Annotated in this window: 31 protein-coding genes (1 of these 31 running past the window's edge); 14 read left to right on the plus strand and 17 right to left on the minus strand. The window is 68.7% G+C overall.

The window, feature by feature from the left end; all coding sequences use genetic code 11:
- Positions 1–212 precede the first annotated feature (212 nt).
- Together AOK00_RS10510 and AOK00_RS10515 are read left to right on the plus strand one after the other, a co-directional pair.
- Positions 213–1283 carry a tetratricopeptide repeat protein gene (locus AOK00_RS10510; protein ID WP_055600042.1) on the plus strand — a complete coding sequence of 357 codons (1071 nt, stop codon included), beginning with the start codon at positions 213–215 and terminating at the stop codon, positions 1281–1283.
- A 408-nt stretch (positions 1284–1691) separates the two neighbouring features.
- Complete coding sequence (locus tag AOK00_RS10515) at positions 1692–2273, plus strand: sigma-70 family RNA polymerase sigma factor (protein ID WP_055600043.1); 582 nt, start codon at positions 1692–1694, stop codon at positions 2271–2273.
- 818 nt (positions 2274–3091) lie between these two features.
- Here the strand turns inward: AOK00_RS10515 and AOK00_RS10520 are convergent.
- The 12 genes from AOK00_RS10520 to AOK00_RS10580 form a co-directional block, all read right to left on the minus strand.
- A complete protein-coding gene (locus tag AOK00_RS10520; protein ID WP_055600044.1) occupies positions 3092–3565 on the minus strand; it encodes a Dps family protein in 474 nt (157 codons plus the stop codon).
- Positions 3566–4610: 1045 nt separating this feature from the next.
- On the minus strand, positions 4611–5186 hold the full coding sequence (locus AOK00_RS10530; RefSeq protein WP_055600046.1) for a hypothetical protein: 576 nt from the start codon (positions 5184–5186) through the stop codon (positions 4611–4613).
- Positions 5183–6541 carry a hypothetical protein gene (locus tag AOK00_RS10535; RefSeq protein ID WP_055600047.1) on the minus strand — a complete coding sequence of 453 codons (1359 nt, stop codon included), beginning with the start codon at positions 6539–6541 and terminating at the stop codon, positions 5183–5185. The genes AOK00_RS10530 and AOK00_RS10535 overlap by 4 nt, the downstream gene beginning before the upstream one ends.
- A complete protein-coding gene (locus tag AOK00_RS10540; protein WP_173861539.1) occupies positions 6538–7347 on the minus strand; it encodes an ABC transporter ATP-binding protein in 810 nt (269 codons plus the stop codon). The genes AOK00_RS10535 and AOK00_RS10540 overlap by 4 nt, the downstream gene beginning before the upstream one ends.
- A 150-nt stretch (positions 7348–7497) precedes the next feature.
- A complete protein-coding gene (locus tag AOK00_RS10545; protein WP_055600048.1) occupies positions 7498–8316 on the minus strand; it encodes a zf-HC2 domain-containing protein in 819 nt (272 codons plus the stop codon).
- Positions 8313–8864 carry an RNA polymerase sigma factor gene (locus AOK00_RS10550; RefSeq protein WP_437441406.1) on the minus strand — a complete coding sequence of 184 codons (552 nt, stop codon included), beginning with the start codon at positions 8862–8864 and terminating at the stop codon, positions 8313–8315. Before AOK00_RS10550 ends, AOK00_RS10545 begins: the two co-directional genes overlap by 4 nt.
- Before the next feature lie 194 nt (positions 8865–9058).
- On the minus strand, positions 9059–10003 hold the full coding sequence (locus AOK00_RS10555) for a MerR family transcriptional regulator (RefSeq protein ID WP_055600049.1): 945 nt from the start codon (positions 10001–10003) through the stop codon (positions 9059–9061).
- 1097 nt (positions 10004–11100) lie between these two features.
- Entirely contained in the window at positions 11101–11376 is a 276-nt protein-coding gene (locus AOK00_RS36890) for an aldo/keto reductase (protein WP_254047309.1), read from the minus strand.
- A 227-nt stretch (positions 11377–11603) separates the two neighbouring features.
- A complete protein-coding gene (locus tag AOK00_RS10565; protein ID WP_055600051.1) occupies positions 11604–14681 on the minus strand; it encodes a pPIWI_RE module domain-containing protein in 3078 nt (1025 codons plus the stop codon).
- A gap of 46 nt (positions 14682–14727) precedes the next feature.
- Positions 14728–18432, minus strand: a complete 3705-nt coding sequence (locus tag AOK00_RS10570; RefSeq protein ID WP_055600052.1) for a hypothetical protein — start codon at positions 18430–18432, stop codon at positions 14728–14730.
- Positions 18425–19612: an HU-CCDC81 and SPOR domain-containing protein gene (locus AOK00_RS10575; protein WP_055600070.1), complete on the minus strand. Its 1188-nt coding sequence runs from the start codon at positions 19610–19612 to the stop codon at positions 18425–18427. The genes AOK00_RS10570 and AOK00_RS10575 overlap by 8 nt, the downstream gene beginning before the upstream one ends.
- On the minus strand, positions 19605–21362 hold the full coding sequence (locus AOK00_RS10580) for a PD-(D/E)XK nuclease family protein (protein ID WP_063886578.1): 1758 nt from the start codon (positions 21360–21362) through the stop codon (positions 19605–19607). The genes AOK00_RS10575 and AOK00_RS10580 overlap by 8 nt, the downstream gene beginning before the upstream one ends.
- 181 nt (positions 21363–21543) lie before the next feature.
- On the opposite strand from AOK00_RS10580, the gene AOK00_RS10585 reads away from it, so the two are divergent.
- Positions 21544–23025, plus strand: a complete 1482-nt coding sequence (locus AOK00_RS10585) for a serine/threonine-protein kinase (protein ID WP_055600071.1) — start codon at positions 21544–21546, stop codon at positions 23023–23025.
- Between the two features lie 72 nt (positions 23026–23097).
- Here the strand turns inward: AOK00_RS10585 and AOK00_RS10590 are convergent, their stop codons facing one another.
- The gene (locus AOK00_RS10590) at positions 23098–25149 is read right to left on the minus strand and encodes an N-6 DNA methylase (RefSeq protein WP_055600053.1); all 2052 of its coding nucleotides are present in this window, start codon (positions 25147–25149) and stop codon (positions 23098–23100) included.
- Positions 25150–25351: 202 nt separating this feature from the next.
- On the opposite strand from AOK00_RS10590, the gene AOK00_RS10595 reads away from it, so the two are divergent.
- The 5 genes from AOK00_RS10595 to AOK00_RS10615 all read left to right on the plus strand — a co-directional run bounded on the left by AOK00_RS10595 (position 25352) and on the right by AOK00_RS10615 (position 38037).
- A complete protein-coding gene (locus AOK00_RS10595) occupies positions 25352–26293 on the plus strand; it encodes a serine/threonine-protein kinase (RefSeq protein WP_079041925.1) in 942 nt (313 codons plus the stop codon).
- A 96-nt stretch (positions 26294–26389) separates the two neighbouring features.
- On the plus strand, positions 26390–27877 hold the full coding sequence (locus AOK00_RS10600; RefSeq protein ID WP_055600054.1) for a serine/threonine-protein kinase: 1488 nt from the start codon (positions 26390–26392) through the stop codon (positions 27875–27877).
- A gap of 152 nt (positions 27878–28029) precedes the next feature.
- Positions 28030–31248 (plus strand): DISARM system SNF2-like helicase DrmD, encoded by a 3219-nt coding sequence (gene drmD / locus AOK00_RS10605; protein WP_055600055.1) that lies wholly within the window; start codon positions 28030–28032, stop codon positions 31246–31248.
- On the plus strand, positions 31245–35573 hold the full coding sequence (locus AOK00_RS10610; RefSeq protein ID WP_079041926.1) for an Eco57I restriction-modification methylase domain-containing protein: 4329 nt from the start codon (positions 31245–31247) through the stop codon (positions 35571–35573). The genes drmD and AOK00_RS10610 overlap by 4 nt, the downstream gene beginning before the upstream one ends.
- 121 nt (positions 35574–35694) lie before the next feature.
- Positions 35695–38037, plus strand: a complete 2343-nt coding sequence (locus AOK00_RS10615; protein ID WP_055600056.1) for a hypothetical protein — start codon at positions 35695–35697, stop codon at positions 38035–38037.
- Here the strand turns inward: AOK00_RS10615 and AOK00_RS10620 are convergent.
- Both AOK00_RS10620 and AOK00_RS10625 read right to left on the minus strand, forming a co-directional pair.
- The gene (locus AOK00_RS10620; RefSeq protein ID WP_254047310.1) at positions 38030–38239 is read right to left on the minus strand and encodes a DUF397 domain-containing protein; all 210 of its coding nucleotides are present in this window, start codon (positions 38237–38239) and stop codon (positions 38030–38032) included. The genes AOK00_RS10615 and AOK00_RS10620 overlap by 8 nt on opposite strands.
- Positions 38240–38241: 2 nt before the next feature.
- Entirely contained in the window at positions 38242–39090 is an 849-nt protein-coding gene (locus tag AOK00_RS10625) for a helix-turn-helix domain-containing protein (RefSeq protein WP_055600073.1), read from the minus strand.
- A gap of 175 nt (positions 39091–39265) precedes the next feature.
- Here AOK00_RS10625 and AOK00_RS10630 point away from each other — a divergent pair, with 175 nt between their 5' ends.
- The 5 genes from AOK00_RS10630 to drmC all read left to right on the plus strand — a co-directional run bounded on the left by AOK00_RS10630 (position 39266) and on the right by drmC (position 48031).
- A complete protein-coding gene (locus AOK00_RS10630; RefSeq protein ID WP_055600058.1) occupies positions 39266–39748 on the plus strand; it encodes an ATP-binding protein in 483 nt (160 codons plus the stop codon).
- Between the two features lie 49 nt (positions 39749–39797).
- Positions 39798–41378, plus strand: coding sequence for a hypothetical protein (locus tag AOK00_RS10635; protein WP_055600059.1), 1581 nt, complete (start codon positions 39798–39800; stop codon positions 41376–41378).
- A 148-nt stretch (positions 41379–41526) separates the two neighbouring features.
- A complete protein-coding gene (gene drmA, locus AOK00_RS10640) occupies positions 41527–45375 on the plus strand; it encodes a DISARM system helicase DrmA (protein ID WP_173861540.1) in 3849 nt (1282 codons plus the stop codon).
- Positions 45372–47270: a DUF1998 domain-containing protein gene (gene drmB, locus AOK00_RS10645; RefSeq protein ID WP_055600060.1), complete on the plus strand. Its 1899-nt coding sequence runs from the start codon at positions 45372–45374 to the stop codon at positions 47268–47270. Before drmA ends, drmB begins: the two co-directional genes overlap by 4 nt.
- Entirely contained in the window at positions 47267–48031 is a 765-nt protein-coding gene (gene drmC, locus AOK00_RS10650) for a DISARM system phospholipase D-like protein DrmC (protein WP_055600061.1), read from the plus strand. Before drmB ends, drmC begins: the two co-directional genes overlap by 4 nt.
- Before the next feature lie 36 nt (positions 48032–48067).
- On the opposite strand, the gene AOK00_RS10655 is transcribed toward drmC, so the two are convergent.
- Complete coding sequence (locus AOK00_RS10655; protein ID WP_055600062.1) at positions 48068–50650, minus strand: GmrSD restriction endonuclease domain-containing protein; 2583 nt, start codon at positions 50648–50650, stop codon at positions 48068–48070.
- Positions 50651–50752: 102 nt separating this feature from the next.
- Here AOK00_RS10655 and AOK00_RS10660 point away from each other — a divergent pair, with 102 nt between their 5' ends.
- Entirely contained in the window at positions 50753–52966 is a 2214-nt protein-coding gene (locus tag AOK00_RS10660) for a UvrD-helicase domain-containing protein (RefSeq protein ID WP_055600063.1), read from the plus strand.
- Between the two features lie 810 nt (positions 52967–53776).
- On the opposite strand, the gene AOK00_RS10665 is transcribed toward AOK00_RS10660, so the two are convergent.
- Positions 53777–57671 carry the 3' portion of a WD40 repeat domain-containing protein gene (locus tag AOK00_RS10665; RefSeq protein WP_079041927.1) on the minus strand. 383 nt of this gene lie beyond the right edge of the window, so the window shows 3895 of its 4278 coding nt (coding positions 384–4278); the start codon falls outside the window, past its right edge; its stop codon occupies positions 53777–53779.

Genomic DNA, 57671 nt, shown 5'->3' on the forward strand with positions numbered 1-57671 from the left:
CGCCCCGGCCGCCGCCGGCCTCACCGCACTCCCCCTCCACCGGACACGCCGGCTCCTCGCCGACCTGACCCGGTCCTGCCTATTCGAACAGCCGCTGACCGGCCGCTACACCCTCCACGAACCTGCTGCGCGGCTACGCCACCGAACTCACCCACACCCACGACGACACCGACGAACGCCACACCGCCACCCTCCGGGTCCTGGACCACCACATGTTCACGGCCTACGAAGCCAACCTGCTGTTCAAGCAGGACTCACAGCCCGGACTCGACCTCGGCTCCCCCGCCACGGGCGTCGTCCCGGAGACGTTCGCCACCATCGAACAGGCACGCCGATGGTTCACCGCCGAACACCGGGTACTGGCCCGCTTGCTGCAGACCGCCGTCAGCCAGAAGCTGGACCACCGGGTCACCGGCCTCGCGTGGACGCTGAAGGAGCACCTGTACCGCCAGGAGTACTGGCCCGACGCGATCACCGCGCTGACCCCCGCCCTGGAAGTGGCACAGCGCCGGGGCGACCGTTTGAAGGAGGCGCGCTGTCTGCGCCACCTCGGCAGCATCCACACCTGTCCGGACCACCGGAGGCGGGCTCTGGATCACCTGGAACGCGCCTCCGCCCTCTTCGAGGAACTCGGTGTGGCCGGCGAACGGGTTCGCGCCCTGTTCGTGACGGCGATGGCGCTGTTCCGGTTCGGCCGGCACCGGGAGGCGTTGGCTCCCGCCGAGCAAGGACTCGCGCTGGCCCGATCTACGGGGAACAAGCTGTGGACGGCCGAGTGCCTCAACGGGCTCTCCTGGCTGCACTCCAACCTGGGGCGGCCCGGGAGAGGCCTCGTGTACGGCGAGGAGGCCATCGCCCTCTACCAGCGCCTGGACGCCCCGTGGCAGGAGGCCCAGTGCTGGGACAGCGTGGGCTACGCCCTCCATCGACTCGGCCGGTACGAGGACGCGGCAGCCGCCTACCGGCGGGCGCTGGACGCCTTCGAGGAACTGGAGGACCACAGGAACGTGGTCGGCTCGCTGATGCGACGGGGCGACACCCGTCTGGCCATGGGCGACCGGGAGGCCGCACGCACGGACTGGGTCAACGCGCTCGCCGACGCCGAACGACAGGATCTGTCCCACAGCGCCCGGGAGATCCGAGACCGGCTCATCGCCCTGGACACGGATGCGAGCTCCGTACCCGTCCCGCCGCAGAAGGGCGTCGGCAATCGCACGGCGTCGGTTCCGACAGGCGCTGATTCTGCGCACCAGTCACCCGGGGCGGAGATTCACCGGCAGTAGGAGCTCTCTCCGTCCGAACTCGGCGAGCCATCGCTTCACCAGGTTCAGCCAGCAGGACACCACCGGCGCGAAATGCCGAGGGCGATCCGGAAGAACGGTGTGTCCTCACACGACTACCTGTTCTCGGCGGACGCGCGGGAAGTCATCGACGCCGAACTCGTCGGCTCGCGACGCGAACACCCTGATCCGGTCGTTCCCGTCGGTCCCGGGGGCCTACGCGCCGTCGGCGCCGCGGAGCGCCCCCTGACGGACACGAGGACGTGCCGGGAGCGGGCGGCATGGGTCGGCAAGCGGCGCGACAAGGAGACGACAAGGTCTGGCGAAGGGGTCCCGCCGAGTGTTGAGCCACTCACCCGCGCAAGTGGGAGAGCCCGCCACGGAACACTCGAACAGAATTGAGCAACACCCATGAACGGGACCATGGAAGCGGGTGCGGCCACCCTCGCCTCGACCCGGGCACATGCCCGGCACGTCGCTTCTGACACCGACTGCGACGCCTTCATACGAGACATCTACGAGCAGTACGGCCCTCTGCTCGTCCGGTACGCCGCGCGGCTGCTGGACGGCGACTGGCACAGGGCTGAGGACATCCTCCAGGAGACCGCGGCGCGCGCCTGGAAACACGCCCGGCTCTTGAGCACCCGCGGCGAACACATCCGGCCGTGGCTGTTCACCGTGGCCAGGAACCTGGTCATCGACCACCACCGGGCCCGGCAGGTCCGGCCGCTGGATCTGATGGCGGTCGAGGATCTGGACGCCTCCTGGGACGGCACGGAGTCCACGATCACCTCCCACGCGGTGCTGGAGGCACTGCGGGAGCTGAAGGAACAGCACCGGACCGTCATCCGCCTCATGTACTCCCTGGAATGCAGCGTGGCCCAGGTGGCCGAGCACCTCGGCATCCCGCCCGGCACAGTCAAGAGCCGTGCCTTCTACGCCGTGCGGGCGCTGCGCAAGTCCTTGGAGAAGCAGGGCGTACTCGGCGTGTAGTCACGGCACGGACGGGCGATGCCGGCCCGGTCATCATCCACGGTCCGCGTCGCCGCCGGACGGGTCCTGACGTCACCGTTCCGTCCGGTGCCGCTCCCCAGGCGGTACCGCTCGGCCCCGGGGTGTCGGCATGTCGGGGATGGTCCGTCGCCACCGAAGTCGAGGGGAGGAACCCGGAGAGTCCGGCTCACGACGATGGCGCACGCACTCGTCAGGCACCGCTGCCGGGCTCCACCCACCTGGTGGGAATCGTGAACCGCCCCGGAGGGTCCTGCTCGGAAAGCAGTGACACCCAGGCACTCAAACGCCCTTGTCGTCTTGCCCTGCTTCTGTCCGGAGCCGCTCGAACGACATGGGCGTATCGATGATCAGCCCCACTAGGGACCGGCTCGCGACCAGCGGCGCACGAGGTCGCCGCGGACCCGATACACCCGTCGTCTTCTTCGCTCGCCCTCGCCAGAGAGGTCGTGATCGCCTCGCCCTGCCCCCCGGACCACGGCGGAACCGGAGGGTCGGGAGCGACCTCCGGACTCGTTGCCGAGGAAAGCCCGCTGCGGCCGGAACGGCACCGGGACAAGCTGTGTCCCGGCCCCGGACCGACCCCTGCCGCCACCTCTCCGTGCCGAGTGGATGCCGGCCCCCAGGCCTTTCGCGATCACCGAGCTCCGCCTCGTCCAGGAAGGACCGCTCGGCCTCTTGGCGACAGCTCCTCGGTCGCCGTTCTCATCCGGCAGCCGGCTCGTCCCTGCGGATACCGCACGCCTCCGGTGACACCGCAGTCGGCGGTCACCCCCTCCGACAGCACGAGTGCAACCTCGTCAGGCCCTGTTCTCCGCCTGGAACATCCAGCTCTGCTTCTCCAGTTCGGCAGTCAGCCCGATGAGGAGATCCTGGCTCACGGCGTCCACCGGACCAGTCTCCTCGATCCGCTCCCGCACCCTCCCGATGACCGCGGAGAACGTACGCACCAGGGCATCGACAGCGTCGCCGTCCTTCGTCCAGCCTGACGGGAAAGCAGGCACGCCGCTGGTGCCCGCGATGGTGACCGCCCGTCCGTCCGGACCCACTCCCAGCGCAGCCGCGCGTTCGGCCACCGTGTCCGCGTGGTCACGTGCGATCGAGGCAACCTCGTCGAGCTGGACGTGGACTGATCGAAAACGCGGGCCGTACAGGTTCCAGTGCGCCTGCTTGGCCACCAGGGACAGGTCGAGCAGGTCGACCAGGGTCGCCTGGAGGGCCGCGCCGGCGATCTCGCGGTCACCCTCCGGCAGCGGGCTGTTGATCATCGTCATAGGTCTGTGGTCCTTAGGGAATGGCGCTGGCACCCTGGCAAGGAGGCCGACGGGTTGCCGTCTGGATGAACTGGCCATCGCACGCACCCGTCTGGAGCTCCGATGGCCTCGACGCCATGTACGGCCGCAGGCCCCGAGGGGTTCAGCTCCTCCGGCATACGGTCGTGCATGTCGCACGACGCCCGGTCATCACCGGCGCCGCCGGACCGACCGGCGCGCGCTCCACCGCTGCGGCCACGCGGCACCGATCACGAGTCCGGCCGTGCTCGGGAACCACCCTCCGGCCCACCGGGAGCGGCGACGACCTCAAGCCCTTTCCCGAGCGCCGGAGGCCATCAGACATCACGCCATCCATGCGTCAAACGTGCGTCACGTGCGTCGAACATGCGTCAAGATATCGCCCATAACGCCGATAACGCACACCCAGAGAAACAGCCTGTCAGCGCCCCTTTCCAGCAGGCTCAAGGATCGCGACGCACTCGACATGGCGGGTCGTCGGAAACGTGTCACGATGTGCCGAGGCGGGAGAACCTGCAGGTCAGGCTGCATTTCTCGATCCCGCCAGTGGGCTGTCGGATGCCCGGAGCGTCACAGCCGCTGTGCCGGTGAGGGCATACTGCGGACCGCTGGGAGGCACACCGGCTGATGCGCTCGGCGGGGCTCAAGCGAGCCTGAGGCTCCAGAAAGCGGGACAAGCACAGGTCGAGTGCAGCATGCTCGCCCACCTTGACCGTCCCTCGCATCCCGTCTCGCCCGACCGGCTGGAGTCGATCGAGGGCGTCGACCTCGCTGCCCCCCACCACGCACCGAACGCTCCCGAACCTGCCCCGAGCACCGTGGGCAGGCTGCGGCGGAAGCCCCGGCTCGCGGAGCCGTATTCCATGATCACGACTCTCGCCGCCCCGGCACAGCGCAGCGACCTCCAGCCCGATCCCGTCCAGGTCGACGCCCGCGAGCCGCTGCCGGGCGTCTTTGTGCACTCGGGTGGCCAGGTTTTCAGGCCCTCGCTGCCACGACCGTGTCCCGGTCCGATGGCCCGATCCGGTTACCGCCTCGGTCCCGCGACGGCGTAGGCCACGGTGCCGGCGACGGTGAGGACCAGGGCCGTCCAGGTGCCCGCTGCCGCGCCGGGCGGCAGCAGCATCCAGGTCGCCACCTGCATCGGCGCACTCGTCGGGGGCGGGGCGAAGAACGAGAACGCGAGCCAGGTGAACGGCAGCGTCCAGGCGTACTGGCCGCCCAAGAGCGCCGCGCCCAGGGCGACCAGTCCCATCATGCCCGCGCTGTCCCGGACGACGAACGCGGTGGTGGCCATGTCCTCGCCCATTGTCTGCACTGTCAGCAGCACCGTGCCGACGACCGCGCCGATGAGCAGCACGTGTGCCGCTCTTCGGGGCACCCAGCCGATCGCGGCCGTCCGGTCCAGCGCGAGGTCCTGCCCCCTGAGCCCGATCGAGGCTGCCATCGCCCCCGTAGCGAGGATGAGCACGGGCAGGCGCGGATCACCGGGCCCGTCGCCCCCGTCCCGGGCAAGTGCCCACACCGCCACCGCGCTGATCACCACTGCGGCGAGTGACGCGGGTACCTGCCGCGAGCGCGCGTACAGCGTCAGCCATCTCATCGGGACGCACCGCCGTTCAGTGCGTCGAACGCGTCGCCCTTGCAGGAGAGCGCGGCGGCGCGCATCGCGTTGATCCGCGAGAACTGCTCGGCCCGCGGCAGCGCCTTGAGTTCCGTCCACACCGGGCCGGCCTCGGCGTCGACCTTGCGGCGCAAACCTGCTGACCCTGTGCCGGGCAGCGACCTGAGGTCCCCGAGGACCCAGCCCACCGCGACGGCCTGCGCGAATTCATCATTCCCGAAGCTGCTCCAGCCGACGGGGGCGCACCCTGGCACCATGCCTTTGGCGATCAGGGCCCAGGTCAGCTCCTCGCCCTTCGCGGCGGCGATGATGTCGTCGTCCAAGTCGAAGAGTACGGTCTTGCCGGACCACTGCGGCGTGGAGCCGTCGGGCAGTACGGCGGTGTTCTCCCGGACCGAGACCGGCGCCTGGCCGCCCAGGGCGCCGTGCAGCAGGCGCAGCGCCTCCTTACCGGGACCCGCGAGGTCGGCGAGTCGCGTCTGGTGCGTCTTGGTCACGCACACCGGGCCGTCGCACACCAGCTCCGCGGCGGCCTCGTCGACGACATACATCCGGCGGGGGTCGGAGGGGAGGACGAGCAGGGCGATCACCGCGCCCGCCAGGACGGGCGTCAGGGCGAGCAGCCGTGCGCGCGGGGTCGCGGCGACCAGCAGCGCGAAGCCGGTCGCGGCCATGCCGAGCAGCCAGATCGTCTGCCCGACGTGCACGGAGGCGGAGAGCGTGACGAGCACCTCGCGCACCTCCTGCGCCGGTGACAGCAGCGAGACCCGGTTCGGCTCCGTGCCCAACGACATGTGCATGAGAGCCGTGAACACGAAGGCGCCCATTGCCAGCGCGGGTGGGGTGAGCGCGAACGGCAGGGCGCGCCCGGCCCCCATGCCCAGCACGGCTCCCGCGACGAGAGAGAGGGCGCCCACCAGCGAGATCGGCAGCCATCCGAGGTGCGTGTACTCGGTGTTGGGGAGTACCTGGACCGCGCCCACGAGGACGAGGAGCGCGAAGGCAGAGGCCAGGGTGATCGCCGTCGTGCCCGCCAGCGTGGCGGCGCGGTGCCAGGCGGGACGCGATGTGGCCGTCAGCAGCTCGGACATGTTCGAGCGGCGGTCGCGCAGGCCCTGCAGCGCCCCGAGCCCCACGGCCAGCGGCCACAGGTAGCCCAGCATGGCGCGGGTCCACAGGGCCATGGACGTCCACTGGGCCGTCCACGCCGTGGTGCCCCTCCACCACGCCGCGTCCAGCAGGTACAGGAACGCCAGCGCCGTCGTCAGGACCACGGCGCCGGCCCACGGGGCGATGGAGCGCTTCAGCTCGATGCGCAGGACGCGGATGTTCACCAGGCGCCCCTTCCCTGCTCGGGGCCCTGCAGCAGCGCCGAGTAGCCGCGCTCCAGCGGGCTGTCGCCCACATGTTCGGGGCCGCCCATCGAGGCCAGCTCGTCTGGAGGGCCCTGGAAGACCAGCCGGCCCTCGGCGAAGAGCACCACGTCGGTGCAGGCGGCGGCGACGTCCTCCACCAGGTGGGTCGAGACGAGCACGCAGGTGTCCTTGCCCAGCTCCTGCAGCAGCTCGCGGAAGCGCAGCCGCTGCGCCGGGTCCAGGCCGACCGTCGGCTCGTCCAGCAGAAGGATCGTCGGGTCGTTGACGATGGCCTGGGCGATGCCGACCCTGCGCACCATGCCGCCCGACAGGGCCTTCATCTTCTCGTCGGCGCGGTCCGCCAGACCCACCCGCTCCACGGCGCGCTGCACCGCCCCGGGGATGTCCGCCTTGGGCACCTCCTTCAGCCACGCCATGTACTCGACGAACTCGCGCACCGTGAAGCGCTTGTAGTAGCCGAACTCCTGCGGCAGGTAACCGATCCGGCGGCGCAGCGCACGGTGCTCGCCCATGCCGCCCGCGGATTCTCCGAGCAGCTCCAGGGTGCCCTCAGTGGGGCGCAGCACGGTGGCCAGCGTCCGGATGAGGGTGGTCTTGCCCGCCCCGTTGGGGCCGAGGAGTCCGTGTACGCCGGTGCCCAGTGACAGGTCGAGCCCGTCGACGGCCATCCGGTTCCTGCCGACTCTGACCCTCAGCCCACTGGCCTGGATCTCCCAGGCGTAGGCCGTCGGCGCGACGTCGGCCGCACTCACGGCGGTCATCATGTGGTGGTCCTTACGTTGTCGGTGGGTTGATTCCGGTCTCTCGTGGGACCGGGAGACCCAGGGATGCCGGTGTGGCAGTGGTGTTTCAGCCACTCATCGGGATGCGCGCCACAAGATCGCCGGGGAAGGACACACCAGCGAGGCCGATGGTCATCGATGGGCTCCCAGCACGGAATACGCTCCCCTGCGGGCGATCACGACTCCGATGCCGAGCGCGAGGACCAGCCCCCACACGGGCAGACCGTCCGTCTGCAGGGCGAAGGTCGTACGGCCGGCGACGAGGGTCGGCGCCACGACTACGGCGGCCCACACCGCCACCAGCGCAACGGCCGCACGGGTCACGCCGACGACACCGCCGAGCGCCAGGGTCGCCGACGTGAAGGCCAGACAGGGCAGCAGCCACTGCGCGGCCGTCATCCCCGTCACCCATCCGGCCACCAGCAGCGCGGGGACGACCACGGCGAGCACGGAGGCGGTGCGCCGCAGCACCAGGTACAGCCCGGCTCTCGGTGCCGAGGCCGTCAGTTCGTACGCCGGGTCGAGCCCGCGCGACCACGACGCCGCGACGCCGAGCACCGGCAGGACCGGGGCGAGCAGACGTACCAGTGACACCTCGCTGGATCCGGTGCCGACCAGGTCGAGCAGGAGCGCGAGCAGTGTCACGCTCACGACCATGGCCAGCCACGGCACCATCACCGGCGTCATCCACGCGGACATCCACGCCGACCAGCGGCGCCGGCGCGGCATCGTGGCGGTGGCGGCCAATTGGGGGCCGAGGCCGGACCACACCGTGTCGACCAGTGCCGCCACGGCGGTCGCCTGCGTCGTAACGGCGGCCGACAGCCGGTCACGGCACACCCGGCACGCTTCCAGGTGGGCCTCCAGGGCCCACACCTCGTCTGCGGCGATGTCCGTGTCGCCGCGCGCGTAACCGTCGATGAGCCGCATCGACGCGTGTTCCACGCTCATGCCAGCGTCCTCCGCATCGCGATCCTGGCCCGGCGGGCACGGGTCTTGACCGTGCCCTCGGGCAGTCCGAGCAGGACCGCGGTCTCCCTGACGGACAGTCCGTCGAGCACCATGGCCTGCAGTACCTCTCTGAGCTCCGGCGCGAGGCGCCGCAGCGCATCGCCGACGTCACCGCCGACGGTCGCCGCGAGCGCCTCCTCCTCGGCGGCGGGTGCCAGGGACTGCGGGGCGGCCGCGGGCGGCGGCTCCGCGTGGTGGGCCCTGCGCCGGAACGCGTCGACGAGGCGGCGCGCCGCGATCGTCCACAGCCAGCCGAGGGCCGTTCCTCCGGCCGCGGCCCCGGCGAACGCACCCGCCGCGCGCCACACCGCCAGATACGTCTCCTGCATGACTTCGGCGACGATCTGCTCGTCCGCGCAACGGCGGCGCAGCCGCACCGCCATCCACGGCGACGTACGCCGGTACAACTCCTCGAACGCGGCACGGTCGCCCTTGGCCACCAGTCGGACGAGACGCTCCTCGTCCAACTCGTGCAGCGCTGCTCTCACTGATCTCACACCCCCTAGACGCCCGAGCCGGGCCGCGGGTTTTCCCCCCGACGTGATCCCCGACACATGTGGAAACCCGTGGGTTCCACTCAACTGAAGCTTCGCCACTACGCGGCAGTGGCTTGGCCGGCCCGGCAAGCTGATCTGGCTCGGCGGTCAACACCACGGCTCGCGTCGACTCGCCCCGGCTCGCCTCAACCCATGCGAGGCAGGGACGGGGCGGCCGCGGAGGCTTGATCCGCAGCACGCAGGGCTCGCGCCAGCCACTCCAGCTCCTCGGACGCGTCGGGAGACGAGTACTGTCCGCGCACGCGGGCGACGAGCCTGCGGTAGCGGTCCGCCCCTGCCTCGATCCCGGCCTCCAGGCATATCAGCACGGCGGCCCGATCGGCGTCGCCGAACAGCTCGGACAGCACTTCGACCGCGGCCGGTCCCTCGGGGGCGATCCCGCGTTTTCTCACCTCCGCGACGGTCTGCACGACCTGCCTGGCCCACCAGATGGACGCCCCGGAGGCACGATGTTGCCCGGGGACCGGGGTGCACAGCTCCAGCATGGTGCGCATCCGGACTCGGAAACCGGGGTCCCGCACCAGCTCGGCCAGTTCGATCCAGGCGTCGACCTGCTCGGGTGTGGGGTCGTCGGGCAGTTCGATGCTGAAGGTGCGCATGCGGTCACGCATGCCCGGGTCGAGGTCGAGACGGCCGAACACCTCCTCCTTGAACTCGTCGATGATCTGCTTGCGTTCGGCGGCGGAAAGCCGTGCCAACCGGTTCATCAGCGCTGTCTCCTCAGCGGTCGAACCACGTTTCGATACGGTGGACAGGACGGCCCGGCTCACCTTGAGGGAGCGGATCTGCGCGTCGAGCGCGGCCACGTGCGCGTCGGCGATCTCGACGACCGTGGTGCGGCCGCTCAGGACGTGGCACACGTCGTCGAGCCCGAGGCCCAGCTCCCGCAGGGTGCGGACCAGCTCGACGCGGGCCACGGATTCGGCGTCGTACAGTCGGTAGCCGCTCGCGGAGCGGGCCACGGGCGGCACCGCTCCCTCGTCCGACCAGAAGCGCAGGGTGCGCACCGGAAGTCCGGTGCGGTGCGCGAGCTGGCCGATGGTGAGCACGTCGGGGCGTTCGTCTTCCATGGCGAGATCCTGGACCCTCCAGCCGCTGGAGACTCAACCGCCCGGACGCGCGAGCCGGTGGATCTTGACGTCGAGGGGCTTTCCACCGCTTGCCGTGGCGGTCATGCAGGTCCACCTGAGCCCGTGAGGACCCGGCACACGACGGGGCTCAGCAAAGGCGCATCAGTACTGGCAACACCACCTGCCGTGGATGCGCACCCCCCAGGAGAATCGCCTTCACGACTGCGCAGCGCAGGGAAAGCAGGAGACGTGCCGGGGGTCGAGCCGATCGCCCAGGCCTCGCCCAGTCCGCCGCCCTGCTGCACGCGGCCGATCTCCACGGCCACAATTACGCATCGACGCCATCCAGGCCGCGTCACGATCCTGACCTCCGACGCCGAGGAGGTCACCATGCTCGCGGCCGACCACCCCCGCGTCGCCGCCGAGAAGGTCATGGATCGCATGGGCCGAGAGCCACGTGCAGCGCCTGAACCCCCTCAAACGGTAACCCCGCGCCGGGGATCTCAGGCCGTTCATGCGCGGCTGGAACCCCTACGGACCCACCGACTGGGGCCCGTTCCGCCGAAGTACGGCGGCAGCGCACCTGCCGCCGCAATCAGCGGCGCTGAAACCCGGCTGATTTTCGTCAAGTTCCCGCAAAGCCGGCACTCGGCAAGCGCCCCCCAGCATGACCTGCACGATCAGCCAGGTGACGCCTCGCCAGAAAGAGCGTCACGAGCGTCGCTCCAGCGTCAAAATATCGCCCGTAACGCCCACACCGCCCATAAAGCACACGCGCAAACCGCAGGTCAGGCGTCCTTCTTCATTGGCTCAAGGATCGCCACGCACTCCACGTGGTGCGTCATCGGAAAGGTGTCGCAGGAGACGGAACGGGAGAAACCCCTGGTCAAGACCGCTTTCTGGTCCTCGCGTCCTGCTACTTTAGCCCCCAGAGCGTCACACGAGCGTCACGGCTGCGGGACCGGTATGAGTAATTAGCCCATCGCTGCATGTGTTCTGGGGTAGCGATCCCCGCGGATGTCGACCCGGTCCACGGCCTCGGTGATCTCCTTCGGGTCCTCCGGGGTGAGCTCGATGTGAACCGCGACGATGTTCTCCTACAGGCGGTGGATCTTCGTGGTGCCGGGGATCGGCACGATCGAGGGGGGCTGGGCGAGCAGCCAGGCCAGTGCGATCTGCGCGGTGGTGGCGCCTTTGCGTCGGGCGATGGCCGACAGCAGATCGACGAGAGCCTGGTTCGCGGTACGGGCCCGCTCGGTGAACCACAGGAGGCTGCCTCTAAGGTCGGAGTCGGCGAAGGACGTGGTGCTGGTGATGGCATCGGCCAAGAATCCTTTGCCCAGCGGGCTGAAAGCGGACAACACCTCCTTCATAGCCGATAGAGAGCGGCGCTATACACGGTGAGGTCCAGGGAAAGGCTCTGTCGTCGACACCGGGCCGGGGTGGTACTCCGTGGCGGCGGAGGCGTGTCGGGCATCGGCATCCGTCGCCCCCGCCGGGACGGTGTTGTGGGGAAAGCCGAGAGAGTCAGAGATGTGGCTTGGCGTACCCCCAGAGAGAACCCCGGCGAGAGACGTCCCGCCGGGGCACGAAACCGAGATCAAAAGAGCGAGAGCTGTTCGAGTTCGTCAGGTTCGGCAGACAATCCAGCTGCCTCGGTGAGGTCAGGATCCGCGTCATGCAAACGATCGTCGTTGTCCCCGTCCGTAGCTGCCACCGTGGATCCGTCCCCGGGCTCCTCCACGCCGGGGTCATCCGACGAGAACATCGGCAACACGTACGCCTGGGCAAGGCCCGCAAGGTGGAGTGGCAACGGAAGGGACAGCGCCACTGGGTAGTCCGGGGCCTGGCGGAGTTGGTGCATCGCCAGGGCAATTGCTTCCGGTTCGTCAGGCCCGTCGGAAGCCGGCCCAGGAGCGTCCTCACCCGGGTGACAGCCGAGTACGGCAATTTCGACAAGTGCCGGGTTCCAGGCCCCGGTCCCCGCCTGAGACGTCAGATGTCCAGCGGCGTTGATCCGCGTGGCGACACGGTCGAGCGCCGGTGAGATCGCAAACGAGCCAGGGCGCTCTGTCGTGCTGTAGAAGACCCTTTCGTGTGGTGACCGCCGCTCACCGTCGCCCACCACTTCCGCCCAGAAGCCGGCCGGCTGACCATGGGGCTTGCCCGGCGCAGCCAAGCCCCACCACTGCGCGGTCTCCCGGCCGCCTCGTCCTCGTACTCGCACGAGGCGGAGCTCGTTGTCGAAGCGCGCGGCCGGCGCGTGACCCGTCTTGAGAAGGTCACGGACTGTCTGACCGTCTTGCAGCCAGGGCCAGTGAAGCCTGCTGTTCTGGGCATGGGTGATGAGCACCGTGGGATCTCCCCGCAATGAGTGCAGCATGCGTTGAAGAAAGCTCGCGGTCTCTCGACGCTGCTCCGCCAGATTGGTGCGCCACTGCTTGACCGTGACGGGAGTCCCGTTGGTACTCGTGACATCGCGCTGACCGGGGATGATCGGATCAGGATCGGTGTACGCATCCGTATCGATCTCCGCCTTCCTCACCAGCCCCAGGAGAAAACGGGGATAGGGAATCCAGTCACAGGCGTCGTCGTCCCAGCCGCGAACGACCGCGAGCCCTTGCGTCGCAGGAATCGGAGTAACGCGCACCGCAACCGGAAGATGCTTCGGCAGCCGGGTGGGACCGTCCTTACGGCGCTTGACCATCCACACCGCGGCGTACTGCAGTCCCTCCGGGAGGTCACCGCCCAGCGTGTGCTGGGGCAGAACGCGAACGCCGAGTTGGCGCAGTCCGTCGAGCCACGCATTTTGGGCACGGTGCTCCAGATTGTCGGCGTTCTTGATCTGCCGGTCCGTGGATGGGGTGACGACGAACTGGGTGAGCAACCCCGCGTCGGCGCACCCGAGCCGGATGGCGAACTTGGGATCCGTCTCTCTCGGTCGGAAGGTGCTGCGGTGTGCGATCTCGACCAGAGCTAGTCCGGGGCAGGACGGATCGGCGCCGTCTCCCCTCACCCACTCGCGGAGGTCGCGACGCCGCACCGTGACGGCAGCGGCAATTCGGGCTCCTTTGCCCTTGACGGCTGTGTCGAAGGCCAGACGGTCGCCGAGCCCATCGACCAGGGGAAGGCAGCGCAGTCTCAGTACGAGCTCTGGCGTCTGCCATTCCAGGACCACAGGTGCACCCGGCCGCGCGTCGTCGAACGCCTGGTCCACCGCCGCCGCTCCACTCACTCCCCCATCACCGTCCAGACCAAGGACACCGGCGAATGCCTCCACGGCCTCACGCCGCAGCTCTGCTGTCTGCCACAAGAGTCTGGCTTCCACCACTGGCAGACCGTCCCGCTCGGTGGCGAGTCCCGTGAGGCGGGACAAGGCAGCGAGCGCAGTCCGCCGGGCATGGGCAGCGCGCAGTTCCTCCGCCTTCTTCTCCGTGTCCTTGGGTTTCGGCCGACGGTTCTCAGGAGCACCGATGCCCTTGCCCCGGCCACGGAACAGGTCAGGGATACGTGCCACCCCCTCGGGCAGAGCCTGTTCCGCCCATGCGGTCAGCTCGGCCGTCTGGTTAGGCATGATGCCACGGCCGACCTCGTGGACGCCCATGCGCGCGCTGTGGACCACGGCAGCCCTGACACCGGTACCGTCGCCGATCCACACGCTCGGATCCTTGAGGAGTTGGTCCGGGTCAGGAAAATGCCCGGCAACGCTGAGCCTGTGCAGGATGCCCGCCGGGTCGTTCCCGACCCACGAGTAGGTGTCGGTGGCGCGATCCCGCTTCAGACGGGCCAGGGCATATCGCTGGGTGGCCGGCGCTCCGGGCAGCCAGGGAATCTTGGGCCGGAGGTAGACGGTGGTGGCCTCGCGGTACGGAAGAGGCAGGCGCCCGTTGTCGGACCTGGTGTGCGTGGCCCAGCGGCGTACACCCCAGTGCAGGTGAAGCCGGGGCCGGGGATCGAACGGGGTGGTGTGCAAGGAGATGTTGAGGACGATGGAGAACCACCAGTCCTGGCGCTTGATGGTGCGTTGCAGCGGTTGGGACATCAGCTCTGCCCCTTGATCACGGGGGCCTCGGGACAGGGCCCGGAAACGCAGCTCGCCGCCGTCGAACGGATAGGGGTCGAGAGCAAGGATGCGACGCGCCAGTGCATCGGTGGCCAGTTGGAACTGCCTGGCCTCGGGCGCCGCAGTTCCACCTGATGTCGCACGGGTATTCAGCAGATCCACTCCCGGAACCGCTTCCCACCCCGGGAGGTTCCGCTTCAGCTCAGCACTGCAATCAAGCAGGCGGGAACGGAACTTCGGGTCCTCGGCCGCTTCCCTGGGGCCCAGGGTCCGCAGCCAGGCGTCCAGGAGCTTCCCGAGCGTGTCGGGGGGCAGGGGGTCCGAGACATCGGCAGGCAGGTACATCCAGAAATCCTCGGCGGGCATGGGGCCGTCCCCGACGGGCGGCCGTGGGCGCGGTCTCACGATCACGTCGGGCGCGAGGGTCTGCAGTACAGCGTCCAGGCGCCGGGTGGGAATGTTCTTGTGCTGCCCCTCCTCCGTGCGTCCATGGTTGTGCAGTTCGAGGAGCCCCTCATGCCAGTGCTCGGGAAACCGGAGCGCGCGGAAGTCTGCGGTCCACGGTGCGGCGCCCTCGGCGAGATGGAACGCGGCGCGCCGAATGCTCTGGTACATGTCGGTTCTCCAAATGCTGTCGTGGCTTCGGGGTCGGGGATTCGGTTCAGCAGTCGGTTTCGATGCCGCACAACGCCTCGTACAACGGGCGATAGAGCAGCCTGACCAGCGAGGGGTCAGCAGGGTCAGGGAACACCTGGTGGGCACGGTCCGCGCTGAAGTAGGGAGCCAGCACACCGCGCAGCGCTACGAGGAGCCCGGGATCCTTGTGCCATCGCGGGCGGCGGCCTGATGACGTCGCGCGGGCTCGTGACGCGGCGAGCCGGGGCGCGAAGGCCGCGTCGACGAAGACGACCCGAGCGGGTACACCGCCACGCACCAGTCGCCCGATGACCTGCCAAATGGTGACCAGTTGGTCCCAGGCGAAGGACCTCTTCTCGGCGTCGGACAGCATCGAGTAGATGTAGGGCCGCGACAGCAGATGTCGCCACACTCCGCGCGCGGTCGTCCGGAAGGCGCCCCCCGCTTCATCGAGATCGTCCGCCTTGCCCACCAGCTCGCTGAAGGTGCCCTGGGCAAGGCCCGGTTGGTCACGAACGAAGCGGGTGGCCCAGTCGTTGATCGCGAAAACCGCGAGGGAAAGGTCGTCCGGACGCGGGTGCGGGCGAACCAGGAAGAACACCGTTCCGAATGCGGCGACTCGTTCCTCGCCCGGCCGTTGTGGGACCGTCAGAATGTTGTGGCCTCGCTCGACAGCGAGGAGGGGCGCCACGAGGAGTTCGGCTTCAGGGTCGTCGGCGAAGGACGCCAGATCTCCGCGGCGCACCGCTCCGGCCCCGGTGGCCGGGGTTCCGGCTGGGACCTCGCCGTTGATGGCGGCATCGAGTTCGGCATCGTCAGCAGCGAGCACGCGCACCCGGCCACGCCACCTGGGGATCTCGTCCAGAAGATCGGCCGTCGACGATGCTTCCCGGTAGCTCCCGACGAGCAGGAGTGCCCGCCGCCGACGCTCGTCGGCGATCTGAGCGAGTTCGTGCTGGAGGGGACTGGGGCTGCCATCCCGGCCCGGGCGAGCAAGCTTGTGGACGAGAAGCCGCAGGACGTCGGGGCGCTTCTCGGGGTCCTGCCCCGAGAGGCGAATCGGCTGCCCGGCGTCGTCGTACAGGAACTCGGTTCGGAACACTGTCCTGCGGATGGAGTCCAGCGCCTGCGGCTGGGGCTTGAGCACCGCCTGGACGGGTGCGAGGACATGGGCGCGGGTCGATGTGCCCGCCCAGCTGGTGCCGGACATCAGCAGAACGTGGGGGCCAGACCTGTGCCGTCCGGGATCGGCGCCGAGTTGGGGCAGAGACAACAGCAGCTCGCGGCCTACGCCGGCGCACCGGAAGAAGCGCAGCGTGCCCGTGCGACGTCCCTCACGGTCGGGGGCGCGTCCCCGCTCGTCCAGCAGGTACTGGAAGCCGAGCACGTTGCCCATCGGCGCCTCGGGCAGGAGGGGAGCGTAGTCGAGAGGCGGGCGTCTGGTGAGTTCGTGCCCGCCCGCGTCGAGCCGGAGCGCCGCTTCCACCTGGGGCCAAAGGAAGGTCACACGGTCCAGGCGCTGGTGGAGGGCCGCCAGAACGAGCGTGAATTCCAGTCTCAACGCGTTGAGCTCGAGCCACTCCTCGCTGAAGGGGATCTGCTCAGGGTCGGGAGTCCTTCCTTCCGGGGGCCGCGGCATGGAACGCTGAGCCGGCGTCGGAGCCCCCTCAAGGAGGCGGTCGAGGAGTACACGCACCCGCCTGCGTGTGAGCTTCTCGTTGAGGGTGTGCAGGAGGTCGTGGGCAAGGTGGGCCAGGCCGTCCGCGACCGTTCCATGAGGTCCGCGATCGCCGAGGGGATCGTCGCGGAAGACATCGAACAGCTTGGTCACCTCGTCACGGCGGGCCGCCCATGGTTCGTCGGCGGCGGACTCGGCTTCGGCCGTGCGCGAGCCGAGACCCTCTTCGTCCTCGAAGAGTTCGTCCTCGTCCTCGATGCCTTGATCGGCTTCGAAGTCCCCATCCGAGGGTGCTCTGTGGAGCGGGTACCAGGCGTGGAGCAGCTTCTCCTGAAGGGTCCAGGCACTGAAGTAGTCGATCTGAACCCAGTCCCGCAGGCGCTCGTCCCCGATGAGCATGGCGTACAGCCGGTCGGCAGCGGAGCCGACCACGTCGAGTGCCGCGGACCATCGTTCGACGTCCCTGTCCGACAGTTGCAGCCGGCCCTGTCGCGCCAGCTCCGCGATCTCGTGTGTCTGTAGTTGATCAAGCCAGGATTCCGGTCCTGTGGTGACCAGGGTGGCCGAGGGGGCGAACATCTGGTCGAGCTGCATCTGAACCCGGTCGGCCTCGTCCACGATCATGATGTCGCTCCGCAGACAGGCGAGCTCCATATAGCGCAGGCGCTCCGCGTTGAGCTGCCTGGGCACCGCCGTCTGCACGAGGCTCGCCGGGTTGGCCACCCAGATGAGCGCGTCCACGAGATCGCGTGCCGCCGAGTGACGGGGGCAGGCGCTCCAGACCGGGCAGGCATGGGGGTCTCGCAGCTCCTCGTCCTCCGGCGTCTCAGTGCCTCGGTCATGGGGCCGTAGGCCACGAGCTCGCTCCAGCTCCCGGGTCGCCCGCGCGGCGGCGGCCTCTTCCGGCACCGCCGTCCGCTGATGTGCGGGATGCAGTGCGCCACAGGGTGCGTCGGCATGGCGAAGCGGCTCGGGCGCCTCCAGACCACGCAACGCATCCAGGGGGCAGGCCGTGCTGAGGTGAGCGAAGGCCCGGTCGGTGTGAGCAAGCAGGGAGTGCTTGCCCCGTGCGGCCATCCGACGGTGGAGGCGCTGGGTGTGCTGTTGACGGGTGGTGCCGCCCTGCACGAGCGCGGCCCGGAGCCCGAAGCCACGGAACAACTCGGTCAGCGTGAGCTGTTCGGCGACGTCACCTACAACCAGCGTGATGCGCAGCTTACGGTGGTAAGCCCATACGGCGATCAGCGTCATGAGCGTCGACTTCCCGGCCCCGACCATGCCGACGAGATGAGTCAGCTGATCGAGCGGAAGCGCGTCGGCCTTCGCGAACTCCACCCCCCCGGCAGTACGGGTATCGAGCTCCAATCTGTCCAGCCGATTCGCCCAGTTGCCCGGTGCGAGAGTGCGTCGGCGCTCCTCCTCATCCATCCACTCGGCGGTTGCTGCGAGTTCGGTGAGCGGAATCTCGATCGGGCCGGACGGCCCGGGTCTCCCGGCGCGGAGATCGTGTCCTGGTGCCGGTTCCAGCACAAGCTCCGCCGGCACCGTGACAGAGGAATACCTGCGCCGGTCCATGAACCGGTAGGTGCCCGCCTCGGCCTGCGGAAGCGGGTTCGTGGAGAACTCGGGCAAGCTGCCGAGCGCAGCGTCGTACACGGCGAAACGGTGGGAAGCCGCTGGCGGGATCACCCTGCGGGCCGGGCCGCCGCCCGGCGGAACCCGGTAGGCCCGCAGCCGCTCCGGCAGCTCCAGGTACGCCTCCAGGCTCTGCTCCCACATCCGCCGCCGCCGCATCGGCCACAGCAGGTGGCGCGCAGCGGTCAGCGCCACGCGGTCGTCGGGGCCGGTGACGAGCCCGGCGGCCTGGGCGAAGGGGTACCCGCCGAGGAGTACCCATACTCCGGCGGCGTCGCGCCCGGGTTGAAGGTTCTCAAGGAGGCGCAGTCCCAGTTCGACCTGGCAGAGCATCGCGGGCTTCGTGGCGGCGTGCTCCTCGGGCCAGGGGCTCAGATCGCGGGCAAGCTGCTTGTACCAGCTGCTGCGGTCACGCATCCTTCGCTCCATTCGTTTCCGTGATCTGCGGCGTGATCCGTGCGGTGGCCCCGCGCTCGCCGCGAAGTCGAGCGCGAGCGGTCCTCACCAGCTCGTCGTCCGACAGCAGCCTGAGGCCACCGGCCTGCGGGGCACGCTCTCGTGCGAATACATCCAGGTAGTCGCGCCGTGTCCGCACCCGGAAGCGCGGCACGACCCAGCAGGCTTCGTCGTAGGGCGGGTCGGGTCGCACGGCCTTGGCCGACCTGCCCAGAAGGCCCGGATGCGCCCAGTCCTTCACGTCGATCGCCCACACATGACCGTCGGGGAAGGTGACCCGGAGGTCGTACGCGTCGAAGCCCGGCCACATCTCCACGGCGAGCCCGAGGCCTCGAAGTTCCTGTTCCAGATCGGCCTCGGCCCGTCCGGGTCCTGTAACGAACTGGCGCAGCGGTCTGCGGAGTTGCCGAATGTCCCCCACATCGGCGGCTGGCAGGACTCGACCGTGGGGCGGGACTCCCTGAAACCGGCACTGGTCGCGTTCACACCACCAGCCGCCTCCGGCCACCGGGGTGAGCAACGTCAGACACCTCCCGCACGTGAGGTGGAGGCCGTCCCGGCGAGATCCGGCCGGCACGGGGCCGTAGATCTCGTCGATGAGAAACCTCACCGGATCGAGATAGAGGTCGGCGCCGATGTCGAGCCAGTCCGACTCGGTCAGAACGGGGCGGGTGACCAGCAGTCGACGGAAGGCGGTGTACGACTCGGGGGACGAGGCATCGCGACAGGCACGCATGGCCTCCTGGATGACGACCCTGTCGTACTGGCGTCCGGCGCTGTCTCCGAGCATCTTGACGGCGAGCTCGTCGCAGAGCTGGGTCGGCCGTCCCGAGTCCTCGTCGATCAGACGGTCCTCGGCGGCGAACAGCCCCTCGGGAAGCCGGTCGAGGGGCCAGCTGCCCAGTGGTCTTGCCCGGCACCAGCGCATCAGCTCCGGAATCCCCGAGGGTGGCCGTGCCCCACTGAGAAGGCACGCCAGCACCAGCCCGTCGAGGGCCCGCTGTGCCTCAGCCGGGTAGGGAAGCGAGAACGAGTCGAGACGAGTGACCCCGTCCAGGCGAACGACGGCAGTGGCGACCGCACGCAGGAGCACCACATCGCGGTGCAGGAGCCAATCCGGCACCGGCGGCTGCTCAGGCATGAATGCTCCCCCGGTCGGCGAAGTGGTCGGCCTCGGCGGCGTCCGGGTGGCGGCCGACGCCTTGCGGGTGCTCGGCGACGTACGCGGTGCCCGGCTTGCACCACGTACGCGCCTGGCAGCCGTGGCAGTGTCGACCGGTCGTGGGCTCGTACGAGGCGTCGTCCAGAAGAGGCTGTGCGAGATCGGCAATGATCTCCCTGGCTTCGGCGACAACCACCGGTTGACTGGGGTCGATACGCTCTAGACGGCTCTCCCCGCGCCCCTCCCTCAGGTGCTCGAACTCCACCCAGGAACGTCGCGGATCAGCATCCAGGGCGCCCGCCGAGAACAGCAGCACCGCCAGCGCGAGCTGGGGATAGGACCGCAGCAGTGAACGGCCTTCCCACACAGGGCTGGACGCGGTCTTCGTCTCCCGCCAGATCCAGTCTCCTCGCCGGGTGTAGAGCAGGTCTGGTACGGCCAAGACGACGACGTCGAGCTCGGGTACGTACGCGGTCACCCGGTGCTGAACCAGCACCTGTTCGTTCGACCCGATCCCGTTCAAGGGGCACAGCACGCGATGTTCCGTCAGCATCCGCACGGCCACGTGCGCGAGCGGGCCCTCCAGAGGGTGGGCGGCGGGCAGCGAAGAGGCGTCGGGGATCGGCAGGTCGCGGCATCCTCGTACCGGACGATCCGCGTGTCGCTGATTGAGCCAGGTGTCCACGGCCCGGCCTCGGCGAGCGCCGTCGTTCTCCGCTGACAGGTCGTTCAGATGCAACTGCCGCACCAGGTGGTACTGGGCCGGGCACTCGCCGTGCAGACGCAGGTCCCAGGCCGAGACGGACCGGCGACCGCGCATGGGCGCCGTGGAAGCAGCGCCCCAAAGCCTCGGAGTCCGGTGCAGTGCGGCGCACCCGCTGATGGCCTTGCAGTCGACGCAGCTCGCGCCCGGCCGGGTGCCGGCACCGGTCGCAGCGGCGACGAACGCGGGCGCCGCATCGGCCATGAACCGGTTCTGGACTTCGGTGCGGTGCCAGTCGAGCAGCGGGGTGACACTGCCGTCGGCACAGCCGAAGTCGAAGACGCGCACTCTCTCGGGCAGCCGCGTATTGGCGGTGGCATCCTTCGGCGGCGTGTCTCCACGACGGCGACGCGGAGTCGGCGCGCCGTTGGCCATCACATGCGCGATGGCCGCCTTCTCCGCAGCGGCCCGGTCCGCCTTGGCCCGGCCGAGACTGGGGATCCACAGGTCCCGTACGGAGCCGTCCGCCGAAGCGTACTGGCGACCCCATGCCGTGTGCTCGTACTGCTGACCCCCGCGCGCGTCCGGAGCGTCCTTCTTCTTGGAACGCGCCGTCCATCCCAGCCGCACGGGTACGGTCGGCGGGAGACCCGCCGCTCGCGCGGCGGCCTGCTCCTCACCGCGGGCCGCTGCATACCGCTCGAACGCCTGAACAGTCCAGGCCATCAAGGAGGGATGCGCAGGCGCACTTCGGCCACGGAAGGCGCCGCGAGTACCGCGCAGTTCATCGAGCACCCGCCCGATCGGCCAGCCGTCCTGCTCCCACAGATCGAGGGCCGCGAACAGCGGACCGGGCGCGAAGTCCTCACGCGGTGCCCGCCGGAACGGCGCCGGCGGTTCGGCGGCGACCAATGGCCTGACAGCGGTGCGCAGATGGGTCGGACAGGCCCCGGGATCAGGACGGGCCGTCCTGGAGCTCACCTTGATCAACCAGCCGGGGCCGATGGTCCCGGGCGGATTCTCCATGGTTCCCCCTGCTGAGGGCAGCGCGGACAGGATGCACTCGGCCACATCAAGGCCCTGAGCACGTCACCAGCATGACATGGAGCTGTGAACTAAGTCCACACACGGACCATCATTGGTCGACTTCACGCTACGCTGGCGTGCGCCAGGCAGTGCAGGCGTACGGAGGGGCGCAACGGTGGACATGGGCTCACAGGAGATCCGGACAGGACAGACCGTCGGCGGGCGCTTCAGGCTCGTCGCCGCGATCGGCAAGGGCGGCATGGCCCAGGTCTGGCGCGCCCATGACCTTCGGACCGGGCGGGATGCCGCGGTCAAGTTTCTCCGTCCGGACACCGAGGACCTCCATCAGCTCGACACTCACGAGCGGCTGGCCGAACTCGACATGCTCCGCGCCCGGTTCCGCCGCGAGGCGAACCTCCTCGCCCAGTTGGCCCACCAGGGGATCCCCGAGCTGTACGACCGGGGCTCGCACGACGGCATGCCGTATCTCGCCATGCGCCTGGTCCCCGGGGTGACCCTTCACAAGTTCCTCGCGGAGAACGGCCCGCTCGCCCTGACCGTGGCCACCGCCGTCGCCGCGCAGGCAGCGGACGCCCTGGCCTGCGCGCACACACTGCCCGTCGTACACCGGGATCTGAAGCCCCACAACATCATGGTCTCCGACGAAGGGGTTGTCGTCCTCCTCGACTTCGGCATCGCGAAGCCGATCGGCGTCGGCGTCACTCACTACACGAGGCACGGCTCGACGCTCGGAAGCCGCGGTTACCAGGCTCCCGAACAGATCTTGGAGAGAGAGCCCACCACGCGCACGGACATCTACTCCTTCGGCTGCGTCTGCTACGAACTGTTCGCAGGCCGCGCCCCCTTCATCCTCGGCGAGGAGAAGGGGCTGATCGAGCAGCATCTGCACAAGGATCCACTGCCGCCGAGCACTTACGCGGCCGGAATCCCCGATGCCCTCGACGATCTGCTGCTCCGCATGTTGGCCAAGGATCCCGAGCAGCGGCCTGCAATCGACGAAGTACTCAATGTCCTGAGCCCGTTGACACCTCGTCCTGGCTCACCTGAACCGCGCCCCCGGCTGCGCTACGACCCCACGGCCCCGTTTCGTCTTCCGAAGAACCAACCGGGCGATGGGCCATCGGCGACGACTCCTCAGCCCGTTCCGACCGTCTTCGAAGCAGACGACGAATGGCTGGACGTACGTGCCGTCGAGCGGCTCTGCGATGCGGCCGAGCAGGAGATTCAGGAGGGTGACCCGGACGAGGCCGTGCGACGCCTTGCACAGCTCGCCCCCCGGGCCCGGCAGGAGTGGGGCGCCCGGCGCCCCCTTGTCCGCCGGGTCTGGGACCTGGCCGCCGATGGGCTGCGGATCGCCGGCGACTGTGGCGGCGCGGCGCATCTCTACGAGTCCATCGCCGACGATCTGGCCCGCGGTGAGGGGCCGCGGGAGCGGGCCGATCAGACCGTTCTGCGACTCCGCGTCGCCGAATGCCGTCTCGCGTTCGGCGAGATCGAGGCGGCGATCAGGGTGGTCGAGGAGGCGGGGTACCTGGCGGCAGGGCTGCCTGCGCCGCTGGCCGCGCAAGTGGAGGAGGTGCGGCGCGAGGTCGACCTCGATCTCACCGAACGGCTCGCCGGGCCCGACATCCCTCAGGAGTAGCGTGCCGGCCGCACCCGGCCTGCGCCCGCCTACACCGACACTCCCTCGCTGCCGCGCGGGCCAGCAGCTTCGTCACGCCTTACGCGACAACCGCCCCGCCGCCAGCTCATCGCTGAGGCCACGCACGAGACCGACACCGAGGGAACTCAGCCGCGTGACGAGCCTCTCGAACGAGACCACCTGCTTGAACGCCTCGCTGTAGACCTGCTGTTCTTCCAACGAGACCTGGCGCACTTGCAACCTGCGCACATCGACTCGTGAGGAGCTCGACGCGTGTGTACCCGCCTGCCGGGCATTGGCAGGTGCCCGCAGCGACCCGGCGAGGAACCAGGCGTCGAGCTTTTCCGGGTGCACGCGCAGCGCGTGCAGCTGGGGCCCGAGCGCCATGGCGTCGCCTTGATGCACCCAAGCGGAGAACGCCCTGGCCACACCCGCGACCACGACATCCCCCCGCTCCACGATGACCGCTCCCTCCACCTCGGCATCCGAATGGCTCAGCCAGCTGCCGGGCTCACCGTCGAGAAGCAGGTCGGGGATGGTGAGCAGCGCTACCCCGCCCTCGTCCGGCCGACTGTCGATCACCGTTCCGCTCGTCGGCTGCTGGCCTGCCCTGAGTGTGAGCGCGCCGGCCCGGGCGAGCTCGCCCACGGTTGTCGTGGGCTGGGCGCCTTCCTCAGCGTCCGACAGAGTCAGCGCTGCCAGGCGCCCGCCCGTGACACCGAGATCGGAGACCAGTCCGCTGAATTCGTTCCAGGATTCGCCGAGCGGAGGAGCGGAACCCAAGGCCCCCGAAGCCACATGACGGCCGGGTGTGAGGTCGACCTCGTCGTCGAGCAGATCGATGACGGGCACGCTGCTGACGTACTCCGGCCGGGCGGCTGCCCCGCTGTCCGTCGCGACGCTCCCCGCGGCGTCAACAGCGGCTCGGACGAAGGAGCCGAGTGCCTCCCAGTCCGGCCCGGAGTCCCTTGCCGAGGCTCGGGGGAAGCGCGCGGCGCCATCGGCGAGGAGCAGCTCACCGGGGCCCTGCGGTTCGGCTCCGGCCGTGGGCAGTCGCAGCACCCAGAGCTGCAGCGAGACGCTGTGTGGCGCCGCACACCCGGGCGGCAGCGCCACAACGGCCCGGAGCGCCCCCGTACGAAGAAGTGATCCTCGGATTCTGCGTCCCGCTCTGCGGTTCGCCACGGCCGGCGGGAGGAGCAGGACGGCAACCCCTCCAGGGCGCAACTGGGAGAGACAGTGCTGGACCCAGGCGAGTTCAGGCTCGGTGCGTGGCGGCATTCCGTGTGCCCATCGAGCATCCGTGGCCAGTTCTTCGTAGCCCCAGTCACGTTCGTTGAACGGAGGGTTGCAGAGCACCACGTCCGCACGAGTGCCCGCGAAGGGGTCGGCACGGAGGGAGTCGCCGCTTCTGACCTCGGGGTTCGGCGCTCCCTGTGCCGAGGGCGATGCGAGCGCGAGGCGAGCGTCCGCAAGGGCTGCGAGCACCGGGTCCTTGTCGCAGCCGAGCGGAACCACCCCGGGGTGTCCCGCGGCTGCGACCAGCAGATGTCCGGTGCCGCAGGCGGGGTCGAGGACCGTGACCAGGCCGTTGTCCGTCCCGTCACCCTGCCTGACCCGGAAGCGTAGAGCGAGGTCGGCCATGATCGCGGCCAGCGGTTCGGGAGTCGTGCTGATCTGGCGCACATGTACGTCGAGCCAGCGCCGCAGCAGAAACTCGAAGGTCTCGCTAGGGCCCTCGCTCCGTCCGAGCTCCAGTGTCTCCGCAACCAGTTTCCGTGCCGCGGCCGGAAGTTCGGAGGGGTACTCGGCGCCCTTGCCCGTACCGCGTCCGCTCAGCAACCATCCGGCGGCCGCGATCGCAAGCCCCGTCTCGTCGCGGTTACCCAGTGCCTCGAACTGCGGCCACAGCCAGTCGCGACCTGCGGACTTCCTCAGCTTGTTGTTGTCCCGCAGCCATGCCTCGATCTCGGTCAAGGAGAACTGCGGGCTCCCGTCCGTGCCACCGATCCGCGTGGGAAACGACTCGTGCCGCCGCCGCCAGTTACTCACAGCAGCGCGCCCCACCCCCGCGAGTCGCGCGATTTCGGCCAAGGTCACTGGCACAGCGCGTGATGAGGTCATCCGGTCTCCCAGCGTATATACGGTTCAAAGCCGGATCATCGGCACTCCGGAGCACGAAAACAGGCCACCACCCACGCACCCCACCGTCAGGCTACTACGCCCGTTGACTTTGTTCACAGGTGCGCACCGCTCATTCACCAAGCCTTTGCCCCCGTACGATCGCCCCACACACCCCACGACCTGGGCTCGGGAAGGAAGGGTCATGCGCGCCATCGGCCATGGCACCGTAGTCGGCAATCGCTACCGGCTGGACCGTCCACTCGGCCGCGGGAGCATGGGGCGCGTGTGGCAGGGACACGATCTTCACCTGGAGCGCCCTGTCGCCGTCAAGACGGTCACCACGGACGATCTCACGAGCGAGGAAGACCTCGACCGGTTCCGTAGACGCTTCGAGCGGGAGGCCAAGGCCGCTGCCGCACTCGACAGCGCAAACGTGGCGACCGTCTACGACGCCGCCATGACGGGCGAGCTCCACTGGCTCGTGATGCAGCTCGTGGACGGTGCGACCCTCGACATGGTCCTGGATGAACGCGAGCGCCTCGACGTGGCCTCGGCGGCGGCCGTATGCGCGCAGATCTGCGCGGGTCTCTCGGTGGCACACGCCGCCGGCCTCATCCATCGGGACCTCAAGCCGGAGAATGTCATGATCCGCCGCGACGGCGTGGTGAAGGTCCTGGACTTCGGCCTGGTGAAGCTGGTGGTGGATGACGGCTCGCGACTGACAGCCACGGGCGAGCATCCGGGAAATCTCCTGTACGCCTCCCCCGAGCTGATCTCCGGGAACGGCGCACCACTCGACGCCCGCAGCGACCTCTACAGCGTCGGCTGCCTGCTGCACCATCTACTCTCGGGTATGCCGCCGTTCCCCTCCACGTCCCCTCTGGCCGTCGTCAGCGGGCACCTGTACGAGGCCCCGCCGGCTCTCGGCGAGTACGGAGTGGAGGTGCCGAACGAGCTCCAGGCCTTGCTTTTCGCCCTGCTCGCGAAGGAGCGCACGGAACGGCCGGAATCGGCAGCCGACGTGTACGGCGCCCTGGGCCCCTGGCTGCCCACCCCGGCCGCCGGGCCCGCCACACTGCGCAGTTTCGGCCCCGAGGATCCGCGGCGCCCCTTCGTCCTGCCCCAGGGACCGTATCCGGTGTGACGGATTCCGACGCACGATCGTTCCGTCGCCCTGGTGCGGTGAGAGGATGCTGAGCACCCAGCGGGGGCAAACGCAATTCAGGGGCCGGGGGAGCGTGTGAGACGAGTCATCCAGGAACGCTTCGAGCTGATCCGACGCATCGGCCGGGGAGGCATGGGCGAAGTCTGGGAGGCGAAGGACCTCCGGCTCAATCGGCTCGTCGCGGTGAAGCTGCTGCGTCTGGACGGCACCGGCGGAGGCAGTAGCCGACTGGAGCGGCGCTTCGAGCAGGAAGCGGACCTCCTTGCCCGCCTCGGGCACCCGGGTGTACCCGTGATCCACGACACGGGCAGGCACGAGAGTGACGCTCTGTACATCGCCATGGAACTCGTCCATGGCCAGACCCTGGCCGACCGCCTCAAGGAGCACGGCCCGTTCCCGGTGACGCTGGCCGCGAGCGTCGCGGTGCAGACGGTGGAGGTGCTCGCCGAAGCACATCAGATCCCTGTCATCCATCGTGACCTGAAGCCGTCGAATCTGATGCTGACAGACAAGGGGACGCTGAAGGTTCTCGATTTCGGCATCGCCGCCGCCCGGCAGGACGATCCCGACGCGCCACGGCTCACCGGGACGAACGATCTCCTCGGTACGCCGGGGTTCATCTCGCCCGAACAGGGACTGGGCAAGCCGGCAACCGCACGGAGTGACCTGTACGCCCTCGGCTGCGTGCTGTACGAGATCCTGGCGGGGAAGCCGCCTTTCGAGTTGCAGGGTGGCGTGCCGCTCGCCCTGCTCCTCAAACACATGCACGACAAGCCCGCTCCCGTCACCGAGCACCGAGCGGACCTGCCGTCCGAGTTCGCCGACCTCGTCATGCGACTGCTCGCCAAGGACCCCGCGGATCGCCCCTCGGTACGGGAAGTACGGGAAGTGGCTCGCACCTGGCTGGAGCCACAGACGATCCCCGGCCCGCGCACGCCGTCGGCAGACCGCCCCGCCCCCGCGAGCTCGCAGACGCGGTCCGCGTCGGGTGCGGAAGGCGCACAGTCGGCGGCGTCCCTCTCCGAAGAGGTCCGCGCGCTGGCGGCGCGGGGGGAGCATGTCGCCGCCGCGGCCCTCCTGGAGAAACACCTCTGCGGTACGCGCCGACGGCTCGACGACACCGAGGTGCTGCCCTTGCGTCTCACCTACGCCGCGCTGCTGATCGAGTCCGAGGAGTTCACGACCGCGTACGAGGTGTTCTTCAGCCTCGGGGGCGCCCTGCGTCAGCACCGTCCGGCAACAGACCGGGATGTCCTTGCGTGTCGCGCGGGCGCAGCCCGATGCCTCTCGGAACTCGGCCGCACTCCTGAGGCGCGGCACGAGTACGAGGCACTGCTCCCCGTCCAGCAACATGTCTTCGGGCCGATGGACCGGGCCGTCTTCGACACCCGGTACGAGATCGCCGCGCTCACCGCCCGCGGGGGCCAGATCGAGAGCGCTCAGGCCCAGCTGACCGGCTTGGACGCCGACCAGCAGCGCGTCCTGCCACGCACGGATCCCCGGCACGCCAGGACCGCGGCGCTCCTCGGACGACTCGATCGCTTCGAGCGGCGCTCCACGTAGTCCCGATCCGAGCCATCACGCGTGAACTATGTTCACAACAGAATCCCTCGGTTAACATACCGCCCACGGCGGCTTCCCGTTCCGTGTCCTGAATTGCGTAAAGTCGATGCCGTATGCGAGGGCGCGGCCCCGTCACAGAGAGAAGGCACAGCATGACGCAGGCGGCCCGGCGGGATCGCGGCACGGACGCATCGGAGCAGCTGCCCCAGGAGGGCGAGCTGGTCGAGGTGCGCGGCCAGAGCTGGGTCGTCGCCGGTGTCGATGCGGCGCCCGCCGAAGGTGGGCGGGCCGCCACTCTGGTCCACCTCCAGTCGGTGGCCGACGGCCGCTTCGGGGACACGCTCTCCGTCATATGGGAGGTCGAGCCAGGGCGCAGGGTCCTGGACCGGGGCTCGCTGCCCGATGCCTCCGCCTGCCAGTTCGACCCGCCCTCGCGTCTCGCCGCCTTCCTCGACGCCGTCCGCTGGTCGGCGGTCGCCTCCGCCGACGTCAAGACCCTCCAAGCGCCCTTCCGCTCGGGCGTCGCTGTCGAGCCGTACCAGCTCGAACCCGTCTCCCGTGCTGTCGGCGCACCGCGTGTCAACCTTCTCCTCGCCGACGATGTCGGTCTCGGCAAGACCATCGAGGCCGGTCTCGTCGTGCAGGAGCTGCTGCTGCGCGGCAGGGCGCACCGGGTCATGGTGGTCTGCCCGGCGGGCCTCACCCTGAAGTGGCGGGACGAGCTGCAGGACAAGTTCGGTCTCACCTTCACCATCGTCGACTCCGAGCACTGCGCACGGCTGCGCCGGACCCACGGCACGGCGGCCAATCCGTTCCGGGTCCACCCGCTCACCATCATCTCGCTCCCCTGGCTGCGCGGTCCGAAGGCGCAGCGGCTACTGGACGAAGTGGTCCCGGCCCGGGAGGAGAACCAGGAGGACGGGTCCCAGCAGCGCCGCTTCTTCGACCTTCTCGTCCTGGACGAGGCTCACCATGTCGCACCGGCCGCACCCAAACAGGTGTATGCGGTCGACTCCCAGCAGACCAAGCTGATCCGGCGCCTGGTGCCGCACTTCGAGCACCGGCTGTTCCTCTCCGCGACCCCGCACAATGGCTACCCGGAGTCGTACACCGCGCTGCTCGAACTCATCGACAACCAGAAGTTCGCCCGGGGTGTCGAACCCGACAAGCAGTCCCGGGACGAGACGGTCGTACGCCGTCTGAAGGTCAACGTCACCAACCCCGACGGTACACAGCGCTTCCGTATCCGCCAGACCCACGAGCTCCCCGTTGAATACACCGAGTTGGAACGGGAGATCCACGGCCTGCTCGGCAGCTTCGCCGACCTGCGCAAGCGTCGTATGGCCCCGAAGGCGCGCGGTGGCCGCCGTGCCGCCGACCTCGTCACGCTGCTGCTGAAGAAGCGCCTCTTCTCCTCCCCCGCCGCCTTCCTGCACACCGTCAAGGTGTACCTCTCCCACCTGGACGACACACACGGCCGCACGCGTTCCGCCGCCGCCGAAGTCCCCGAGTGGCTGGAAGAGTTCGCCGACCTCGCCGCCGACCTGGACGACCTCGGCCTGGCCGACGCCGAGGACGCGGCCCTCACCCGCTCCACCAGCCTGACGCCGCAGGAGGACGGGGACGAGCTGACGCTGCTGCGGGAGATGGAGCGCTGGGCTCTCATGCACGAGGCCGCCGCCGACTCCAAGGCCGACGCGCTGATCAATGAGCTCAAGGCGATCTGCCGCCCCGACCAGCACTGGCTCAACGAGCGGGTCGTGGTCTTCACCGAGTACCGCGACACCCAGAAGTGGCTGTTCAGCCTGCTCCAGCAGCATCAGCTCACCGACGGCGGGCGGGTCGCCGTGCTGCACGGCGGGCTGAACGCCGAGGAGCGCGAGGAGATCCGGCTCGGCTTCCAGGCCCATCCGGCCACCGAGGAAGGCAAGGTCCGCATCCTGCTGGCGACCGACGCGGCCAGCGAGGGCATCGACCTCCAGAACCACTGCCACCGGCTGTTCAACTACGACATCCCGTTCAACCCCAACAAGCTGGAGCAGCGCATCGGCCGGATCGACCGCTGGGGCCAGCGCACGGATCCGGAGATCACCCATTTCATCGGCGCCGGCTGGGAGAAGGCCAAGGCCGGCTCCTACGAGGCCGACCTCGAGTTCCTCTCCCGCGTCGCCCGCAAGGTCGCCAAGATGGAACAGGACCTCGGCTCGGTCAACGCCGTCATCGCCGAGGCCGTACAACGGCGCATGACCGGCGACCAGATGCCCGTGGACATCGAGAACGCGAAGCCGAGGCAGATCGCCGGCCGCAAGACCGGCGGCGACATCGCCGCCGAGCAGAACGTGACCGCGCAGGCCAAGCGTCTCGCCGACCAGTACCAGGAGACGGTCGACACCCTCGGCCTGACCCCGGCCAACATCAAGCGCGTCGTCGACACCGCGCTCGCGCTCGACCACCAGCAGCCCCTCGCTCCCCACCACAGCGTGGACTTCGAGGGCGGCCTGTACGACGTGCCGCCGCTCTCCGGCACGTGGGAGCGCGCCACCCGGGGCCTGGCCCACAAGCTGCGCCCTGCCGAGCAGCGCCCCGTCACCTTCGACCCGCAGATCGCCGCGCTCGGTCGTGACGACATCGTGCTCGCCCACCTGAAGCACCCACTGGTCGCGCTCTCCACCCGGCTGCTCACCGCCGCGGTCTGGAACGCGGACAGCGTCGGCCTGCACCGCGTCGCGGCCGTTGTCAGCGACGACCCCGCTCTTCAGACGACGCTCGTCTCGGCCTACGCGCGGTACGTCCTCGTCGGCGCGGACGGCACCCGCCTGCACGAGGAGATCCTCTACGCAGGCGGCTGGTTCGGCGACACGGGTCGCTTCCGCCGCTGGGACTCCGTCGGCGCCCAAGGTGCCGCCCTGGGTCGCGCCCTCACCGACGGCACCGAGGCCGCGCCCGCCCTGCGCCAGGAGCTCACCGGTGCCTGGTCCAAACTGAAGGACCCGCTGTACGACTCTCTGGCCGCCCGCGCCCGCGAGCGGCGCGCCTCGCTGGAGAACGCCCTCGACAGCCGCCGCGCCGAGGAGGAGGCCCGCATCCAGGCCACCCTCGACCGCTTCGAGGCCACCCTGCGCGCCAAGCTCAAGGAGGAGGGCGACGACGACAACGAGCAGATCGCGCTCTTCGGCACCCGCGAGGTGTCCACCGCCGAGCAGCGCCAGTACCGCGAGGACCGCGAACGCTGGCAGGCGCGTATCGAGTCCCTGTCTGCCGAGCGGGAGCGTGAGCGCGCCACCATCGCCGCCCGCTACCACGAGCCGCGCTCCCACCTCTTCCCCGTCGCCGTCGTCTTCGTGATCCCCGCAAAGGAAGCCCGCCGATGAGCCCCCGCCCCGCCGCCTCCCGAGGACTCGCCGCCGCCCGGGCCAAGGCGCTCGACGGCCGCTCCCAGCACCAGGAGTGGCTCGACCTCACCGAGGTCTCGGGCCCCTTCCTGACGATGCCGGTACTGCTCCACACCTGGCCCCAGCTCGACGCCCTCGACAAGGACGAGCGCGCCCGTCTGCGCGCCCAGCACGCCGACTGGCAGACCAACACCGCGGCAGGCCGGGACGAGTGGGTCGCGTACATCCTGCGCTCGCTCCTTGAATGGGGCGACGCGCTGGCCCTGCGGCAGGGGGAGGGCGAGGACGTACCGGACCTGGTCCTGGACCGCTTCACGCTGGACGTCCCCGAGCACGGCGCCCGTCTGCGCGCCGACTTCGCCCTGGTCGAGCCCGGCGCGGACCTCGCCGCCGAACCGGATGCGACCACGGCCGCCAAGCGGGTCCGTGTGCTCGGCATGACCGTGCCGAGCGGCACCGCCCCCACAGCGCGTGCGAACTGGGGCGGCGACTGGGCGGCCAGTCCGGCCGACCGCCTGGCCCGCCTCCTCCGCCACCACGACATCCCGCTCGGCCTACTCACCGACGGCCGCTGGTGGTGCCTGGTCTGGGCGCCGATCGGCGGCGTCACGACCACGGCCGTCTTCGACTCCATCGACTGGAACGCGGCCGCCGATCGGAACGTCGTCCGCGCCTTCGTCTCCCTGCTGCGCCGCCGGCGCTTCTTCGAGTACGAGGAGTCCGAGACCCTCGTCGGCCTGCTGAGGAAGAGCCTGGACGCGGGCGACGAGGTCACCGACGCCCTGGGCGTCCAGGTCCGTCAGGCGGTCGAGCTCCTGGTCGACGCGATCGGCCGTGCCGACGCCCGGACGATGGAGAACGGCGCACCCGGCCTGCGCGCCGACGGCGTCGCAGCGAGCGAGGTCTACCGGGGCGCGGTCGCGGTGATGATGCGCGTCGTCTTCCTCCTCTTCGCCGAGGAACGAGGGCTCCTTCCGGCGGACAACGAGGTGTACGCGAAGTCCTATTCGGCCCGCTTCCTACGGGCTGAGCTGAAGGCACGGGCGGACGCCGAGGGCGAGGCGTCCCTGGAGCACACGACGGCGGCCTGGCACCGGCTCATCGCGCTGTTCCACGCGGTGCACGGCGGCGTCAAGCACCCGGAGCTCGTCCTGCCGGCGTACGACGGCTCGATCTTCGACCCGAGCACGTACCCCTGGCTGGAGTCCCAGTCCGGGCTCCTGCCGATCGACGACCGCACGGTCCTGCACATGCTCCAATCCGTCCAGGAAGTCCGCGTCGGCACGGGCAAGCAGCGCGAGACCCGAACGCTCAGCTTCCGCGCGCTCGACGTCGAGCAGATCGGTTACGTGTACGAGGGCCTGCTCTCGTACGACGGCGAGCGCGCCGTCGAGACCATGGTGGGCCTGATCGGCCCCGCGGGCATGGAACACGAAGTGCCGCTGCGGGAGCTGGAGTCCCTTGCGGCGCAGTCGAACGGCAACGTCAAGACGCTGGCGAAGAAGATCTTCGAGCAGTGGAAGGACCCCAAGCCGCCGGCGAACGCGACAAGGCTGGAGAAGCTGCTGTCCCCGGCAAAGGGCGCGAAGGGCGAGTCCGACGCGGAGGCACGGCGGCTAATCCAGGCTGCTTCACGGGACGCGGGGCTCACGGAGCGGCTGCTGCCGTTCTTCGGACTGCTGCGGAGGGATCTGCGAGACCTCCCGGTGGTGATCAGGGCGGGTTCACTGTTCGTCACGGAGTCCTCACTCCGGAAGAACACCGGCACGCACTACACCCCGCGGTCGCTGGCGGAGGAGGTCGTCCGGCACGCGCTGGAGCCCCTGGTGTACGAGCCGGGCCCGCTCCAGACGGCGGACGAGTCGGCCTGGGTCCCGAAGTCCGCGAGCGAGATCCTGGACCTGAAGGTCGCGGACATCGCGATGGGCTCGGCGGCGTTCCTGGTCGCGGCGTGCCGGTACCTCGCCGACCGCCTCATCGAAGCGTGGGCGCGCGAGGAGCGCGAGGACGCGGTGACGTACCGGGCCGCCGGTCGGGGCGTCGACACCGTGACGTCGGTGGACGCGGAGTCCGACCCGGTGGTCGTGGAGGCGCGCCGCCAGATCATCGAGCACTGCCTGTACGGGGTGGACATCAACCCCATGGCCGTGGAGATGGCCAAGCTGTCGCTGTGGCTGGTCTCGATGGACCCGGAGCGCCCGTTCACGTTCCTGGACGACCGTCTGGTGGCGGGAGACTCGTTGCTTGGCGTCTCGTCGATGGACCAGCTGACGGCGGTCCACCTGGACGTGGCGAAGGGCGACCTGCTGGGCGCGGAGGCAGACACGGAGACGCTGGTGGCGGAGGTGGTTGCTGCTCGGCACGCCATCACGGAGCTGGGCGACAGCCCAGAGGAACTGGCCCAGAAGCGCGAACTGTTGCGGGGCGTCCGCGATAAGACGGCGAAGCTGAGGCTGGTCGGCGACCTGATCGCGGGCGCGGCACTGGCGACTTGCGCGTCAGGCCGGGTGGCCTGGTACGAGGACGAGGGCGGCGAGCGGGTCAGGGACCTGTTCCCGACGGCGGCGCGACTGGCTCGAGACGTGGTGCCGGCGGCGGTTGCGGATGAGTCAGTGGTGGTGACGGAGGCGCGGAAGCAGGCGGCGGAGTGGCTAGCGAGCGAGCTGCCGGAGGGCGGGCTGCGGAGGGTGCCGGTACATTGGCCGCTGGAATTTCCGGAGGTGTTTGCGGAGAGGGGTGGGTTTGATGCGGTGGTGGGGAATCCTCCGTTCTTGGGTGGACAGAAGCTGACCGGCGCGATGGGCGAGGCTTATCGCGAGTACATGGTGGATTACCTTGCATGGGGCAAGCGGGGTAGTGCGGATCTAGTAGCCTATTTTCAGCTACGCACTCACACACTGACCAGCAAACACGGAAAATCCGGATTGGTAGCGACGAATACGCTCGCACAAGGCGAATCGCGCAGCGTTGGCCTCGACCAACTACACGCTGCGGGCGTGACCATTTATCGGGCCATCAAGAGCGCACCCTGGAAGTCAAATTCCGCAGCGCTTGAATATTGCGCAATCTGGGCAACTAAATCGCCGATCAGCGACTTTGCTGAGGTTGTTTTGGACGGCACAAAGGTAGCGAATGGCATTACGCCAGCACTCAACCCCGGCACTCGGGAGCTTCGATGGGTCGAGTCGCTCGAATCAAACCGCAACCAATGCTTCCAGGGAAGCAACATCGTCGGTCTTGGCTTCGTAGTAACTGAAGCCGAAGCTCGCGCATGGATTGCCACCGATGGGCGAAATTCGGACGTGCTCTACCCCTACGTAGGCGGTCAGGATCTAGTAAATAGCCCCACACTCGACTCTGGTCGATGGATCATCAACTTCCACGACTGGCCCTCCTCGCGCGCCGCCGAATACAAGCAACCTTTCCAGCGCGTCGTAGATCTCGTCAAACCAGAGCGCGAACAAAACAATCGAAAAGTATACCGCGATCACTGGTGGCAGTATGCCGAAAAGAGACCGGCTCTAACGAATAAGCTCGGCAAGATCAGCAACTGCATCTCCATCCCGAGGATCAGCAAGTACGCTCTACCCGTCATGATGCCGACCCGGCACGTGTTCGACCAGATGCTTGTCATTGTCGCATCCGAAGACCGTGCGATGCTCGCAGCGTTGAGTAGCTCCCCCCATCTCTGGTGGGTCATCGAGTATTCATCAACGCTGGAAACTCGGACCAACTATTCGATTTCCTCTGGCTTTGAGGCTTTCCCGACTCCTAACCTCACCGGAAGGATGCGCACAGCCGGTAGCCATCTCGACGAGTTTCGCCGCGAGCTCATGATTCGCCGCAACATCGGCCTGACCGCCACCTACAACCTCGTCCACGACGCGACCTGCCAAGATGCCGACATCGTCGAACTCCGCCGTATCCACGAGGAGGTCGACAAGGCCACCGTCGAGGCCTACGAGTGGCACGACCTCCTGGACGAGACCGGAGCCACGCCGGCCGCCGACCCGACCCACGTGACCGTCCCCCTCGACCACGGGTTCCACGAAACCGATCAGGGCACCCGCTACACCATCGGCCTCCTCGCCCGTACCGAGATCATCGACCGGCTCCGTCAGCTCAACCACCAGGCCTACGCCGACGAGGTGTTCCTCGGGCTGCACAAGAAGCCCAAGAAGCACCCGGACATGCCCCCGCCCTCTCCCGAGGCACACCGCAAGAAGGCGGAGCAGTCACGGAAGACCACTAGGGTCGACTTCGAGGACGACGGACTCTTCCGGCCCGAGGGAAGCCTCTTCTAGAGCGACGCCCCTCCGCACAGCGCACAACCCGTCTCCGTACCGATGGCGAAACGCCCCGGTACGGAGACGGGCGTACCTGACGACCCCACGCGCACCGCGCCGACCCTCACCGCGAGGTCTCATGTCGCCGTACGGACACGATCACCGGCTCGTACAGACCGGCGTCATCGGTCACAAGGACTCCGACCACCCGGTCATCCTTCCGATGGCCGCCCACGAGCTGGACCTGTGGCGCAGAGCCCACCCCACCTACAGCTACTGGTGCGGCACACAACTGGGTGGCTGTGGAGGCGAGTTAAGCGACCGTCGCTACACCAACAAGGTATGCCACTTCGCCCACCACCCCAACGCCGTCTGCCACCGCACCGCGAACGGCGAATCCAGCGCTGACCACCTCTTCATCAAGCGCGGCGTACAACACCTGCTCAGCAGGCAGCAGGTACGTGGCAGGGTCAAAACCCGGGACCTCGGTACCGGCCCCGGCGACGCCGTCGATGTCGACCTGCCCGGAGCCCGTCGCAGGCTCCGATTCCAGCTCGGCAACCTCGACTACCGCGCCTGGCGGCGTTCCGCCGACGACCTGGCCGAGGAGGGCGTGGACGACCTCGACTGGGTCTTCGGCCCCGACACCCCCGTCACCCGCGAACTCGTCGGCCGGCACGGCTTCTGCCTCCGCGTCCGTCTCGAAACCGTCGGCGGTGAGCGTCGCGTCCACATCGGCGCCGAGACACAGGACCGGACGGTCGAGTGGACCCCGCTCGAAGAGTGCAAGCTGACGCCGACCGGCCTGATCACCCCACGCGTCGAGTCGATCCGCATATCGCAGCCTCGTCCGAAGCCGTTCACCTTCCCACTCGCGGGAGGGGTGATCTTCGTACCCGTCCCGGAGGCCTCGGCCCCCACCAACTCGCCCTTTGCCGACGACGATCGGCACCTCATCGTGGCCGACGTCAAGCCGGTCGACAGCCCCGTCGTCCGCGCCCTGCTCTCTCTCCCCGGAGATACGGACCCACCGCCCGCTGACCACGTCTACCGCGCCGCCTACTCGGCTCACATGCTGGTCACCGAAGGCGGCGGCTGGGCGGTGCACACCGACCGCTATGTCCGCCTGAACGTCAACGAGGCCCAGCGCACCGGCCTCTGGGTTCCGCCCCCGATGGCAGGCACCGCACCTGTACCGGCCACGCGCCCGCCGTCTCAGCCCAAGCAGCCGACCGAGGCACAGGTATCCCCGCCCGAGCCTGCTCGCATGCAGCAGCGCCCAGCCAAGCCGACGGTCCTCACCAAGGACGACCTGGTGGTTCGGCTGCGTGATGCGCTCGCGGAGCGCGCCCGGCTGGGTGCCACCACGACCTGGGAAGCTCTCGCCAAACAGATCGGATTCGACGCGGCGGAACTCTCCGCCGCCGATCGCCGTGATCTGCTCGTGGAAGTGGATTCGCCGTTGTCCGAGTACGTTCCGGTCAGATCCGCCCTACTCCGTGAGGGCACCAAACCGCTTCCGTACCTCGGGGACATCCTCGATCGCCTCGGCGTCCCCTACGCGAAGGGTTCCTCCCAGATCCGGCAGTGGGCCGTGGTCGAACGGGATCGCGCCTACGCCGCGTACGGGCAGCCGGCCCGAGCCATGGGGGCGCGCCTGAATCTGGCCCCCGCTCAAAGGCATCTGCTCACCAAAACCCCGGGCCCTCGGAAGTCCGTCCAGGTGCTCACACCGGTGCGGCGAAGCGAGCCCAAGCAGCATGCCCGGACCGATGCACGAATGAGCGAACTGATCGCCCAGCTCAGAGAAGTGCGATCGCGCCTCACCAAATCGGTTCGGAAGCGGGTCAACCGGTCGATCCGTGGAGCCGAGGCATGGCTCGGCACTCTGCCTATGCAACGCGTCCCCGCCAGGGCGCGAGCTGCTGCCCAGAGCCGCGAACATCACGTCAGCTCTCTGGAGAACGCCCTCACCGCTGCTCGTACAGATATCGCCGGATCAGAGTTCCTCACGCGCCATCAGGACGCGCAGAAGTCGACTGTCCCGAAGGCAGAGAAGACGGCCCCCATCCCCACCAAGTTCTCATCTGCGCCGGCGGCTTCGACCGACACGTCGACATCGGAAGCACGGCTGACCCGCCAACTACTCAGGGCGGCGTCTCGCGGCGAGACGGTCCACCTCCTCGACCTCGAAGGTGGCATAACTCTTCCAGACGCCACTCTGCGCATGAGGCTGGTGTCCGTGGACCGCAACGCAGGCCCGGACGGCCCCTTGCTCTCGGCCCTCGTCACGGCACCTGCGGGCGGACCTGTGCTGTTCTTCCGCAAAATCCTCAACGAGTTGGGACTCGCCGTGCCACAGACCGACCAGGCGCTCAAGGCCATCTGGCATCGAGAGCAGGAGCGGGCCTACGCGGCACACGCGACTCCTCCCCGCCCCATGCCACCCCGCCTGGTACCTCCCGCGGAGTCGGTCAGTTGAGCGGCTGCGCCCCGGCATACCCCAGGAACGTGGTCCACGTGGTGGGTGCGAGCGTGAGCCTGGGGCCTGCCGGGTTCTTCGAGTCCCGTACGTGGATCTCGGCCGACGTGACGCCAACCTCGACGCAGTCGCCACCGCCCGATCCGCTGTAGCTGCTCTTGCGCCAGTTCAGCAGTCCGTCGTGTTCGGTAGCCCGCTCCATTTTCATGCTGCTCCTGCAAGCCGTTCGACGAGACGCGCAGACTCTTCGACGTTGAGGGCCTGCGAGCGCAGCTTGCCATATCGCAGACCGAAGGCGCTGACCTTTGCTGGGTCACTGATCACGATGCCGACCTCCTGGGCCTCGATGTAGCCGAAGTGGCGGTGTTCGAGGGTCTCCAGGAGGACGAACGCTCCGTTGAGACCCGGGTGGTACCCAGGAGCCTCCGGCATCACTTGCAGCTCGACGTTGCGCATCGCACCAATCTTGAGCAAGTGCTCCAGCTGAGACCGCATCAGCGCTTCGTCACCCATCGGGTTGACGAGCGTCGCCTGGCCGATGATGAACGACAGCTGCACGATCGGTGCTCTGGTGAGGAGCCGCTGCCGGTTCAGTCGGGCCTCTGTGTGCAGCTCGATGGTCTCCTCGTCCAGGGGAGGGCAATGCGCGGAGAACAGCGCCTTCGCATACTCCGGCGTCTGCAACAACCCCGGCACCACCAACGGGTCATAAGCGAACCGACTCACCGCCTCCGTCTCGATCAGCGCGAAGTCCTGGAAGAATTTTGGCAGTTTGGCCCGGTCCACCTCCTCCTGGAGCTCCCGGAGCACTCCCCCCGCCTCCAGCATCCGCTCCGCCGCCTCCGTGAACGCCGCCTTCGCCGGCCGTCGCCCCTGCTCGATCGATGCCACCTGCTCATACGAGTAACCGGTCGCGTCCGCGAGGCCTTGCTGCGTCAGGTTGGCCCTCCGACGGAACAGCTTCACGAGCTTCCCGTACGCAACCCAGATCGCCGGATACTCCTCCTCCCCCGTCCGCTTCTTCCCCTGTCCTGCCAGCTGCCCCTCGCCCATGCACCACCACACCCCGATGCGCCCACGTACCGCCATACAGTTCCCAGTTGAACGCGGTGCGCCCCGCCCCGGTAACGGCCGACGCCCCGTACAAACCCGTACCCGACCCGTACAGCGTGCTCGGGTACGTCCATCCGACCTGGTCAGCGTATGGGCGTGACAGGACGGTTACACCATGAAGTCAGAAATCGCCGCCCCCGCCACCCACTTCAGAGTCCAACTCAGCTCCACCCGGCGCGGCGCGCGTCTCGCCCGCCTCCTCGTCGAGCGGCAGCTGGACGACTGGGGACTCGCCCCCACGGACCCCACCTCCGCCGCGCTCGTCGCCATCACCGCGGAACTCTCCGCCAACGCGATCACCCACGGCCGGAGTCCCGGCAGGGACTTCGCCGTGCGGCTACTCCGCTCCACCGATCACCTCCGTGTCGAAGTCAGCGACACCCGCCCCGACAGGCTTCCGGCGATGCCCCCTGCGCGACCACCCGAGCATGCCGTCACCGGTCGCGGCCTCCTCCTCGTCGACGCCTTCGCCGACCAGTGGGGCTGTGAAGCGCGTGCCCCCTACATCAAGACAGTCTGGGCCGAGGTGTCCCGACGGGTGGGGTGTGACTTGGACGAGACGGCTCACCCTCGCCATCAACAGCATGTCATCCTCTAAGCATCCAGCGGCCTTGTGTGAACTGAGTCAACACACCTAGAGTCTACGCATGGCCACCACGGGGTACTCCACCGAATTCCACTCCCTTCGCCACGCCTGGTTCAAGGACGCGGCCTCACATCTGTCAGATCTCCTGGCCCATCTCTCCCCGGATGTGCACCGCTCCCTCCCCTACGACCTCGGCCCCCGCGACCTCGTCGCCGCGACCTTCCTCACCCGCGTCGCACATGCCGACGTGGCACGCCGGGAGATCGCCTTCGTCGCGGGGGATCTCGTACGCCTGGCGGGGACTCGCACGACCCAGGAGCCGGAGCGGGTGGGAGAGATCGAGGAGTTGTGGCTCGCACTGCGGGAGCCGACCCTCCCCATCCTGCGGTCGTGGTGGCTGGAGCCCGTCTCTGAGGGGTTTCTCGCGTACTGGGCTCGGACCAGGGCCGAGGAAGTGGGATGGCCGCGGGTACATCAGGAGTTGCGCGAGCGGTGGTCCTTGGACAACGACGGCATCTGGCGGCGCGGCCTGATGCCCACCGACGGGCCAGGCGACGACGACTGGTGCGGGTACTTCGCATTCCTGGAGGCGAACACGCACGACCAGGAGGTGGACCTCGCCCGGATGCTGCTCGCTCGGATGGACGGACTGGCCGAGGAGATCGACGCATTCGCCGCCGAGTGCGCGGCCGAGCTGGCCGACGCACCCCATCTGCGAACCATCCACGGGGAGCGGACGCTTGCCACCTCACTCACCACGGTGATCGAGGGAAACTTGAAGGCGGCTGGCGGAGGCGGTTTCCCCCCGGAACTTCAGGCTGCCGCCGAGTCGATGCGCGACACGGGGCGAGCGTATCTCCGCTGGCTGGAGGACGAGTTCATCGCGGGCCTCACTCCACTGGAGCTCGCACATCTCGATCTCGGTTCGGCCGAGGACGCGCGATGCGAGGCGTACATGCGCACGTTCTCGGAGATCTGGTGCACGCCGGGGGTCACGGCTCTGCCGACTCCTGTCTTCACGGAGGAGGACTACGCGCCCCTCAGGCCCGCCGAACGACCCCGCGCCATCGTTCCGGAGTGGATGGGCAGGGTGGGCGAGGTGCTCTCGAAGGCCGGGCAGCTCGGCTGGACCTGTACGGTCGGTTCGCAGCCGTGGTGGCTGTACGTGGCCGAGGCCGGCCTGGAGTCGGCGGCGGTCCTGCGGTTCAAGCACGACGGTCAGGTAAGGATCGGGCATCGCACCCTCGACGACCCCAACGACATGCTCGTCGGGTTCCCCGCCCATGACCCTGACGCACAGAGCCTCCACATGAGGTTCCGCTACGACGAGGACGACGCACGCCAGATGTGCGAGCTGCTGATCCTCTCGCGCGCCGGGCGTGCACAGCTCGGCTTCCTGGTGTGCGATGCGACAGAGACCTTCCGCATGCTGCGCATGGTCAGCGTTCCCCTGCCCCCAGCTCTGCGCCTCGCCATGCGGGACAAGGCACTGCGTCAGCTGGACGCCATGACGGGTGGCGACCTGCGCAAGCTGGCGGAGCTTCTCGCCCCGGAGCCCGGCATCACGCCACCCACGGAGGAGCCAGTAGAGGAGGGGCTGTTCGACGACGGGCTCTTCCCCCGCGAGGACACCCTCTTCTGAGAAGCCGTCACGTCTCAACTTCCCCACCACAGGCAGCTGTCATTGTGAACACAGTCAACGCATGACATCCTCCCTTCATCCGTCGCATCGCGCCACGCACAGGTAGCCTCGTCCAGTTGGCTCCCCTCGCACGAAAGGGCCCCGTCACATGCCGTCCCAGCCCGCCGCCGCCACCCCTGGCGTGCCGCACCCCCTCGACGAGGTACCGCAGACATTCCTCCCCGGTGATTCGTACGACGTGCGCGACGGCCTGGTGAAGTACATCCGTGACGACCTGCTCGGCCCGTGGGACGGGGTCACCGAGGAACTCCCCCACCGCTCGGCCGGACCACGCGACCGTTACCTGGTCGGCATGCTCGGGCCCCGCCCGGAGAGCAGCGATACCGCGACCCAGATCGCCCGCAACGCCGCCCATCTCGCCGACGTCGAGCCCGGAAGCGACGACGGCAAGGAAGAGGCCGGCCTGGAAGACCGGCTCACTCCGCAGGCTTCCGGGCGGATCTGGGCCTCCTCCATGGGGCTCTCCTTCGTCGTCCCGGCCTCCGTCGGCGCGCTGACCGTCGCGGCGACCTGGGGACGGTACTCGCAGACCAGCGGACTCACCGACGACGGGCGCCCCGCGCAGGTCTGGGGACGGGAACCCGTCAAGCACGAGAGCGACGTCCATGTGGCGCGGACCGGTGACCAGAGCCGCGTCCTGGAAGGGGACGAGTCCTCGGGCATCCTCCTCGACGTCCAGGTGCGCGAGCGTGCCACGGGCGAAGGCGGCGAGGACCTGCGCGTCGTGGAGGTCGCACTGATCAACCGGCTGCGCGAAGGCGACACCGATCGCCGGGACACCCAGTGGCTGTTCCAGGCCGCTCTCACCGTGACGGCGTTCCCCGACGAGCGGGCCGCTGTCTTCCTGCCCATCGACGATCCGCTCGACCCCACCACGGCCGACGGCTCCGAGGACGCGGAGGAGCGGCGGCTGCGGCTGCTCTACCGGGACAGCCTGCGGCACGCGGTCGGCCGTAACGTCGCCGTACAGGTACACGTACGCAAGGGTGAGCGGCGGGCACACCGCCTGGAGACCACCTGGCTCCCGGCCTACGACGTCCCGGCCACCTCGGCGCCCACCGCCGCCGAGCAGCCGCTCCTCGACGGGCTCGAACTCGGCATGGACGAACTGGCCGCCCTGGCCGTGCCCGAGCGCCGTAAGGAGCTGACCGAGGTTCTCGCCCCGCTCGCCGACGGCTACAGCAGGTGGCTGGAGGAGCAGCGCCAGAAGGCACAGGGCCTTCCCGAGGACCTGCGGATCGCCGCCGAGACCGCGATCGACCAAGCAGAGGAGGTCTGCCACCGCATCGCCTTCGGCATCGACGCGCTCAGCGCCGACAAGGACGCCCTCGAAGCCTTCCGGTTCGCCAATCGGGCGATGGCCCTCCAGCGGCGCAACACGGCCATCGCCGGACTTCGGACCGGGCAGGAGGGTGTCACGTACCAGCAGGCGTACGACGAGGTATGGGGCAGGGGCAAGGAAGCGGCCAGTTGGCGCCCCTTCCAGTTGGCGTTCGTCCTGCTCAACCTGGCCTCGCTGACCCAGCCTGGCCATCCGCACCGCGGCACTGGGCGCGAGGCCCTTGTCGATCTGCTGTTCTTCCCGACCGGTGGCGGCAAGACCGAGGCCTATCTGGGCCTCGCCGCGTACACCTTCGCGCTGCGCCGCCTTCAGGGCGTGGTGGGCAGCGGATCGGAGGCGCGGGACGGCAGCGACGGTGTCGGCGTCCTCATGCGCTACACGCTGCGTCTGCTGACGGCCCAGCAGTTCCAGCGGGCGGCCGCTCTCGTCAGTGCCTGCGAGGTGCTGCGGCGCGAGGAGTTCACTCGGGACGCACGGTGGGGCATCACCCCGTTCCGTATTGGCCTGTGGGTCGGCAACTCCGTGTCGCCGAACTGGTTCTCCGAGGCACAGGAGCAGATCGCCGGCGCCAAGGAGAGCTCCAGCGACAAGCACGCGCGGGTGATCCAGGTACTCAGCTGCCCGTGGTGCGGCGAAGGTCTGACCGCCCACTCGAACATGGAGTACGACGCGGACCGGCGCCGCGTGCTGCTCTACTGCCCGCGGGGCGAGGGTGAGAGCCGTTGCCCCTTCTCCCGGCTCGGCTCGCGTAACGTCGAGGGGTTCAGCGAGGGCATCCCGGTGATCACCGTCGACGAGGAGATCTACCGGCTTGCCCCCGCGATGGTCATCGCCACCGTGGACAAGCTGGCGCAGCTGCCGTGGAACGGATACGCGGGGCTTCTCTTCGGGCGCGTCACCGACTGGTGCGCGCGGCACGGATACCGCCATGCCGACCTGGACGAGCGGACCGACTGCCGCAGCAGGCACACGAAGAAGGGAAAGCTGGAAGCGGTGGCCGCTCGTCCCGTCACCCGGCTGCGCCCGCCGGACCTGATCATCCAGGACGAGCTGCACCTGATCTCGGGGGCCCTGGGCACGACGGTCGGACTCTTCGAGGCCGCCGTGGACCAGTTGTGCAGTTGGTCGTTCACGGACAAGACCGGACGCCGCCACGAGGTCGGTCCGAAGATCGTCGCCTCCACTGCGACGACGAAGAGGGCGGCCGACCAGGTACGGGGAGTGTTCGCCCGCCAGGTCGCGGTCTTCCCGCCCCAGGTCCTGGACGTCGGCGACACCTTCTTCTCCCGGCAGGTCGAGCTGAGCCGTTCCGACCCCGGCCGTCGCTACCTCGGTGTGTGCGCGCACGGCACGCGCCTGAAGGCGGCCGAGATCCGGGTCGCCGAGATCATGCTGCTCGGCGCGCAGCAGCTCTTCGACGAGCACGGTGCGGCGGCCGATCCGTACATGACGCTGGTCGGCTACTTCAACGCCACACGCGAACTCGCCGGCATGCGCCGCTACATGGACGACGACATCGCCACCCGGGTGCGGGTGAACGGCGGTCGCAAGGGACACAGGACGATCTCCGACCGGATCGTCACCAAGTCGGGGATGCTGAACATCCAGGAGCTGACGTCACGGATCTCGTCCGCCGACATCGGAGCCACGCTCAAGCGTCTGGAGACCGCCTTCGACCCCGAGCGGGACACTTCGCTGCGCCGCAGGGCCCTCTTCATGGAGTATGCGGTGGCACGCAAGGAGAAGCGCGAACCCAGGGTCAAGCTGACGCCTTTGCAGCGGCAGGCCGTCGATGTCGTGCTCGCCACCTCGATGCTCCAGGTCGGCGTGGACGTCTCGCGTTTCGGCCTGATGCTCGTCGTCGGTCAGCCGAAGAACACCGCCGAGTACATCCAGGCGTCCTCGCGCGTCGGCCGTGACGCCCGCCGCCCCGGCCTGGTCGTCACCCTGTACAACTGGTCCCGCCCCCGGGACCTGGCGCACTTCGAGGACTTCGGTCACTACCACGCCACGTTCTACCGGCAGGTCGAAGCCCTTTCCGTCACGCCTTTCACCCGTCGTGCCCTCGACCGGGGTACCGCGCCGACGTACATCGCGGCACTGCGCCAGGCCACCCACGAGCACTCGCGCAACACCGACGCCCAAAGCATCGACCTGGACGGGCCGATCGCCGCCGAAGTCGAGGCGCGGCTGCTTGACCGGGCCGACCGGGTGGGCGGAGCGACCGCCCAGCGCTATCTCGCCGAGCGGATCAGGGCGTTGAAGGACTCCTGGGCCGAGCAGCGTGAGCGCGGCGGTGTGCTCGGCTACCGGAGGGAGAAGAAGAAGACCAGCCTCGTCACCGGACTGCTCCACCGGGCCGACGGCTCGCGCTGGGACGAGCTCACCGTGCCCATGTCGATGCGCGAGACCGAGAACGAGCTCAACCTGCTGCTGGCCGGCAGCGGGAACTTCGTGGACCAGGCCACGCACAGTGGACCCGACTGGAGGTTCACACCAGCCGGGGACGAGGACGCAGGCGACACGGCGGCACCCGTCGACGCCGACGAATACGGGGACGCCGCCTCCGGCGCGGCAGGAAAGGGACGACGATGAGCACCAACTACTTCCGCCGCGTCGGCGCAGCACGCCCCAGCCACCTGATGTACACGGCGGGGGTCGGCTCACTGATCGACCTGCCGAACTTCTCCGTCCTGGTCAAGGGCCTCGAATCCTGGAGCCACGGCGGCCTGACGGACTACGTGATCGACGAGCCCAGGCTCCGTACTGCCGTCAACCGCTCGCTCCAGCTGTACGGTGCCGCTCGGGTCGAGGAGCTGCGCTCGGCCCCGTGGATGGAGGGTGCGGACAGCTCACCCAAGGACCGGGCAGCGCAGGGTGTGGGTGTACCGGTGACGCCCTTCCCGCAGTGGCTCCGGTGCACGGCCTGCAACATCCTGGCGCCCATCGACGCGGAGGCCTTCACCTTCGTCAACAACAATCCGCGCACTCCGCACGAGGCGAAGTTCGTCCACGACTGCAAGCCCGGCAAGCCGCTCGCGGTCGCGGCCCGCTTCACGCTCGTCTGCACCGACGGACACCTGGACGAGTTCCCGTACGCGCCCTTCGTCCATCACGGCAACGCCTGCGTGAAGATGCCCAGGCCTCTGCTCCGCATGAAGGACCACGGCGGCAACCAGGCGGCCAACGTGACCCTGGAGTGCGTCGCCTGCGGTGAGAAGCGCAATATCCGCGACGCGATGGGAGACCGGGGCCGGCGCAACCTGCCCCAGTGCCGCGGTCGTCACCCGCATCTCGGTTCGTACCAGAGCGACGGGTGCGACAAGGAGCCGACCCTCATGGTGGCGGGCGCGTCCAACCAGTGGTTCCCCATGACACTCAGCGCGCTTGCCCTCCCGCCGAGCAGGAACGGCAACCTCAGCGAACTCGTCGAGGAGCGCTGGGTCGAAGTGCAAGGGGTCACCTCACGCGTGGTCTTCGACGCCTTCGCCGCCACCCCCTCGTTCGCGTATCTCAGGGGGTACGACGCCGAAGCCTTCATCGCCGCCGTCCAGGCCCACAGGGACCGGTTGGAGGGGAACACACCCCAGGCGGAAGCAGCTGCCCCGCCGGATCTGCTCAGCCCTGAATGGACCGTCCTGTCCTCGTCCCCCATGCCCGATGCCACCGATGACTTCGCCCTCGAAGCGATGCCGGTGCCCGATGCCCTGACCGACCTCTTCGCGGACGTACGGCAGGTACAGCGGCTGAGGGAGGCTCGTGCGCTGATCGGGTTCACTAGGCTCGACGCCCCGGACCCGGAGGCGCCGGAGATCGCCACACGAGTACGCCTGGACCGCACGTCCCAGAACTGGGTCCCCGCGAGCGAGGTACGGGGCGAGGGGATCTTCCTGCGGGTGCGGGAGGACCTGATGGCCGAGTGGGAGGAGCGCATGAGCAAGTCGCCCGCGATGCAGGCGCACCGCGAGGCGTTCGCCCGCTTCCGCACCAACCGCAAGTCGGACCGGTTGCAGGGCTCGTTTGACCCCATGCGGGGCTGGCCCGGGGAGCGGTACATCGCCCTGCACTCGCTCTCGCATCTCCTGATCCGGACCATCGCCCTGGAATGCGGCTACAGCTCGGCCAGCCTGGCCGAGCGCATCTACGCCGGGGACGAGGAACACCCGACGACCGGAATCCTCATCTACACGGCCGTACCGGACTCCGAAGGCACCCTGGGAGGTCTCGTCTCCCTCGCCGAGGAACCGCACTTCGAGCGGATCATGCGCCGGGCTCTGAGGGACGCGTCCCGCTGTTCCTCCGATCCGCTGTGCGCCGAGAGGCTGCCGCGCGATCCGGCCGACTATCTCCACGGAGCCGCCTGCCACGTCTGCCTGTTCGTCTCCGAGACGACCTGTGAACGCGGCAATCGCTTCCTCGACCGCCGCTTCATCGTCCCGCTGGGCGACGAGACGGACCAGGTCCTGACGCCGGTGGGTCTGAGGCCGTGAGTCGCGAGGAGTTCGAGGCCGCGGCGCACGCGGTCGCGGCGGTCCTCGGATCCTCGCGCACCAAGGACCTGGCGGGAGTACTGGCCCGCGGGCGCGGAATGGAGCATGCGCTCCTCGCGGTCCAGGATCCGCGTGCGAGCGAGGCGATACGGGAGGTGTACGCGTCGGTACGGCGGGAGCGCATCCCCTATCCGGAGGCCGCGGCCTATCTGCGGGGCTTCGTCGCCGGGCTGGCGGGGCAGCCTGACGAGGCTCACGTCAGTACGGTCTGGAGCGGGCCCGCCACACCGGGCGTGCCGGTTCGGCCGACCGCACGGGTCCTCGCCGAGGTCGTCGGCCGGGCCGAGCGGGAACTGCTGGCCATGACGTACTCGGCCCGTCCCTATGAACCGCTCGCCGTCGCGCTGCGGGCGGCCATCGCGCGGGGCGTCGACGTCCATGTCGTGGTCGAGACCAAGGCGGGAGCCGCGGGCCTGCTCGGCGGGCCGGAGCCGGCCGAGGCGTTCGCGGCCGTGCCCGGCGTACGGTTGTGGCACTGGGACCCCAAGCGGCGCGACCACCGCCAGGCTCGGCAGCACGCCAAGCTGGCGGTGGCCGACCGGCGCGTGCTGCTCCTGGGCAGTGCGAACCTGACGGAGTCAGGTGTCCGCAGGAACCTGGAAGCGGGGGTGTTGGTCACGGGTGGCACCGCCCCTCAGAGGGCTGCCGAGCACATACGGGAACTTCAGCGGCGGGGAGTGCTGAGACCGCTGTATCCGTAGGCGCGCGAAACCCCGAGGGGACGGTGTCTGCCTGCGTCAGACCGGTTCGGTCCCTTCGTCCAGCGGCCGGCGGGCCTCGGCGAGGGCGATCGTATGCACGAACCACTCCAGGACCGCGCTCAGTTCCTCGCTGCGGCCTGCGAAGACCTCAAGGGGGAACGAGGGACGCAGGTCCAGTTTCGCCTCGGCCAAGTCGATGCCCTCGATCGTGTTCAGACGGGTCAACAGCTCGCGTCGCAGCGGCTCGTCGTCGAAGGGTGCGCGGCGCTTCAGGTGTTGGAAGACGACCTCGACCGTACCCGTCTCCGGGTAGAGGGCCAGGGGCCACAGGGTGCGCACGGCAAGTGGCATGCCCACCTCGACGGTGGGAAAACAGCTGGTCTCGTTCGCCCGGCCGTACGCGCGGTAGCCACCCTGCAGCTCCCAGAAGCGGAGTGCGCTCAGCACCCCGTCCACGGTCTGGGGCGTCTGGTTGTCCCTGAGCTGGGATTCGAAGCGGGCGGCGGCCGACTGCTGGTCGTCCTCCGCCTCGCGCGTGGGAGCCGACTCGTCGGAAGCGTCCCTACCCAGCAGGGTTCCCAGGTCCGCGGTGGTCAGGCGGTGGGAGCGGCTGGCCCGGCCCGAGGCGTCGAAAGCGATCCCCTCGGCTTCCAGGAGGACCCGGGGATCGCCCGAGTGCTGGTCGTCGGTCCAGCTGAAGCCGGCCGAGATCCGGCCGTCGGCCGTCAGGACGCGGTAGGCACCGTGGAGACCGGGTTTGGTTCCCACATGGTTGCCCACCGAAATGGCATGGGTTCCAATAAGGGCCGCGAGGTCACCGTACGTGGTCCAGGTCCCCGACGGCATCGCCAGGAGGGCTTCGCGCAGTTCCTTCCAGCCGGCCCATTCGTCGTCCGCCTGGACAAGTTCCTCGATGGGCCCGGGCCACAGCTGGGTCGCCCGCTCCACCAATTCGTCGGCGCGGGCCAGGATCTCCGCCCTGCCCCAGCGCCCCTGTGCCGCGATGCGCTGGTTCATCCGCAGGGCGCTGGAGTCGAGGATCTCCTGCTTGCGGTGGAAGGGGTGGTTGGACAACCGGGCGTTGTCCCCGGACAGCGTGAGGTTACCCAGCGTGTGGACGAGCAGGGCGTGCAGCTCGTCGGGACTCTCGCCGTCCTCAGCCTCTTCCGCCAGCAGGTCGTACCACTGCTGCGCGGGGCGCTGGGGCATTACGTGCTCCACGGTGAGCCGGGCCTTTGCGTAGTCGACCGGCTCACTCGCGCTATAGCTCTCCTCAAGGCGGCGGAGCACTTGGAAACGCTGATTGCTGCGGCCGGTCTTGTAGAAGGGCCGGGTTCGGACCGCCTCGCGGACGGCATCATCGCCCGGCCAGGCGCGCGCGCCCGTCTTGTTCCTCGACAGGAACCGCCGTACGGCCTCGGCGGGCGAGCCGTCCTTGTCCAGCTCCTTGGGGATCTCCATGAACACGCGATTGGTGCCGGTGGTGGACAGACCCGCGAGCAGACGCCGCACCATGTAGCTCTCGGCGTAGGACAGCGCTTCGGCTGCCTCGGCCGCCGTGGCACGATCGGCGTCAACCAGGTCGAGCAGGTGAAGCGCCAGCGGGTAGTGGGTCTGGCCTCCCCACCTGGACAGCCGCTCCAGAGCCTCTCGGAGTCGGGGATCCGTCTCTCGCTGGGGTTCCAGGATCCGCATGAGCCGGCCGGCCCGCTCGGAGAGCAGGACGATTTCGGCGTGGAGCGCCGATTCGTCGTGGGTCAGGCGCTCCAGCCGCTTCTTCTGGTCGCGGTAGATGTCGCTCTGCTTGGCGCGACTGTTGCCGGCGACCACCAGGTCGAGCCAGACGAGCAGTTCCAGGTTGTCCGGGCCGAGCAGCTCCTGCATGGGCAGCCACAGGTCGCGGTAGACCGCCTCGCCCCGGGTCGGCAGGTACATGAAGAGGTAGTTGCGCAGCAGATCGCTCTGGCTCAGTCCGACACCGGTGTTGTTGATCGACTCGAAGATCCGGTAGACGTTGTCGCCCTCGGCTGCCGTGATCGCGACAATCGAGAGAAAGTTGCCGAGTACCGTCTCGACGGCGTCGGTCCATTGCTCTCCGGCGCTCTCCTCGCCCTCGGTCAGCGCTCCGAGGAAAAACAGGTAGGCGGATCCGATATTGCCCGAACCTCCCGCCTTCGGGAGGGACTGGACGCATGCGGTGAAGGCCGCGCGGTCCGCCTGCGTCGGCAGCAGCCGGAAGTGGTCGTCACCGTCCTGGTAGCCGTTGACCAGCAGCAGGTCGTGGATGCGAGCGGCCTTCTTGTCGGATCCCCGCGCCCGCCAGTGATCTCGCAGCGCGGTGAAGGCCAGCATAAGGGTGGTGAGCCGCTGCTGTCCGTCGACGACGAGCCAGCGCTGCATCCCGCCGGCGACGACCCGCTCCGGGGCCAGCACGACCGATCCCAGGAAGTGAGCGGCCGGTGGACGGTTCTCCAGCTGGTCCTCGACGAGCTCCTGCACGTCGTCCCAGAGCTGCCGCAGCTGCTCTCGCTGCCAGCTGTACGTGCGCTGGTAGAGAGGTACTTGGAACTGCATCTCCCCCTGAACCAGCTTGCTGAACGTGATCTCCCGAGCCTGCACGAACGCCCCCTCACACCAAGTTGCCCACGCCGACCCGCCATTCTTCCCCATCCAGGTACGGTGATCGGAAGAATCGACGGACCGCACGACTGGGGGCGACGCATGGCGACGCTGGGAATCCACAAGGACTTCCTCAGGGAATTCGCCAAGCTGGAGAAACCGGTCCAAAAGCGCGTCGAGGAAGTCTTCGACAAGTTCCAGGAGCACCGGCATGCAGGGCTCCACCTGGAGAAGCTGGAGAAGGCGCGGGACCCTCGTATCCGCACCATCCGCATCAACCAGTTCATGCGGGGAGTGGTCCTGGCCCCGGAGTCGGGAGACAGCTTTCTGCTCCTCAAGGTCATGCCTCACGACGATGCCATCGCCTGGGCCGTCAAGCACCGGGCGACCGTCAACTCCGCCACGCGGGGCATCGAGTTGCGCAACGATGTCGCACTGGAGCGGGCGACCGCTGGCGTCCGGGCGATCGCCCCGAAGGATTCCAAGAGGCTGTTCGCGCATGTCGCCGACAAGGAGATGATCCGACTCGGGATCGACCCCGACCTCCTCCCCCTCGTTCGCCATCTCAGCGACGAGGCTCATCTCGACGCCCTGCACAAGATCCTGCCGGAACAGCAGTACGACGTACTGGCAGGCCTCGCTGCCGGAATGGAACCCGAGGACGTCTGGCGCGAGGTCGTGCTCGTACAGCTGGAACAGCCCACAGCCCGTACGTCTCAGCACACCGCTACGGCAGAGAACCGTGATCAATCGGACTCTCCGGCCGGCCAGGACGAGCTCTCTGCCGCCATGGCCCGCTCGCAGGGCAGGATCGCCCTCGTCTCCGGACCTGACGAGCTGATGGACATCCTGTCGCGCCCCTTCGACGCGTGGCGGGTGTTCCTGCACCCCAGCCAGCGGAAGGTGGCATACCGGCCGTCGTTCAAGGGACCGGCCCGGATCGCCGGCGGCCCTGGCACCGGCAAGACCGTGGTCGCGCTGCATCGTGCCCTGCATCTCGCAAGGCAGCTTCCGGCAGGCTCGCCGGACGAGTCGATCCTGCTCACCACGTACACCCGGGATCTTGCGGCCGATCTCCGGAGCAGCCTCGAACTGCTGATTCCGGAGGTGGAGTTGCGGGCAAAGATCCGCGTCGTCAACGTGGACGCGCTCGCCCATCAACTCGTACGGGAGGATCGCGGTGCCCCGCTCTCGCTCGTCACAGGGCAGAAGGAGATCACGGCACGCTGGTCCCGCATCGCACACCGACTCGGTATCGACTTCGCCGACGCCTTCCTCGACCAGGAGTGGCGGCACGTCATCCTCGCCCAGGACCTGCGTTGTCCCGAGGCATACCTCAAGGCATCCCGAACCGGACGGGGCACTCCCCTCGGCCCGCTGAAGCGAGCCCAGGTATGGCGGGCCGTCGAGGCGTTCACGCAGGAGCTGCGACAGGCAGGCGAATGGACGTTCCTCCAGGTGTGCGCCGAGGCCGCTCGGCTCCTGGCGGAACGGCGTGCGGAGCACGCGTTCCGCCACGTGGTGATCGACGAAGCCCAGGATCTCCATCCCGCCCAGTGGCGATTGCTGAGGGCCTTGGTCCCGCCCGGCCCGGACGACCTGTTCATCGCCGGCGACGCCCATCAGCGGATCTACGGCAACAAGGTGTCGCTGCGAAGCCTCGATATTTCGGTGACCGGCCGGTCCACTCGGCTGCGTATCAACTACCGGACCACGAAGGAGATCCTCGTCTGGTCCACCAACTTGCTGACCGGCGAGCGGGTGGACGACATGGACGGAGGCGACGATTCATTCGACGGCTATCGGTCGGCATTCCACGGGGCGCCTCCGCGGACCAGTGGCGCCGGCTCCAAGCCCGAGGAGATCGCCGACCTGGTGGCACAGATCGAGGAATGGACCCAGGCCGATGTCTCGCCGCACGAGATCGGCGTCGCCGTGCGGTTCGTTCAACTGGGCAAGGACATCGCTCAGGGCCTGGAGCGGGCCGGCCTCCCGGCGACCGTGCTCGGCAGCACGTCGTCGGGACCCGGTGACGGCGTCCGAATCGGCACCATGCACCGGATGAAGGGCCTCGAATTCCGATGCATGGCCGTGGTCGGCGTGAACGACGGTGTCGTACCGATGCGCAGCGCGGTGACAGCGGAGGAGGTGGATGCTCAGCAGCATCGCGAGGATCTGCTGAGCGAATTGAGCCTGCTCTTCGTCGCCTGCACCCGGGCACGTGAAGCGCTCCGGGTTTCCTGGCACGGGCATCCCAGTCCGTTCCTCCATGGGGTTCTGGAACGAATGCCGAATGGCTCCGGATGTAGATCTTGACGCCCGAATCGATCAACCTGCCGCTCGGCTCCCGAGGCCCATATCTGTACACCGAGGAGCTGAAGCGCGTTTCTAGCAGCTCGAGCCCCTGCAACCCCAACCCCGCCAAACGGTGAACTGAGTTCCGACTGGCCCGTTCATCCGGGAAACCCCAGCCCAGGCGTTCTCCTTCACCAGCTCCAGGGTCAAACGAGCGTCACGACATCGACGACGGCACTGCGCCGTGTAGCGGCGGAAGAACCCGCCCTTCCCAGCGCCTCGGCCGTCTTCACCGCCGCTGCTCGCTAGTGGGGGGCGTGCAGCGCCAGGGAACGCACCGCCCTGGGAACGTGGCGATGCGCACACCATCCCTGCCGTTCAAACCGGCGGACAGCCCTCCGGTGGACCGCGAACCGCTCTTCGACCACGAGGAAGGCGCGCATCACCTGCCGGTAGAGATGGTGTTGGGGATGGCAAGGTGGGCGAGGGGAGCGTAGTCGGCGGGGCTGGCGGGCCGGGCTGTCGAGGATACCGGGAAGGTCTGAGACACCATCTTCGGCCCCTTCTTTCAGACCAGTGACCGCACCTGTGTCTGGTATCCGATATTCGGCTGCCAGACTCGTCCGCGCACTTGCTCCGGCCCAGTGCCGCCAAGCAGGGAAAGCGGCCACAACAGCGCTGCAAGGCAGGCGAAATCATCAGGACAGCGGTGCAAGAATTCCCCGGCGCCGTAATGTCCGGATGTTTTCGGCGGCCCTCTGCGGAGCAGTGCCGCCGGTGACGAGCAGCCTCGCTTCCAGATATCTGCCTACCCGGCGGTGCTCACTCGGTTCAGGGCTTGCCCGTGAGGTTCGATCCCGCTTCGAGGCTCACTTGCACGAGGCCTTCCGTTGTGGCGAGGGCCAAGTCGCCGTCGACGAAGGCGACGTCGTGCACCGGAAGGCCCAGGGGGATACTCAGCGCCTCTGCTCCTGTCTCGGAGTTCCAGAAGCGGACGGTTCCATTGTTGTCGCCCGTGACGAGCATGGCTTCGTGGTCCGGGAGCCGATACGACTCAATGGCGGTCAGGTCTGGATGGGTGATCGACTTCCCCACGGCCTCGCCTGTCATGACGTTCCACCGTCGTGCGACCCCGTCCGCGCCCGCCGTGGCCAGGAGAGACTGCCCGCCGAGTCCGACGAACGCGGACAAGGCCCGTATGCCACCGGCGTGATCCGTCACCAACTCGCCGGTCTTCTCGCCGGTACCCGGATCCCACAACCGCACCACCCCGTCCTCACCACCCGTGGCCAGGAAGGACCGCCCGCCGAACCCGACGAACGCCGACAGCGCCTGCACCCCACCGGCGTGATCCGTCACCAACTCGCCGGCCTTCTCGCCAGTACCCAAATCCCACAACCGCACCACCCCATCCTCACCACCCGTGGCGAAAGCGAGCCTTTTGCCATCGCCACGGTCGACTCGGACCGCGGTTACCGCGAGGACGTCTCCGTCGCGTTCGGTCGGCAGCACATCGACCTGCTCGCCCTCGGCCGGGTCGAACACCCGCAGCACCGCGTCGGCGCCCACAGCGGCAATCAGCGTCTGTTCCTCTTCGCCGGTGAAGGACGTCAGCGCCCGCGTGGTCGTCGCGGCGTCGTGAAAGGGCACACCTGCCAGTCGGCCGCTGAGCGGTGCCCAGATCCGTAGGGTGTGGTCGTCGCCGCTGGTAGCCAGCAGTGGGTACGCACCGGACAAGGGCGGCACCGGCGTCACGGCCCTCACCCAGTCCTCGTGGCCTGCCAGAAGAGCTGTCACCGGCTGGCCGCCGGCCGGATCCCATAGTCGGACACTGTTGTCCGCTCCGGCAGTGACGAGTAGCGTCCGTACACCGTCCTCGCCTGACTCGACCAGCGTTCCCACCGCGAGGACTGGTTCCATGTGACCGGTGAGAGGCTCCCTGGTCTGCCTGCCGGTATCCGGATCCCAGATCCGTATCGTCCCGTCCTCACCCCCGGAAGCCAGCAGTGTCTGCCCTTCCCGCCCCACGAATGCCGCGACGGAGAAGACGGCTCCTTCGTGACCGGTCAGGGGATCAGTGATTTCCTCCCCGGTGACCGGGTTCCAAATCCGTAGCGTCCCGTCGTTGCCCGCGGTGGCCAGGAGCACATGCCTGTCCTGGTCGTCCAGACTGCCGAACGCCACCACCGAGTAGACGTCGCCATCGTGACCGGTCCCCACGAGCACATCGGTTTCCCGGCCGGTGTCCGGGTCCCACTCCGTCCCGGGCTCGTCCAAGCCTCCCACCGCCAGCTCCCTGCCAGTCAGCGGCTCCCAGACGCGCAGCGTCCCGTCTCCGCCTCCCGTGGCAAGCAGCGTCTGCTTGTTGGCGTCCTCGAACGCCGCCACGGAGTGGACCCAGTCGTCGTGAGCGGTCAGCGGCTCCCCCACTGCCTCTCCCCTGATGGGGTCCCAGATGCGTACTGTGCCGTCCGCTCCCCCGGTGGCCAGCAGCGTCCGCCCCTTCGGGCCCGTGAACGCCTCGATCGACTGGACGGCGGCGTCGTGCAGCGTCACCGGGTCCCCCACGGCTTCCCCCCGCGCCGGGTCCCAGAACCGTACCGTCCCGTCGTCACTGCCCGACGCCAGCAGCACTCTCCCTGAGGCGTCCGTGAACGCCACGACGGTCTGGACCGAGCCCCTGTGACCGGTAAGACGCAAGTGCGGTGCGTGGCCTTTCAGTTGTCCCCAGCGCACGGACCAGGCCGAATCAGGGTCGGAAGTTCTCCTGCCGAAGCGCTGCACGACGCTCTCCTGCGTGCAGCGAAGACTCGCGAGCTCCCGCAATCCTCGCCGGTCCCGGGAGTCCACGGTGGCGAGTTGCTCCCATGCGAACAGGACTCCGGCCACCGGGGGAGGAAGCTCGAACCGCCCGAGGGCTCTGAGCATGACGCTGGCGACGACCGCCGAGGGGCTCAGCCGGTCGAGCAGTTGGGGGCGGTCCGCAAGGACCTGCCATCCGTCCGGCCCGGCAAGACCGGCATGGGTGGGCAGATGGTTCACGACATAGGGGTTGGGTCGTTGGTCCAGCACCGGGCTCGGGGGTTCCACCAGGTACTCGGTGATACGGCGGTGCCGGTCGTCGTGCGCAGAAGGCGGAACCGTCCGGGTGAAGTGCTCGGAGAATGTCCGGTGCGCCAGGCGGTACACGCTCTGGCCCGATTCCGTGTCCAACATGAGGTACGGCGCGGCTGTGTCCGTCAGCTCTGTGATGTCGTCATCGGTGACGGCAATGTCAGGGCTGTCGGCGAGGGCCGTAGCGATGCCTGCCCAGACGCCGTCGGCGATGGGCAGGCCGCGCCCCTGTGTCAGAGCGAGCGCTTCGAGGAGGAGGCGATTACAGGGGATCTTTTCACTCAACCGCTCGACGGCCCGGGCGAAGAGCTGTCGGTGGTCGCACGCGAGCAGGGGGGTCGGGTCAGCGGCCAGGTCAGGGGTACTGATGATTTCGTGCACAGCAAGACGACCGTAGAGGAATTCCCGGTCAAGATCACTGAGGGCTTCCGCAGTCCTGTCGATCTGTGAGGGCTCGACGCCCAACCGGGCCCGTGCCGCGTGCAGTCGATTGCGTATGTACTGGCGCATGGCCGCGGGGTCGCGGACGACGCTCAGTGTCTCGCGGTTGCCGTTCCGATCCGTTCCCAGTGCCTCCATGAGGTCCGCGTCGTCGAATGCCGGCAGATCGGGTCCTTCGGCCGTGGACCGGCGCGTGCCAACAACGACGCGCACACCGTCCAGGTCCGCCAGGGGGCTGAGTATCCGTTCCGCGATCAGCAGAGGTAGGTGCGCCTCGTCGAGCGCGTCCGCCAGTAGCGTGAAGCGGACGTCGGCGTCGGCCCTGGAGAGCTGTTCGCCGGCGCCTCTGCCGACCGCGCGAAAGCGCTCGACCAGCCAGGCACACTGTTCGCCGATCGCCGCGTCGGGCGGAATGCCGAGCCCGGCCGAGTCCGCAATACGCTGCACCACAGTCCGGGGCGTCGCCCCCGTCAGGTGAAGGACCGAGTCGAAGACGTCGTAGGGAGGGACGCTGCCCTCGGGAAGGGGGCCGAGCTTCTGATGCTCAATCAGAATATCGGCGAGCTCACGACGGGAGTGCACCACGATGTGCCCCAGAAGCGCCGACTTACCCGACCCCGCCGCTCCGGTGACGACGAGCATCCCTCCTTCCGCGCTGTCGAGCCATGCGAGGATCCGGCGGCGCTCTTCCTCACGGCCTTCGAAGTACCAGTTCTGTTCCCCCAGTTCGGCACCACTGGCCTTGGGGATGAAGTGGAGACGCTCGTCGTCCGTGAGGTTGTCGAGGACCTTCTCGATGTCGGTCACGGTGTCCAGGGACGCCTGCATGCGGCCCGCCAGCGTGGGCACGGCGCGGCGCAGAGCGGCACCACCGTCACCCGGACGCAGGTGGACAGAACAGCCGCTCAGGTTCCGCTGGAGCTCTCTGGCGAGGTCGTAGAAGTCGATCGTGTCCTCGGTGCGGAAGGTGCTCGTCAGAACGGTGTTCAGTACCCTCCGGAAAGCGCCGAGGACGGTGCTCCCCTCCGCGGCCGTCGCAATCAGCAGGTAGTCGCGCGCTTCCTTGTCATCCAGAGCCTTGGACTGCATCCGATCCACGAAGTCACTGGAGGAGCACGCATCGATGATCACGATGGCCCAGCCGGCGTCGACCTGACACTGCCGCGCTTTG

It is taken from the genome of Streptomyces aureus, assembly GCF_001418135.1.
Lineage (GTDB): Bacteria > Actinomycetota > Actinomycetes > Streptomycetales > Streptomycetaceae > Streptomyces > Streptomyces aureus_A.

What these genes read in the sequence shown, in the direction of transcription:
- drmA (WP_173861540.1), top strand. Translation starts at nt 41,527, where the DNA reads ATGCCGTCCCAGCCCGCCGCCGCCACCCCTGGCGTGCCGCACCCCCTC.
- AOK00_RS10615 (WP_055600056.1), top strand. Translation starts at nt 35,695, where the DNA reads ATGTCGCCGTACGGACACGATCACCGGCTCGTACAGACCGGCGTCATC.
- AOK00_RS10595 (WP_079041925.1), top strand. Translation starts at nt 25,352, where the DNA reads ATGCGCGCCATCGGCCATGGCACCGTAGTCGGCAATCGCTACCGGCTG.
- AOK00_RS10555 (WP_055600049.1), bottom strand. Translation starts at nt 10,003, where the DNA reads ATGGAAGACGAACGCCCCGACGTGCTCACCATCGGCCAGCTCGCGCAC.
- AOK00_RS10610 (WP_079041926.1), top strand. Translation starts at nt 31,245, where the DNA reads ATGAGCCCCCGCCCCGCCGCCTCCCGAGGACTCGCCGCCGCCCGGGCC.
- drmB (WP_055600060.1), top strand. Translation starts at nt 45,372, where the DNA reads ATGAGCACCAACTACTTCCGCCGCGTCGGCGCAGCACGCCCCAGCCAC.
- AOK00_RS10520 (WP_055600044.1), bottom strand. Translation starts at nt 3,565, where the DNA reads ATGACGATGATCAACAGCCCGCTGCCGGAGGGTGACCGCGAGATCGCC.
- AOK00_RS10570 (WP_055600052.1), bottom strand. Translation starts at nt 18,432, where the DNA reads ATGCGTGACCGCAGCAGCTGGTACAAGCAGCTTGCCCGCGATCTGAGC.
- AOK00_RS10545 (WP_055600048.1), bottom strand. Translation starts at nt 8,316, where the DNA reads ATGAGCGTGGAACACGCGTCGATGCGGCTCATCGACGGTTACGCGCGC.
- drmD (WP_055600055.1), top strand. Translation starts at nt 28,030, where the DNA reads ATGACGCAGGCGGCCCGGCGGGATCGCGGCACGGACGCATCGGAGCAG.
- AOK00_RS36890 (WP_254047309.1), bottom strand. Translation starts at nt 11,376, where the DNA reads ATGAAGGAGGTGTTGTCCGCTTTCAGCCCGCTGGGCAAAGGATTCTTG.
- AOK00_RS10530 (WP_055600046.1), bottom strand. Translation starts at nt 5,186, where the DNA reads ATGAGATGGCTGACGCTGTACGCGCGCTCGCGGCAGGTACCCGCGTCA.
- AOK00_RS10585 (WP_055600071.1), top strand. Translation starts at nt 21,544, where the DNA reads ATGGGCTCACAGGAGATCCGGACAGGACAGACCGTCGGCGGGCGCTTC.
- AOK00_RS10630 (WP_055600058.1), top strand. Translation starts at nt 39,266, where the DNA reads ATGAAGTCAGAAATCGCCGCCCCCGCCACCCACTTCAGAGTCCAACTC.
- AOK00_RS10510 (WP_055600042.1), top strand. Translation starts at nt 213, where the DNA reads ATGTTCACGGCCTACGAAGCCAACCTGCTGTTCAAGCAGGACTCACAG.
- AOK00_RS10580 (WP_063886578.1), bottom strand. Translation starts at nt 21,362, where the DNA reads ATGGAGAATCCGCCCGGGACCATCGGCCCCGGCTGGTTGATCAAGGTG.
- AOK00_RS10590 (WP_055600053.1), bottom strand. Translation starts at nt 25,149, where the DNA reads ATGACCTCATCACGCGCTGTGCCAGTGACCTTGGCCGAAATCGCGCGA.
- AOK00_RS10635 (WP_055600059.1), top strand. Translation starts at nt 39,798, where the DNA reads ATGGCCACCACGGGGTACTCCACCGAATTCCACTCCCTTCGCCACGCC.
- AOK00_RS10575 (WP_055600070.1), bottom strand. Translation starts at nt 19,612, where the DNA reads ATGCCTGAGCAGCCGCCGGTGCCGGATTGGCTCCTGCACCGCGATGTG.
- AOK00_RS10625 (WP_055600073.1), bottom strand. Translation starts at nt 39,090, where the DNA reads ATGGGCGAGGGGCAGCTGGCAGGACAGGGGAAGAAGCGGACGGGGGAG.
- AOK00_RS10620 (WP_254047310.1), bottom strand. Translation starts at nt 38,239, where the DNA reads ATGGAGCGGGCTACCGAACACGACGGACTGCTGAACTGGCGCAAGAGC.
- AOK00_RS10515 (WP_055600043.1), top strand. Translation starts at nt 1,692, where the DNA reads ATGAACGGGACCATGGAAGCGGGTGCGGCCACCCTCGCCTCGACCCGG.
- AOK00_RS10565 (WP_055600051.1), bottom strand. Translation starts at nt 14,681, where the DNA reads ATGTACCAGAGCATTCGGCGCGCCGCGTTCCATCTCGCCGAGGGCGCC.
- AOK00_RS10660 (WP_055600063.1), top strand. Translation starts at nt 50,753, where the DNA reads ATGGCGACGCTGGGAATCCACAAGGACTTCCTCAGGGAATTCGCCAAG.
- AOK00_RS10540 (WP_173861539.1), bottom strand. Translation starts at nt 7,347, where the DNA reads ATGATGACCGCCGTGAGTGCGGCCGACGTCGCGCCGACGGCCTACGCC.